The organism is Aerosakkonema sp. BLCC-F183, assembly GCF_041929145.1.
Classification (GTDB): domain Bacteria; phylum Cyanobacteriota; class Cyanobacteriia; order Cyanobacteriales; family Aerosakkonemataceae; genus Aerosakkonema.
Map to the genome: position 1 here is coordinate 57,672 of NZ_JBHFNU010000049.1, position 57,671 is coordinate 115,342.

Annotated in this window: 44 protein-coding genes and 2 pseudogenes (2 of these 46 cut by a window edge); 22 read left to right on the forward strand and 24 right to left on the reverse strand. The window is 43.5% G+C overall.

What is annotated here, in order from left to right; translation table 11 throughout:
• Together ctaD and ACE1CD_RS14555 are read right to left on the reverse strand one after the other, a co-directional pair.
• Nucleotides 1–1,652 carry the 5' portion of a cytochrome c oxidase subunit I gene (gene ctaD / locus ACE1CD_RS14550; RefSeq protein ID WP_374825023.1) on the reverse strand. It extends 25 nt beyond the left edge of the window, so the window shows 1,652 of its 1,677 coding nt (coding positions 1–1,652); it begins with the start codon at nt 1,650–1,652; its stop codon lies beyond the left edge, outside the window.
• Nucleotides 1,642–2,568 carry a cytochrome c oxidase subunit II gene (locus tag ACE1CD_RS14555; RefSeq protein WP_374825025.1) on the reverse strand — a complete coding sequence of 309 codons (927 nt, stop codon included), beginning with the start codon at nt 2,566–2,568 and terminating at the stop codon, nt 1,642–1,644. Before ACE1CD_RS14555 ends, ctaD begins: the two co-directional genes overlap by 11 nt.
• Before the next feature lie 220 nt (nt 2,569–2,788).
• Here ACE1CD_RS14555 and ACE1CD_RS14560 point away from each other — a divergent pair, with 220 nt between their 5' ends.
• From ACE1CD_RS14560 to ACE1CD_RS14570, 3 genes are read left to right on the forward strand one after another with little or no spacing between them, the layout of a single operon-like run.
• Nucleotides 2,789–2,995, forward strand: a complete 207-nt coding sequence (locus tag ACE1CD_RS14560) for a hypothetical protein (RefSeq protein ID WP_374825028.1) — start codon at nt 2,789–2,791, stop codon at nt 2,993–2,995.
• A 55-nt stretch (nt 2,996–3,050) separates the two neighbouring features.
• The gene (locus ACE1CD_RS14565) at nt 3,051–3,548 is read left to right on the forward strand and encodes a GNAT family N-acetyltransferase (protein WP_374795469.1); all 498 of its coding nucleotides are present in this window, start codon (nt 3,051–3,053) and stop codon (nt 3,546–3,548) included.
• A 46-nt stretch (nt 3,549–3,594) separates the two neighbouring features.
• Complete coding sequence (locus ACE1CD_RS14570) at nt 3,595–4,785, forward strand: sugar MFS transporter (protein ID WP_374795470.1); 1,191 nt, start codon at nt 3,595–3,597, stop codon at nt 4,783–4,785.
• A 2-nt stretch (nt 4,786–4,787) separates the two neighbouring features.
• On the opposite strand, the gene ACE1CD_RS14575 is transcribed toward ACE1CD_RS14570, so the two are convergent.
• The 3 genes from ACE1CD_RS14575 to ACE1CD_RS14585 all read right to left on the reverse strand — a co-directional run bounded on the left by ACE1CD_RS14575 (nt 4,788) and on the right by ACE1CD_RS14585 (nt 8,868).
• The gene (locus tag ACE1CD_RS14575) at nt 4,788–5,252 is read right to left on the reverse strand and encodes a hypothetical protein (RefSeq protein ID WP_374825031.1); all 465 of its coding nucleotides are present in this window, start codon (nt 5,250–5,252) and stop codon (nt 4,788–4,790) included.
• Between the two features lie 272 nt (nt 5,253–5,524).
• Nucleotides 5,525–5,758: a zinc ribbon domain-containing protein gene (locus ACE1CD_RS14580; RefSeq protein WP_374825034.1), complete on the reverse strand. Its 234-nt coding sequence runs from the start codon at nt 5,756–5,758 to the stop codon at nt 5,525–5,527.
• Nucleotides 5,759–5,766: 8 nt separating this feature from the next.
• Entirely contained in the window at nt 5,767–8,868 is a 3,102-nt protein-coding gene (locus ACE1CD_RS14585; protein WP_374825037.1) for a PAS domain S-box protein, read from the reverse strand.
• Between the two features lie 646 nt (nt 8,869–9,514).
• Between ACE1CD_RS14585 and ACE1CD_RS14590 the strand changes: the two genes are divergently transcribed.
• The gene (locus ACE1CD_RS14590) at nt 9,515–9,685 is read left to right on the forward strand and encodes a hypothetical protein (protein ID WP_374795473.1); all 171 of its coding nucleotides are present in this window, start codon (nt 9,515–9,517) and stop codon (nt 9,683–9,685) included.
• A gap of 308 nt (nt 9,686–9,993) precedes the next feature.
• Nucleotides 9,994–11,214 carry an MFS transporter gene (locus ACE1CD_RS14595; RefSeq protein ID WP_374795474.1) on the forward strand — a complete coding sequence of 407 codons (1,221 nt, stop codon included), beginning with the start codon at nt 9,994–9,996 and terminating at the stop codon, nt 11,212–11,214.
• A gap of 79 nt (nt 11,215–11,293) precedes the next feature.
• Here ACE1CD_RS14595 and ACE1CD_RS14600 read toward each other — a convergent pair whose 3' ends face one another.
• Nucleotides 11,294–11,482, reverse strand: a complete 189-nt coding sequence (locus tag ACE1CD_RS14600; RefSeq protein WP_374795475.1) for a hypothetical protein — start codon at nt 11,480–11,482, stop codon at nt 11,294–11,296.
• A gap of 385 nt (nt 11,483–11,867) precedes the next feature.
• Between ACE1CD_RS14600 and ACE1CD_RS14605 the strand changes: the two genes are divergently transcribed.
• Nucleotides 11,868–14,162, forward strand: coding sequence for an FUSC family protein (locus ACE1CD_RS14605; RefSeq protein WP_374825039.1), 2,295 nt, complete (start codon nt 11,868–11,870; stop codon nt 14,160–14,162).
• Nucleotides 14,163–14,193: 31 nt separating this feature from the next.
• On the opposite strand, the gene ACE1CD_RS14610 is transcribed toward ACE1CD_RS14605, so the two are convergent.
• The 3 genes from ACE1CD_RS14610 to ACE1CD_RS14620 form a co-directional block, all read right to left on the reverse strand.
• Nucleotides 14,194–16,740 (reverse strand): alkaline phosphatase family protein, encoded by a 2,547-nt coding sequence (locus ACE1CD_RS14610; RefSeq protein WP_374825041.1) that lies wholly within the window; start codon nt 16,738–16,740, stop codon nt 14,194–14,196.
• Nucleotides 16,741–17,146: 406 nt separating this feature from the next.
• On the reverse strand, nt 17,147–18,055 hold the full coding sequence (locus tag ACE1CD_RS14615; RefSeq protein ID WP_374825043.1) for a cation diffusion facilitator family transporter: 909 nt from the start codon (nt 18,053–18,055) through the stop codon (nt 17,147–17,149).
• Nucleotides 18,056–18,106: 51 nt separating this feature from the next.
• Nucleotides 18,107–18,904, reverse strand: coding sequence for an MFS transporter (locus ACE1CD_RS14620; protein ID WP_374795480.1), 798 nt, complete (start codon nt 18,902–18,904; stop codon nt 18,107–18,109).
• 158 nt (nt 18,905–19,062) lie between these two features.
• Here ACE1CD_RS14620 and ACE1CD_RS14625 point away from each other — a divergent pair, with 158 nt between their 5' ends.
• The gene (locus ACE1CD_RS14625) at nt 19,063–19,440 is read left to right on the forward strand and encodes a hypothetical protein (protein ID WP_374795481.1); all 378 of its coding nucleotides are present in this window, start codon (nt 19,063–19,065) and stop codon (nt 19,438–19,440) included.
• A 131-nt stretch (nt 19,441–19,571) separates the two neighbouring features.
• Here the strand turns inward: ACE1CD_RS14625 and ACE1CD_RS14630 are convergent, their stop codons facing one another.
• Nucleotides 19,572–20,489: a LysR family transcriptional regulator gene (locus ACE1CD_RS14630; protein ID WP_374795482.1), complete on the reverse strand. Its 918-nt coding sequence runs from the start codon at nt 20,487–20,489 to the stop codon at nt 19,572–19,574.
• A gap of 100 nt (nt 20,490–20,589) precedes the next feature.
• Here ACE1CD_RS14630 and ACE1CD_RS14635 point away from each other — a divergent pair, with 100 nt between their 5' ends.
• The 4 genes from ACE1CD_RS14635 to ACE1CD_RS14650 all read left to right on the forward strand — a co-directional run bounded on the left by ACE1CD_RS14635 (nt 20,590) and on the right by ACE1CD_RS14650 (nt 22,501).
• A complete protein-coding gene (locus ACE1CD_RS14635; RefSeq protein WP_374795483.1) occupies nt 20,590–21,237 on the forward strand; it encodes an SDR family NAD(P)-dependent oxidoreductase in 648 nt (215 codons plus the stop codon).
• 47 nt (nt 21,238–21,284) lie between these two features.
• On the forward strand, nt 21,285–21,446 hold the full coding sequence (locus ACE1CD_RS14640; RefSeq protein WP_374795484.1) for a hypothetical protein: 162 nt from the start codon (nt 21,285–21,287) through the stop codon (nt 21,444–21,446).
• A gap of 68 nt (nt 21,447–21,514) precedes the next feature.
• Complete coding sequence (locus ACE1CD_RS14645) at nt 21,515–22,084, forward strand: antibiotic biosynthesis monooxygenase (RefSeq protein WP_374795485.1); 570 nt, start codon at nt 21,515–21,517, stop codon at nt 22,082–22,084.
• A 294-nt stretch (nt 22,085–22,378) separates the two neighbouring features.
• Nucleotides 22,379–22,501 (forward strand): hypothetical protein, encoded by a 123-nt coding sequence (locus tag ACE1CD_RS14650; protein ID WP_374795486.1) that lies wholly within the window; start codon nt 22,379–22,381, stop codon nt 22,499–22,501.
• A 118-nt stretch (nt 22,502–22,619) separates the two neighbouring features.
• Here the strand turns inward: ACE1CD_RS14650 and ACE1CD_RS14655 are convergent, their stop codons facing one another.
• The 5 genes from ACE1CD_RS14655 to ACE1CD_RS14675 form a co-directional block, all read right to left on the reverse strand.
• A complete protein-coding gene (locus tag ACE1CD_RS14655; RefSeq protein WP_374825045.1) occupies nt 22,620–25,469 on the reverse strand; it encodes a GUN4 domain-containing protein in 2,850 nt (949 codons plus the stop codon).
• A gap of 11 nt (nt 25,470–25,480) precedes the next feature.
• A complete protein-coding gene (locus ACE1CD_RS14660) occupies nt 25,481–25,804 on the reverse strand; it encodes a hypothetical protein (protein ID WP_374825047.1) in 324 nt (107 codons plus the stop codon).
• 260 nt (nt 25,805–26,064) lie between these two features.
• Nucleotides 26,065–26,661, reverse strand: a complete 597-nt coding sequence (locus tag ACE1CD_RS14665; RefSeq protein ID WP_374825049.1) for a hypothetical protein — start codon at nt 26,659–26,661, stop codon at nt 26,065–26,067.
• Nucleotides 26,662–26,820: 159 nt separating this feature from the next.
• A complete protein-coding gene (locus ACE1CD_RS14670; protein ID WP_374825051.1) occupies nt 26,821–28,962 on the reverse strand; it encodes a glycosyltransferase in 2,142 nt (713 codons plus the stop codon).
• 161 nt (nt 28,963–29,123) lie between these two features.
• Complete coding sequence (locus tag ACE1CD_RS14675; protein ID WP_374825053.1) at nt 29,124–30,473, reverse strand: RNA-guided endonuclease InsQ/TnpB family protein; 1,350 nt, start codon at nt 30,471–30,473, stop codon at nt 29,124–29,126.
• A 58-nt stretch (nt 30,474–30,531) separates the two neighbouring features.
• On the opposite strand from ACE1CD_RS14675, the gene tnpA reads away from it, so the two are divergent.
• Complete coding sequence (gene tnpA, locus ACE1CD_RS14680; RefSeq protein ID WP_374825055.1) at nt 30,532–30,945, forward strand: IS200/IS605 family transposase; 414 nt, start codon at nt 30,532–30,534, stop codon at nt 30,943–30,945.
• Between the two features lie 134 nt (nt 30,946–31,079).
• On the opposite strand, the gene ACE1CD_RS14685 is transcribed toward tnpA, so the two are convergent.
• Nucleotides 31,080–31,529 (reverse strand): MarR family winged helix-turn-helix transcriptional regulator, encoded by a 450-nt coding sequence (locus ACE1CD_RS14685; protein ID WP_374825057.1) that lies wholly within the window; start codon nt 31,527–31,529, stop codon nt 31,080–31,082.
• 101 nt (nt 31,530–31,630) lie between these two features.
• On the opposite strand from ACE1CD_RS14685, the gene ACE1CD_RS14690 reads away from it, so the two are divergent.
• The 3 genes and pseudogenes from ACE1CD_RS14690 to ACE1CD_RS14700 all read left to right on the forward strand — a co-directional run.
• Entirely contained in the window at nt 31,631–31,804 is a 174-nt protein-coding gene (locus ACE1CD_RS14690) for a hypothetical protein (RefSeq protein WP_374825059.1), read from the forward strand.
• Nucleotides 31,805–31,807: 3 nt separating this feature from the next.
• Complete coding sequence (locus tag ACE1CD_RS14695; RefSeq protein ID WP_374795494.1) at nt 31,808–32,506, forward strand: glutathione S-transferase family protein; 699 nt, start codon at nt 31,808–31,810, stop codon at nt 32,504–32,506.
• Nucleotides 32,507–32,582: 76 nt separating this feature from the next.
• Nucleotides 32,583–32,829 (forward strand): annotated as a pseudogene (locus ACE1CD_RS14700) (ISAs1 family transposase); the annotation flags it as partial.
• 84 nt (nt 32,830–32,913) lie between these two features.
• On the opposite strand, the gene ACE1CD_RS14705 reads toward ACE1CD_RS14700, so the two are convergent.
• Nucleotides 32,914–33,255 carry a pirin family protein gene (locus ACE1CD_RS14705; protein ID WP_374795495.1) on the reverse strand — a complete coding sequence of 114 codons (342 nt, stop codon included), beginning with the start codon at nt 33,253–33,255 and terminating at the stop codon, nt 32,914–32,916.
• Here ACE1CD_RS14705 and ACE1CD_RS14710 point away from each other — a divergent pair.
• Nucleotides 33,157–33,429, forward strand: a complete 273-nt coding sequence (locus ACE1CD_RS14710) for a hypothetical protein (protein WP_374795592.1) — start codon at nt 33,157–33,159, stop codon at nt 33,427–33,429. The two genes, ACE1CD_RS14705 and ACE1CD_RS14710, sit on opposite strands and share 99 nt — an antisense overlap.
• A gap of 323 nt (nt 33,430–33,752) precedes the next feature.
• Here the strand turns inward: ACE1CD_RS14710 and ACE1CD_RS14715 are convergent, their stop codons facing one another.
• Entirely contained in the window at nt 33,753–40,406 is a 6,654-nt protein-coding gene (locus ACE1CD_RS14715; protein ID WP_374825193.1) for an FG-GAP-like repeat-containing protein, read from the reverse strand.
• A gap of 36 nt (nt 40,407–40,442) precedes the next feature.
• Nucleotides 40,443–40,996 (reverse strand): annotated as a pseudogene (locus tag ACE1CD_RS14720) (DUF4347 domain-containing protein); the annotation flags it as partial.
• A 720-nt stretch (nt 40,997–41,716) separates the two neighbouring features.
• Between ACE1CD_RS14720 and ACE1CD_RS14725 the strand changes: the two are divergent.
• Nucleotides 41,717–41,935: a hypothetical protein gene (locus ACE1CD_RS14725; protein ID WP_374795497.1), complete on the forward strand. Its 219-nt coding sequence runs from the start codon at nt 41,717–41,719 to the stop codon at nt 41,933–41,935.
• A gap of 111 nt (nt 41,936–42,046) precedes the next feature.
• Here ACE1CD_RS14725 and ACE1CD_RS14730 read toward each other — a convergent pair whose 3' ends face one another.
• From ACE1CD_RS14730 to ACE1CD_RS14745, 4 genes are all read right to left on the reverse strand, one after another.
• A complete protein-coding gene (locus ACE1CD_RS14730; protein WP_374825061.1) occupies nt 42,047–47,257 on the reverse strand; it encodes a Calx-beta domain-containing protein in 5,211 nt (1,736 codons plus the stop codon).
• 51 nt (nt 47,258–47,308) lie between these two features.
• A complete protein-coding gene (locus tag ACE1CD_RS14735; protein WP_374825063.1) occupies nt 47,309–48,073 on the reverse strand; it encodes a glycosyltransferase in 765 nt (254 codons plus the stop codon).
• 109 nt (nt 48,074–48,182) lie between these two features.
• On the reverse strand, nt 48,183–48,380 hold the full coding sequence (locus tag ACE1CD_RS14740; RefSeq protein ID WP_374795500.1) for a hypothetical protein: 198 nt from the start codon (nt 48,378–48,380) through the stop codon (nt 48,183–48,185).
• Nucleotides 48,381–48,480: 100 nt separating this feature from the next.
• Nucleotides 48,481–49,233: a laminin B domain-containing protein gene (locus ACE1CD_RS14745; RefSeq protein WP_374795501.1), complete on the reverse strand. Its 753-nt coding sequence runs from the start codon at nt 49,231–49,233 to the stop codon at nt 48,481–48,483.
• Between the two features lie 236 nt (nt 49,234–49,469).
• Here ACE1CD_RS14745 and ACE1CD_RS14750 point away from each other — a divergent pair, with 236 nt between their 5' ends.
• From ACE1CD_RS14750 to ACE1CD_RS14770, 5 genes are all read left to right on the forward strand, one after another.
• Nucleotides 49,470–50,381: a hypothetical protein gene (locus tag ACE1CD_RS14750; protein WP_374825065.1), complete on the forward strand. Its 912-nt coding sequence runs from the start codon at nt 49,470–49,472 to the stop codon at nt 50,379–50,381.
• Nucleotides 50,382–50,538: 157 nt separating this feature from the next.
• Nucleotides 50,539–50,937: a late competence development ComFB family protein gene (locus tag ACE1CD_RS14755; RefSeq protein WP_374825067.1), complete on the forward strand. Its 399-nt coding sequence runs from the start codon at nt 50,539–50,541 to the stop codon at nt 50,935–50,937.
• A 146-nt stretch (nt 50,938–51,083) separates the two neighbouring features.
• On the forward strand, nt 51,084–51,992 hold the full coding sequence (locus ACE1CD_RS14760) for a DUF1822 family protein (protein ID WP_374825069.1): 909 nt from the start codon (nt 51,084–51,086) through the stop codon (nt 51,990–51,992).
• A gap of 66 nt (nt 51,993–52,058) precedes the next feature.
• Nucleotides 52,059–54,401, forward strand: coding sequence for a CHASE2 domain-containing protein (locus ACE1CD_RS14765; protein ID WP_374825071.1), 2,343 nt, complete (start codon nt 52,059–52,061; stop codon nt 54,399–54,401).
• 11 nt (nt 54,402–54,412) lie between these two features.
• Nucleotides 54,413–55,210 carry a DUF928 domain-containing protein gene (locus ACE1CD_RS14770; protein ID WP_374795506.1) on the forward strand — a complete coding sequence of 266 codons (798 nt, stop codon included), beginning with the start codon at nt 54,413–54,415 and terminating at the stop codon, nt 55,208–55,210.
• 21 nt (nt 55,211–55,231) lie between these two features.
• Here the strand turns inward: ACE1CD_RS14770 and ACE1CD_RS14775 are convergent, their stop codons facing one another.
• Nucleotides 55,232–57,671 carry the 3' portion of a CHAT domain-containing protein gene (locus tag ACE1CD_RS14775; protein ID WP_374825073.1) on the reverse strand. Its footprint extends 206 nt past the window's final position, so only the last 2,440 of its 2,646 coding nucleotides appear in the window; the start codon falls outside the window, past its right edge; its stop codon occupies nt 55,232–55,234.

A 57,671-nucleotide genomic window follows, 5' to 3' on the forward strand; every position in this document is an offset into this window, starting at 1 on the left:
GTTACAGAATATTTTGGGTTGCCGTAGTCATAAGGAGGTCTATTTACAACCGGAATTTCTGCAAAGTTATCGTGCGGTGGTGGTGAGGAAGTCGTCCATTCCAAACCACTAGCGTGCCAAGGATTATCAGTTGCCCTCTGTCCGTATATCCAAGAAGCTACTATATTAGCAATAAAAGGTAGCGTGGATACTCCCAGAAAAAACCCTCCGAGACTAGCGATAATATTCCATCCTTGATACTGCGGATCGTAAGAAGAAATTCGGCGTACCATTCCCTGTAAACCCAGTGGCAGCATAGGGAAAAAGGTGAAGTTAGCACCGATAAAAGTCAACCAGAAATGTAGCTTACCCCAACCTTCAGCGTACATCCTTCCTGTTATTTTGGGAAACCAAAAGTAAATGGCAGCGAAAATTGCCATCGTGATCGTATTGAAAACAATGTAGTGGAAATGACCGACTATAAAATAGGTATTATGAACGTGAAGATCGAATGGTACTGCGGCCAACATAACACCAGTTACGCCACCCAGAAGAAACATTGCTGCTCCTCCCATTGCAAATAGCATGGGTGTTTCTAAATGCAGCTTACTTTTCCAAATTGTCGCAGTCCAGCCGAATGCTTTTACACCTGTAGGCACGGCAACCAACATGGAAGTAAACATGAATAATATCCGCATCCAGTTTGGAGTAGCACTGGTAAACAAATGATGTACCCAAACGAAGATGCTGACTACCGCAATTCCTAATGAGGCAATAGCAAGCGATCGATAACCAAATAAAGGATTACGAGAAAAAGCAGGTAAAACTTCTGCAAAAATACCGAAGGCTGGCAGCGCCATAATGTAAACTGCTGGATGAGAATAAAACCAGAATAAATGTTGGTAAATAATGGGGTCGCCATTTTCTAAAGGTTTAAAGAAATTCGTGCCAAAATTAAGGTCAAATAACAGTAATATCAACGCACCTGTTAGGGAAGGCAAATTAATTAATTGCAATAACTGAGCGCTGAGAACTGACCAAACAAAGACAGGCATTCGGAAAAAGGTCATCCCTGGCGATCGCATCCAAAAGATAGTAGTTACAAAGTTGATTGCCCCCATGATAGAAGAGATACCTAACAGAATTAAACTTATAATCCAAAATAATTCGCCGTTAATTGGTTGATCTGGGGGAAATTGAAGGCTGACTGGTGGATAAGACCACCAACCTGCTTGTGACGGGCCGTTAGGTAATAAAAAGCTAGATATTAACAAAATACCTGCGGGTGGAATAATCCAAAAAGAAATGGCATTGAGCAGGGGAAATGCCATATCCCTTGCACCAATCATTAATGGTACTAAATAGTTAGAAAGACCTGCATTGAACGGGATAATCCACAGAAAAATCATGATTGTCCCGTGCATGGTAAATAAGGCGTTGTAGAGAGGGCGATCGACTATATTTGATGCCGGAGTAATCAGTTCGGCACGGATGAGCATTGCTAACAGTCCGCCGATGAGGAAAAAAATAAAAGTCGTCACCATGTATTGAACACCAATCACTTTATGATCGGTGCTAAAACTAAAGTAGCTTCGCCCATTATCCTCAGACTCGTTTCGGGAATTTTCAGGCTCAGTAACCCCGCTTAAATTTTCAGTAGAATCATGCGTCATTATTCACTTTCCTTTTCGTTGTAATAACAGGAGGTTCAGCAGGTGTTACTGTGTACCAGCCAGTTTTAAACAATGTCTTTGGTGGTTCGGTATACTCAGCAACGGCTTGATTTGTGGCTGGAATTTGTTCGCCAGCAACCATTTCCGTGAGCCATTGGTTATAAGCTTGAGAAGATTCAACGTATACATCTGCATCCATCAAAGCAAAGTAAGTACCGCTGAATAAAGAATCTTTTAAATGATATTTTCCCGGTCGAATTGGCGTTATCACAATATCAATATGTCGTCCGGGAACAACATATTGCTGTAAGCGAAATTCAGGAACATAAAAACTGTGAAGTACGTCTTGAGCGTGCAAATTTAGGCGAGTAGGACGGTTGACAACTAAATGTAATTCCTGACTGGTAGCGTTATTTGGATAGCGAAAAGACCAACTCCATTGTTTAACAAAAACATCAATTGTTTCAGCCGCAGGTTTAGGGATATCGCTAACTGATTCAGCATAAGCAGGTTCAGATTCTAAGGGTAAATGTAAATGTACGACTTGCCCTAAACCTAAGATATTTAATTGCTGATAAATATTGAAACTTTGGAAAGCAATCCACAATACCAGCAAAGTTGGGGCAGCAGTCCAGAGAATTTCCAGTCTCACATCACCTCTAAAAGGGTGTCCCTCGCTGTAGTCATTCTGAGGTGCGCGAAAGAAGAGTACGGAATACAGCATCATCCCAAGTAGTCCAAGCAGGATGAATGCGCCAATTGAGACTAAGAAGCTAAATAATTCATCTACTTTTTGGGCTTCTGCTGTAGCTTGGGGAGGCATCCAAGAAAAAGCTGTTTGCCCAATCCAACGGCTGAGCGCCAGTAACGCTGCTATATAAACTGCTATTAGTAGATATTCCCATAATTTCCACATAATTACTCTTTTTCAATTTTTTATACTGCCTATTTTTTTCTAGAGTTTTACCCTATGCAACTAAATAAGAAAATTTTGCTTCTTATTTTAAATAAGATACTATAAAATTATGAAAGCAATATGAAATTTAACTAATACCGCAGAAAGGTTTGGCAGATAAAGCCCTCTTTAAATCCGTCAGGTTTGTCAAAATAAACCAAGCTTCTGAGGCCGAACAGCCGTGATAGTTACCTTTCCATTTAGCTGCTATATTAGCCCCATCAAAAGTCTAAGTGTTGCCACGACCCTAGAACAACAAGCAGAGCTGATTGAGCAAGTAATTTTGACTGAAGCTCAGAAAGATGCTATATTTAAACAGTTTTTTATTCAACAAGGTCAACAATTTGCTGACCTTATGCCGAATGGTGCGATCGCTCAATTTAGCTGAGTCAGAAAGTGCGATCGCTAAATAGCTCTGGCTGTTTGTATTTGTCAGATTATATATGGTTCAAATCGCGCTAGCCAAATCAGATGCCGAAATTGCACGTTGCTTCCCCATTATGCAACAACTACGCCCTCATCTAATTGAAACTGATTTCACTACTCGTGTCAGGCGGCAAGAACAACAAGGCTATTGTTTAGTATATCTGGAAGATGAGGAAAATATTAAAGCCGTCGCGGGATTTAGAATTTCTGAAAGTTTGTCTTGGGGAAAGTTTTTATACGTGGATGATTTAATCGTCTCCCTGGAACATCGTTCTCAAGGTTACGGTCAAGCACTATTGCAATGGGTGATTAACTATGCCAAATCCCACGATTGCCAACAATTACATCTTGATTCCGGCGTTCAGCGTTTCGCCGCTCATCGTTTTTATTTTCAACAAAAGTTAGAAATTAGAGCTTATCATTTTGCGATCGATATCAGATTTCTATTGGCAGCTGAACCGATGGGCGTTGCGCCCGAAGATCGCATTGTATATGAAGACAGCGATCTGGATTAAATGCGGCTCGACAGACTAGAATGCGATCGATTGATGAGAGAATGAGATGAAGCGTAAATCTCTTCCTGCTTGGATTGGTGTAGCTTTGGCGTTCTATGCCTTTATTGCGATCGCTATTGCCGAGAGCGGTTTGGGTGTTTTGCTACCTTCCATTCTGACTACGTACAATCTGACGACGGCGACAGTGACTATCTTGTTTTTCAGTCAAATCAGCGGTTATATTGTCGCCGCACTTACCAGTAGTATATTGACCGATCGCATTGGACTGGCGAGGACGATTTTGCTAGCCGCCGTGAGTGTCACCAGTGCCTTGTGCATCTATGCTACCACCGTTCATTGGTTCGTGATGGTGATGACGGGAACGCTATTGGGACTGGGAATTGGGCTAATCGATGCAGGCATTAACACCTTTATGGCACACGAGCAGCGCAATGCCCATCTGATGGGAATGCTTCATGCTTTCTATGGCATTGGCGCACTTTCTGGCCCTGCCATTGCTACTACTTTACTGACAATGGGAGTGAGTTGGCGATCGATATATTGGGTATTTGCCGCAATGGTAGGATTGTTAGCGATCGGTATGATGTGGGTGATTTTCCAGCGTTACTCGTTGATGAATTCATCGCCAGTCGCTTCTGGTGAAAGCGCTCAAACAAATCTGGGTCTGGCACTCAAAAAACCGACGGTGTTAGTCGCGGGTTTGTTGTTACTGGTATATGTCGGTACAGAAGTATCTTTGGGGAATTGGGCTTTTACAGTGCAAACCATGAGTCGCGGTACACCTGTTGCAGTAGCAGGATATAGCATCACGGCGTATTGGTTCGGACTAACAATAGGACGATTGAGTATGGGACAATTGATGAAGCAGGTTGGGGCAACTCGGCTGATTGATGGCTCTCTGGCTTTACTCACAGCAGGTTTGCTGATTTGGTGGCTGTTTCCCAATCAACTGTGGAGTTTACCGCTGATTGGGTTTGCGCTGGCAGCTATTTTCCCAACTACTATCTGGCTAATGCCGCGCCGAATTCCAGCTACACTTGTTCCAGCTGCGATCGGTTTTTTATCCAGTGTGGGCAGTATTGGCGCGGTGAGTATCCCAACGGCAGTGGGTTGGCTGGCTGACAAAATTAATCTGGAAGTTATTCCTATGCTGATGATACCGCTCTCCGTGGTGATGGTAATGCTCCATCGCTGGTTAGTCAAATATGCACCAGTGGAAGTTGATATTGCGGCTTGAATTTAGATGCGATCGCTATCAATATTAATTTGTTCGCTATCTACAGCAATAATCAGTTTATCTCCATATTTCAAGTCACTGATAAAGGGTGTAATAATCTCCAGAGTATCGGGAGTCTGAAAATGCTCTGGTTTAGTTTCAGGATGAGGATAATAGATTAAACCTGGCTGCGATCGCCCCTGATGCAGCCAAAGAAGACAATCGCAAAAGGAGAAGTCTTCTGCTGGCTCTGCTGACCATTTGACATTTCTGAATGTATATTTCGCTTGTTTAATTTCGTATGTATGTGGAGCAATAGAAATATTGATTGTTCCAGGAAAATAGTTACTTAAATCCAGACCCCGCTCCTGAAAAAAAGGTTTTTGCATTTCAATCGTGCCGTTGGGGAAACGAGGGTCTTTACCTTGGCCTGATGCAACACCATACCCTTTTTTGACCAAACCTTCGATCTTTACCCAATTTGCCATACTTTTAGTTAGTTTTTTAAGTAGCTTTCTACCATAAAACCATGCTCTGAGTTCAGAGCATGGTTTACTTTAATTATATTTGAGTAGATATAAGTGGTTTGCCATACAACTTAATCCTAGACTAGGACTTTTAAGTATACACCGGTGAAATTACTTGACATACTCCCGCCGCTAATTGCTAAGGCAATATAGCGGGGGATTCCCAAGAGTTCTTGGTTCGCAGTTCGTCGAGCCGACTTAGATCGAGAGCGTCTCCGTTCTGGAGCCAGAGGTCAGTTTCTAGAAAGCGCTTTCACCCTTTTGAGGTCAGATCCGGTATGTCCTACCGTACTGTTTAAGTATTCAGCTAACAGCTTAAAGCCTTTTGCTAAGATATTTTTTGCCGCATTGTGGTCGCGGTCTAAAACCGTGCCACACTTGCTACATCTGTGAGTTCTGGTGCTAAGGGTTTTCTTTACCTTCGCTCCACAACACGAACAATCAACAGTCGTGTTATGAGGAGGCACAGATATAACTATGACACCGTGAATCTTGGCAAAGTATCGAAGCCATTGCGTGATATGAGCGGGGTAGACTGGGCACAGAGAAGTCCAGCCTCGACATCAATTCGCATCGACCCGTCAGGGTCAACCCTTGCTGGCACATCAAAATCAACAAATGCTCTCTGACCGGTTGCCAAGGCAATGCCACAGGATGTATCGCAACTCATACTCAACCGATCTAACTGCTCGCTCAGCGCTGGGCTAATGCCCTGAGTGGCAAGCAACAACAGTTCTTGAGTTGCATAATTGAAGAATTGGAACGAGCCAGCATCCGCTTGTGTGAGCGCAATCGCAGCCGCTAAAATTTCGTCATAAAGCACCTGAATATCGGTTTCAGTGGTCAGTCGTGCGCTCAATTCACGCAACAATTGGGTATTTCTGAGGTCGGCGGCGATCGCGGCTTCAGTTTGTTTGCGATTGCTGATATCGTTGAAGAGAACTGCCACCTTGCGCTCTTGTGGCTCACCCATACGGAAGGCGTAAACATCGAAAAACCGCCCCAGTTCTTGAGCAGAGTTTTCAAATCGCTCTGGTACGCCCGTTAGCGCGATTTTACCGTAAATTTCAAACCAGTGTGCCTCGTGCTGCGGCAGTAATTCCCGCACTGTTTTTCCGATCGCGTCTACCAGTCCGGTGTGTTTCTCAAAGGCTGGATTGGCTTCCAGAAAGCGATAATCGAATGCTTTTCCACATTCATCAAACAGAACTTCGATCAGGCAAAAACCTTCGTCTATCGACTCAAAGAGCGATCGATATTTCGCTTCCGATTCGCGCAGGGCGGCTTCGGCACGGGCACGCTCGACGGCTGCCCAAGTGCGTTGAGCTACTTCTTCAGCTAGGGCAATCTCATCCGATGTCCAATTTCGGGGGCTGGAGGAATGGACTGCCAGTCCTGCCACAAACTTACCCTGTTTAACCAGTGGGACACCGATATAAGCTGCAATCTGGATGCCAGCGTAAGCCGATCGCTGAGCCGCAGATAAATTGCGATCGGTCGCAACATCAACAGATGTTGCGGTATGACCGCTACGATAAACTGCCAATAATGCTGCCCCAAAGGACTCAATCGGGTAGCCTCCTTGCAGAGACTCTACGCCGTTGACGTAATCTTGTTCCACGACATAATCTGCACCTCGCACCTCAAAGTACGTCACCCGATTGGCTCCCAGATGTTCGCCCAGCACCCGATTGGCTGTTGCCTGAATTTCGCTGGAGTCCGTCAACGGGCGTAGCGCATCGTTGAGTGTCACCAGGAACGCATCGCGATCGGCATTCCGACGAATGATTTCTTCGGCTCGTTTGATTTCTGAAAGATTGTAGAAGTAACAAACTACACCATAGCTGCCATCCGGCAGGGTGATGCGGTGGATTTGCCAATCGTAAGACTGAATTTCTTCAATATCCGCTCGGCGCTCAACCATCGGCGGCGAGTAGTAGGACTCACCAGTGGCAAGCGTGTGGCGGAAGCGATCGATCGCTTCGGTCGCAAATGGCTCTTGCCAGATGATCCGCAGAGCCTCGGCAAGATCTCGCCCAATCAACGGCTGAATGTTAAATGTAGCTACCGCAGTTTGGTTAGCCTGCTGGAAGCGAAAATCTGCATCAATCATGTATATCCCAAAAGGTGCATCCGCGACCAAAGCGGAGAACATCTCCTGATTTTGGCGCAAGGCAATCTCAACACGAGTTCGTTCCAGTTTCGTCCAGATGCGATTTGCCAATTCGCGCATTAACTCAATTTCATCGTCACGCCAGTTGTAAGGGGTTTGATGATAAATACCGAGCGTAAACTTCCATTCATCATCTCGAATCAAAGGAACGTTGATAAACGAACCAATTTTGAGTGCTGCAAATCGTTGTGAATCGGCGATGTGTGGATCGGTTGTGACATCTCGAACAATAATGGTTCGTCCAATTTTGGCAGTCTGAAAAAATTCTCCTGTGACAAATTCTGGTAAACAATAAATGCCAACTAAGCTGGGTACATCTTTCTGATGCCAACTGTGAGCAATCGCCGCTTCATCAGCGTTCTCATTAACTTCAATGAACGCACAATGGGACACAGGAAGATAACGGTGTAACTGTTCGCCGACTGTTTGAATAATGTCTTCGACACAGGTTGTCTCAGCCAGATTCTGGGTGACTATTGCGAGCAATTCAGCACTTAACTGAGCCTGTTTGCGTTCAGTAATATCCAGCACGATCGCTACCGCTGATTGCGGTTTCCCATCGCGATCGCAGATTACCGATACACTATTGTTAACCCAGACAATCGAGCCATTTTTCCGAATATAGCGTTTCTCAATCTCAAACGGCGTACCTTCGCTTCGCATCCGGTTAAACAGTTCGAGATTACGGGGTAGGTCTTCAGGATGGGTAATGTCCTGCATTCGTAGCTGCCTTAGTTCATCAGCTGAGTATCCGGTAATATCGCAATATTTCTGATTGACTAGCGTCAGTCTACCGTCGAGATCGGTACAGGCTACACCTGTCACGGCTTGATTAATAATGGCTTGATACCGCTCTTCTAACTCACGCGATTTCTGTTCTGCTTGTTTGCGTCGATCTTCAATCTGCCTGCGTTCAGTGATGTCGCGTGAGATGCACAACAGCCGTTCAACCTGCCCATCTGCTCCTCTCATAGGGCTGATTTTGCTATCCCACCACTTAGATTCGCCGCTTAGCGCCGGACAATATCCTTGAAACGTACAAACTTCGCCTGCTGCTGCCCTGGCGATCGCCTCAATTGCAGCCAGCCGATCGGCTCCTTGCCAAAATTCTATCCAGGATGTGTTGAGAAAGGACGTTATGTCTTGGATGCCCAGCAATACTTGCCCTCTCCGACTCATAAACAGGATCTGTCCCTCTAAATCCAACACTTTGATGCAGTCATCACTACTATCGAGGATTTGCAGCGCCTGGATCTTCAGAGCTAAATCAGGCTGTCGAACTGAAGAATCTGGAGAATCTGCTACTTCTGCTGTTGCTGGGTCATGGGCTTGGGCAATGCTCTGAGGAATATTTTGAGATGAACTATTGTCTGAGGAAATAGAGCGACGGAGATGATGGGTCATGAGTCTCCATCCTCACTCTGAAAAATACTTAACCAGCAAATCTTTGCCAGCCTGTGTCGCGTTTCCTGCATAAGATCTGCTAACTGAGGATGGTCAATTGCAGGCATCATGGTACAATAACGGCATTCTCACTAGGTATACCACATGGTATGATGAGCGTCCGTCCGTCGTCAGGCATAAAGATTGTGTCGGAGTTTACTAAACCTATAGCAATTCAGGCTCCCAATAATTAACAATTACAACACCACACTCTTCTAAACCAGAAACATTACGAATGGCAAGAGTAGCTTGGAGAGTGGAACAAATACTCGGTATTTGAGCATCAGCTTCAGATATTGGTTTACCTATTCATCTTCTTTCGGCAGCAATTCTAGAGCGCCAGTCCAGTAGAATAAATTGACGAAACGAATAAAATATGTATTGTGTAGACACTAAGTACGGAAGAGCGACGCATCTACTCAACCATGTAGCTCAGACCTCCTAAATTGGCAATACCCAGCTTTTGTGTGTCCGTAGGAAGATGTTGCGAACTTTTCCTTGCATTTGAATTGGCTCAAGTGCCATATGTACTTAAGCAATCGCTGGCTTTTCAAGGAGAAAAGATGTCAGAAAGTGCGTCAAACTCACAAATGCTATACCGAACTCAATGAATGACCAACAGGTGCAATCGCTGTTAGCAAAAACGGCTTCATCGGCATCAAGCGGCTCTTTTGAGCCGTTCAAAACTTCATCAATTTACGACGGTACTGCCCAGAATCCAGATTGGCTAGGAGAGGAACCACAGCGCATTCAACAATTGATGTCAGCGCGACCATAATAGAGCGATCGGCATCTTTAATTAGGGTATCCTAAGCAGCTTATTTAGTTAGGATACTTGGTCGAGCTTGTAGTTGTTCAAGAACTATCAAGCTTAATTTATTATCATTCGGTCATATAGCATTCGTAGAAAATACACGCTTATGAAAAACCTGCTACAAGAAAAATTTTCCCTAGCCGCAAATTTAACTGGCTAGATCGCAATGCCATTAGGAGCAATTGGGTATTTAGATAATTAAGGAAATCAAATTCAAAAATGGGATAACATAAGCAAGAGCGAGGATTTTTTAATAAACCTTGTAAAAACCTGTGCTGAGAACCCTAAAAGAAAAGTTCGATTTACCCCTGAAGTTTTGGATTATAGCGCTGATTGCCTTCATCAACGCCGTCAGCTTCACAATTATCATACCCATTCTGTATCCATACGCCAAACAATTTGGACTGAGTGACTTTCAAGCCAGTTTGCTGACCACCAGTTATGCCCTATCTCAATTTTTGGCCACACCCGTTCTGGGACGCTTTTCTGATTTCTTGGGACGCAAACCCCTTTTGGTTATCAGCCTTTTGGGAACCGTGCTGGCTTCACTGCTGGCGGCGTTTACACCAGTAGCTTGGTTGCTGTTTGCCGCTCGCATTCTAGATGGTTTGACGGGAGGGAACACTTCTGTTGCCGCTGCGGTAATCGCCGATACCACCTCACCATCAATGAGACCGAAAGCCTTTGGATTATTCGATGCCGCCTTTCGGCTGGGATTCATTACTGGGCCTACTATCAGCTATTTGGCTCAAAAGCTACCCACTTTTTGGGGAGTGTCTGCGTTGGGAATGAGCTTTTTCGTTGCAGCTATAGCAGCTCTTGTAGCGGTTGCCCTGACTTGGTTCCTGCTACCAGAAACTTTACCACAACGAGAGGAACTGCATTTGAGTTGGCAGATGTTCGGTTTTGGTAGGATACTTCAGTCGGCTAGACATCCCAGGCTCGGCCCTTGTTTTATACTGACGTTTTTAAGTGGATTTACATTTACGATTTTCACTTTTGCATTTCAACCCTTTTTCTTAAAAGTGCTGCATCAAGATGCTCAAACTTTGGCGCTGGTGTTTGCTTTGATTGGTGTTATGGGTATCCTCACGCAGATTTTGGCAGTGGAAACTCTTACTAAACGATTTAATTTAGCGAATATTTTGGCGGTAGCGCTGGCAACGCGAGCCGCTATCTTTTTACTGATACCCACTTGGCCAATGTTACCTGCTTTCCTGGCTTTAGCCTGTTTATTGGGAATCTGTAATTCTTTCCCGCAGCCATTAATTAATGCTATTTTATCAACCAATAGTACCAATCGAGAACAGGGAGCAATTCAAGGGATTAATTCATCTTACTTGAGTATGTCTAATGCTCTAGGGCCGGCGGTAGCTGGTTTGTTAGTTACCATTAACTACAGTATGCCTTTGTGGATAACTGGTGTTCTGACGCTGTTAACTGCTTGGTTTGCACTCAGCCTAAAATCCCTCGTAAATTCTCAGAAAAACTAACGGAAATCAACCTATAACCTCTCCACAAAAGAAACCAGAGATAATACTATTTTGGGGACTCATATCAAATCCGGGTTATTTACCCCCTACTGAATTCTTGACGATAGCTGATTCCTTGAATAATGAGCAGTAAGCCTCCCAACCCTACTAAAAGTAGATTGAAAGGGGCAGCTTCTGGTATAGTTTGAACCACGACGATCGTGAAGGTTGGTTGACTGTACAGCCAGAAATTGCCAGCCATAATTGGAGTTGCCAAGGTTCTATTCATTTAATTAATTGGTATGTTAGTTTAGTACCTCAAGAGTACTCTGCTGATGACAAGTTACCTTTTGCTTATTTATTAGCATTGGCTGATCGGCTGAATGCAGAAAATGTGACTAATGCAAATATACCATTAAAACCTTAAGTAAATTTTTGCGTTAGCCTAAATTGGAAAGCCAAATTGTTCTAATTCTACACCAAGATAGAGGAAAAATAAACTTTGCCTAATACTGTTGATGGTGACGTGATTTCGGATACAACAAAAATAAAGTTGCACGGTTCACGGAGATTGTAGATACTAGCTCTATGTTCGTGCGTTTGCTCGATCGCTATCGGGCAGAGAAAGAGCTTCCAATTGGCAGATAAAAAATAGCAGCTAGTGGGATGAACAGATGTCTTCTCAACCTCAACAACCGCTTTCTTGGCTGTGGCAGCAATTTCAACTTAAACCGGGTAAGCCGGATATTGCGGCGAGTTTGCAGACCCTTGTATTAGTTTTGGTTCCCATTGGGATAGGAGCGATTTTGGGTCATCCAGCTGCTAGCGCGATCGCAGTTATGGGAGCGTGGATGGTCGGACTGGTAAACGTGGAGGGAGTTTATCGCCAAAGGGCAACGGCTAAGATTACAGCTGCGATCGCTATTACAGCCATGCTGTTGCTCGCCAATCTAGTTCATGGCATCCTTTGGCTATCGGCTCTAACGACTTTTGGAGTGATGTTTATTGCAGGCTTTGCCAGTCTATACGGTCAAGCAGCGGCATCCATCAGCCTGGGTGTCTCGATTATGTTTATCGTTGCATTGGCAAAATTTGCTACATTTGCTAATTTGTCTGCGGTGCTTGAGCAATGTGCGCTGTGTTTGGCAGGTGGAATATGGGCGATTGTGGTTTCGCTGGGATTGTGGGTACTGCGTCCTTACGCCCCTGTGCTCGAATCGGTTGCCAATTGTTATCAGGCATTAAGTCAATTAGTTATATTGACAGGTGAAAGAGCAGCCAATCCAGAGGATCTCCAAGAATGGACAAACCGCTTCTTGCCAGCCCAGGATAATTTTACTCAGGCTTTAACCGGAGCCCGTAGCGTCTGGTCGGCTGTGTGGACTTCTCAAAGAACGGCTAATGTGCGGGGAAACCAACTACTCGTTTTAATCGAGGATACACCCCAAATTGCTTCTGCAATTGTGGCGTTAGTCGAACAATTGTCGATTTCATCAAATCATCTGCTATTTCAGCAGTCACAGCCAGAAATTCAGCAAGCGATCGAACAGTTGGCTGGTGCATTGCAACAAATGTCAAAGGCGATCCCAAAAGCAAACGTTTCTGTTCATCTCGAAGATCTAAATCGAGCGATCGAAGCCCTGGAATATCGGCGGCAAACGATACGCGATCGATTGCATAATCAAACCGTTGCCGTTCAACCGGAAGAATATACAGAATTAATTAGCCTGGGCAAGATTGACGCTATTCTCAAACGGCTGACAGAACAAGTTTATGCAGATGCAAAGCTGATTGCATCTTTGCAAAAAGGAGACGCTCGAAGCATTGTTCGTCCAGTAAATACCCGTCCAAGACTACCAGCACTTTCTTCAATTGTTGAACCATTAAGAGATAATCTCACGTTTGATTCTGTGTTGTGTCGTCACGCGCTGCGACTGGCAATAATTGCCACGAGCGCAGAACTAATTGCCTCTATATTGCACATTTCCACAGGCTATTGGATTACTCTAACCGCTGTAGTTGCTTTGAAGCCCAACTATGGCGGTACTTCTCAAAGTACCCTACAGCGGGTGTTGGGTACGATTATTGGAGGCATTATCGGGATTGCGATCGTCATGCTCATTCACAATTCATGGGTGATAACGGGCTGTCTTCTGCTGCTCATTTTCACGGCAGTGGCAGTGCAATCCCTGAGCTATAGCTTGTTCGTTACACTACTCACCCCAGCAATTATTTTACTGCTGAACGTGACGAGTAACGGTGGTTGGCAAATTGGAGTGATGCGAATTGTTGATAGTTTGGCTGGAGGTTTATTAGCACTACTTGGCAGTTATTTGTTGTTTCCTCGATGGGAAAGGCAGCAACTTCCTGCCCAATTAGAAAAGACAATTAGAGCCAATATTGCTTACTTTGAGCGAGTGATGGCTGATTATATCGACTCCAACCAAGACTCAATTGCCAAAGAGCGCAGTCAGACTGCGCTGGAGAATGCCAACGCCGCCGCCGCCGCACAACGCTTGTTCAGCGAACCTCGTCATATCCAAGGAGACGTTGAACCGATCGCAACCTTAATACTGTATCTGCGTGCGTTTTTCAATTCGATCGTGACTCTGGCAGAACATCGTCGGGAATTGAATGCAGAGTACCAATGTCAAGAGTTGAAGCAATTCGCCAATACTATTGTTGGGGTGATGGAGAATTTAGCTGATGCGCTGCAACAGCAACAGCCACTCAGACCCTTACCGGATCTCGATTCTTATCTCGCAGCGATTCGCGATCGCGTCGAAGAACTTCATTCCCAGCGTGCATCAGAGTTGGCGTCCGCTCTAAGCAAAGCAACACCTACACTGCAAGCGATTCGAGAAGGCACTCCCATTTTCACGCAACTCGATCGGATTGCTTGGGAAGTTGCCAGCCTTCATAGTGCGATCGTTCGGCTGCAAGAATTCAGAGTACAACATCATTTCTAATAACTAACTAGCAACATACGTTAATTAGAGTTTAAAATCTGGCGTATCGCTGCTTATCTTCCGCTGTCAAATAGGTGGAAGGTGCAGTGGGAATAAAGGCAGAGTTATTAGGTGTATCGCTAAATATGCCAAACATCGGTACTGCCAGCGCATCATTCATATTGAGAGGGTCTAATCCTAAGATTACTTCAATAGTACGTAGCAAACTGAGCTGGTCGTAGCGATCGCTCACCACCATTCCTCGTTTAAGATAAGGACTAGCTGCTAAAGCCACCGTTCGCGTTGCATCCACATGGTCTGGCCCATTTTGGGCATCATCTTCCACCACCAAAATCAAGCTATCTTTCCAAATCGGACTTTGAGAAATCGTCTCCACAATCTTGCCCAAAGCCGCATCATTTTGCGCTACTAATTGATAAGGATTGGGATAATCGGGATTTTCTCCAGCCGTATGGTCGTTAGGTAACCAAATATAGCTAAGTTGCGCCACTTTTCCAGATTGTAGCTGTTTCTCAAAATCAGTTTTCCAATCTTCAAACCGCTGCAAATCGGAATAACTTAAATCGTAGTAATGGTAATTCAGCGGATAGTGATAGAGGAATTTGGCAAACTTTTGCCGAAAAGCACGATTTTGCTGCCATGCTTTCGCCAGACTATCATCACCTACGAAAACTTTCGAGAGGAAATTGGCAAATTGAGGATTTTCTAGCAAGCGTAACGCATCTTCAGGAGTATCCGCTTTCCCATAATTAGCTTTGAAAACTTCACTTGCCGCTTTACCTCGGTCTGTTTGGGCAGCCAAAGCCATACTTTGAGTGTAGAACTTCTTTGCTAGTTGGCTATCTGCGCCATAAGATTCGACAATAAGTTGGTAAGACCGGGTGAAAATGTAGTACGGTTCTCCATAAATACGATAATCTATATTTTTCGCTTCCAAAGCATTCCAAAGATAAGCCGGAGAAAAAGTAGCTGGCACAATCCCAAATGGATAATCATTGTAGCGATTAGCATATCTCATATTCCCCAGCCATTCTAAAAACGGGCTGGCATAACCGCTAGTGGTAAAACTATGGCCTAAAACGCTAATTTCGCCATTCACATAAAAGTTATCCAAAGTAACGAAATCTTCAGCTAATTTGTGATGATTGGGAGTGATATCGCGCCCGAAAAGAGTGAGAGAAGGATCGCCATTACCCCTGCCCAAATCGCCTAATATTTGGTCGTAAGTACGATTTTCTTTGACGATGTAGAAGATATGTTTGATGGGCAATTTCATCCCTTCTTTCGGACTGTAAATCGGAGAACCTTCTTCTACTTGCTGGCGGTATTTAGGTAGGTTGGCTGATATTAATTTTTGCGGCAAAATAGAAACAGTACCTTTAAGCAAAGATAGCACGTATTGGTTGCCGCCTTTATTACTAACAGCTTGTGGCCCTTGTGGGTTGGGACGACGAGGAAAGATACCCTTTGCACTTAACACCAACATCTTTCCTCGATCGAACAATACTTTGGTAGGATACCAACCAGTAGGCACAAATCCTTGTAATTGTTTAGTATTTTTATCGAAAATAGCAACAGCGTTTATTTCTGCTTGAGTAACGTACAGTTTATTGCCATCTACAGCGCAGGAAGTAGGAGAACTGCCAAAGCGAAAACCTTGGTGACGGACGTCAATTGTGCCAACTACCGCATCTTTTTTTGTATCTATTACGGAGATATTATCGGAAGTGGTATTTACCACTAATAATTGTTGCCCGTTAGTACAGAAACTTTGGGGAGTTCTGCCAACAGTAATAGTTTTTCTCAATCGCAATTGTCGATCGTAAACGAGAACTTTGTTTTCTCCCAAAAGGGCGAGATAAAGCTTGCCATTTTGGTATTGCACTGCATAAGGGAAATATCCTACAGTTATTTCTCTTTCTACGACACCAGTTTGAGTATTAAGAATAGTTAGCTTACCCTTAACATAAGCTTTTTGTTTGTTTTCTGCTACCATATAAGCGACGGCAATATGTTTGACATCTACTGGCGCAATTCCCGCCGCGTAACCTTTTACCGGATATTGGCGTACCGGATTAAATTGTTTGTTAATGCGATATATTTTTTGGTCAAAACCACCACTAATGTAGAGGTCGCCATCTAACCCTTGTTTGGCGCTGGGGAAAAGAGATTTGAATGGCAAAGTCTTGATGACTTTGTTACTATTAGTATCGACAATTGAGACTTCTTGGGGGTCTTGCCCGTACCAACCAGTATTGAGAACTACTAACTTCCCTGCATAAGGAACTGCCTCATAAGGAAATCTTCCCACTTGTAATTGAGTACCAGCAGGCGTAATTTTCCAACCATTAGGTAAACGGATTTCTCCCGCTTGTGGTATAGCTTGTTTAACAGTACCGGGATAGGGAGTTTTTTTAGCAAATTCCCACAATTCCCGGTTTAAATCTTCTTCTTCACCGGGTCGATCGGGCGCTAATTCTCGGCTAGCTTGTTTCGGTCGTTGTAACTGTACGATCGCACATAATGCTATAATTGTAGCGATACTAATTCCGGCTAAAGCAATCCATTTGCGTTTCATAATATTTTCCAAAACTAACTATTTTGAAATACCTAAATTATTGTCGCTGCTTAAAATGTGATTAAGAATTTTTTTAATAAAAATTTATCAAGAAACTAATTGCCTTAATTATATTGATGACTTTGGCTTATACCAGTTCGATTATGTCTGGGGAAAAAATCAAAAATAAGGGATTAGTTAAATATGTTGGCCGCCTCAAAGAAAAACGGAGGACACAGCGCCGTCATAGCAGCTTTTATATTGGTATACACGCTTATGTTTGGGTGGAACTCTGATTTTATTGGCTGAACAAACTGCTCAATTGATGTCATTAAGCCCACATAAACGGCCTAATTACCAGCGAGGTCATAGAGCTAAAATGCTTATCCTATCTACCTTTGAGCCATAGTTGTCGCCCCGTCAGGTGTTATTGAATGAATCGATCCAACTGTCGATCTTCCCAAGATGTTGGGTCTTCCAAAGGCTCTAAATGAGTGAAGATATAAGTTCCAGGGAGCGCTCGCACAATTGCCAGTTCGATTTCCTCACAGAGATCGTGTCCCTGCTTGACTGTCCAGGCTCCAGGAACTAACACGTGCAAGGAGACAAAGCGACGTGACCCTGCTACCCTGGTTCTCAAAGCATGAAACTGAACGCCCTGAGAATCGTAACGGGTCAAAATATCCGCGATCGCTTGGCGTTCTGGAAGTGGCATCGCGGTATCCAGTAGCCCCAAAGCTGTCTCACGTAACAATCTCACTCCAGTCCAGACAATATTAACAGCCACAATCAACGCAATCATGGGGTCGAGAATCAACCAATGCGTAATTGGCACCAGAATTAATCCCACTATCACCCCTACCGAAGTCCAAACATCGGTCAGGAGATGATGGGCATCTGCCCTCAATGTGATAGAACGCAAACGCCTACCCGCTCTTAGCATTGCCAAGGCTAGGATACCATTGACAGCAGTAGCAACCAACGATAACCCTAATCCAATGCTCAATTGCTCTAGGGGCTGTGGATGTAGCAACCGTTCCCAAGCGGCAGCAGCAATGCTTGCTGCTGCTACCAGAATCAAGGCACCTTCTACTCCACTAGAAAAATATTCAGCTTTGTAATGCCCGAAAGAATGTTCTTCATCGGGCGGCTTAGCGGCATAGGTCACAGCCCAGGTTGCGACCACTGCTGCCACCAAGTTCACGACAGACTCAGCGGCATCTGACAGTAGACCAACCGAGCCAGTCAGAAAGTAGGCTCCTGCTTTGAGCCCGATCGTCAGCAGTGCAGCCCCGATGGAAAGAATCGTATAGAATCGAGCAGACTTGCTTTTCATAATCTTTTAAGAATCACCGCAATGACGGGATATATGAATCTAAATTAAATATCAAATTCCCAACTTAGTTTGTTGCTGCAAGGAGAGAAGAGCAATTCCTGCCACTGCAAAACCACTGCCAACCAGGAATGCTGATTCTGGACTCACGGTTTGCCATAACCATCCTGCCAAAAAACTTGCAGGTAAAGCGATCGCCAATCCCCAATAGGCGGTGCCCAGACTTTTCAAGGCTTGAAAATTGAGTGGATTTGGACGGGTCAAAGTATGGTAAGGCTGTCGAGGCTCACGTATCCCTACAGCAAGACATAACACAGCTAAGATTCCAGGAACTAATGCGACGGTAAAGATGAACCGAAAACTTTGCCCTGCACTCAGAAATCCAAATGCCAATAAAGGGCCTAAAAAAGCACCGATCGTATCGAGAGATTGGCGTAAACCGTAGGCAGCACCTCGATTAGAAGCATCGGTTGAATCCGCAACCAGGGCATCTCTAGGCGCAACCCGAATCCCCTTACCAATGCGATCGCCTACCCGCGCTAACAACACCCACAATGGGCTACTGGCAACGACAAATAGTGGTTTTACTGCGGTAGAAAGCCCGTAGCCAAAGACAGCTAATCCTTTGCGCCGTTGCCAATGGTCACTAATCGCTCCCGAAAATATTTTGAGAATTGATGCAGTTGCTTCTGCTATCCCTTCAATTAAGCCAATCAAGGCAACGTCTGCACTAAGAGTTGAAACCAAGAATAACGGCAGCACCGCATGGATCGTTTCACTACTGATATCGTTGAACAAGCTGGTGAAACCTAAGATCCAAACGTTTCGGGGAATTTTTATCTGTGCTGACATAATGACTGAATACAAAGGGTGCTTTGAGCAGGCAGTCTTGTGTAAGGGTTGGTAACAGTAAAGCATAAACCTCATAAGATATACTAAATCATAACAAAATCTTCTAATACTATGTTATAGTAATTGTCTTACCTGATAACGTTCATAATTCCGTTAACATGAATCCACAGGAGCGCTCGAATACTCCTAGTCTTCACAACCGCCAAAGGTTGAAATGTCATTATTTTTTGTCGTATAGCGGGTTGGCGTTAGCGAGTTTTTATCTAGTTGTAGCGATTAATGTGGCCATTCAAGAACAACATAATTTTCGGACTGGCTGCATCATCAGTTGTTTTAATGGATTGCTAACAATTGCTCTGGTTTCCCCTGCTTTTTTATTGGCAGATTTACTAGGGATAGCGGTGAAAGAATTTGATGTGCGGAATTGGTTTCAAGTGGCACCATATATAGGTTTTACAGCATTATTAGTGTATTTAATAGGAACTGGTTTAGAGAAATTAGGATGCTATCTGATAAATCGTCTTAGACGTTCGTAATAAGTACAATTCGTTAATTAAAACACTTTGTTTGATGGATAGTAATAATTGTCAAACGCTCCGAGATACTTCAATGCCAATTTAGTTAAGCATCCATTTAACAAGTGGAAAACTTAAATAAAATTATCAAATTAAATAGTTTGACAAACAGTTTCGATCATTTGTCTTAACCAAGAATTAGCAATGTCTTTATCGACTAGCTTACTCCACAGTAATGAAACAGTCCAAGGCTCTATTTCTAAGGGGATTTCAAACATCTTTAAAGGACATAAAGAGATAAAAGTTTTAGCTAAACGAGAAGGAATTGCTGCAATTAGATCGCTTTTTGATACAATCTCTGGTATTGCTAAAGCATGGGAAATTGTCAATGCCACGCGCCTTTGGAGATGGTAACGAGCTAATAACTTATCGATTTCTCCCGTTGCATCCCGTCGCATTGTGAACAACGCATGAGGCAAACTGGCAAAGGTTTCTCTTGACATAGAGCCATCTATTAATGCCGGATGTCCTTGGCGGGCAATTCCGATGAATCGCTCTTGAAACAAAGGTTTGAGTAATGTTTGCTGAGGTGGATTGGGAAACACTCCTAACGCTACATCAAGAATCCCCTGCTCTAACATTTCTTTAACATTATCTTTTTCAAATCCCATCAGTCGCAAGTTAATTCCTGGGGCTGTTTGTTGACAAATTTCCCATAGCTTTGGTACCACTACATAGCTCACGGAGTCCGAACTGCCGATCGCAAAACTGCGTTGAGAAGAAACCGGGTTAAAACCGAGATTAAATTCGATAGTTTGGCGAATTTGTTGCAATGCTGTCAAAATACCGGGAGCCAGAGCCTTACATTTGCTCGTTGGTTCCATTTTCGCACCAATGCGGATAAATAGCTCATCCTCAAATAGCGATCGCAACCTTCCCAGCGCTGCACTCATAGCAGGTTGTCCCAAGTATAACCTTTGGGCGGCAGCTGTGACGCTGCGTTCCTCAAACAAAGCCTCGAACGCCACCAGTAAATTTAGGTCGATCGTCCCTAAGTTTATTGATTTCATTGATAGTGAGTATAGTTATAATCGATTTGATTAATTCATTCTAGCCTGTTACATTGCCAGTAATAGCAACTTCGTTCCTTAGTTTGAGGCTGGTAACGGCATGAAAAAATTGCTGGCAATTGTCGGTATGGGTGAGGGGAATGGACTGGCAATAGCACGTCGCTTTGCTAAAGAAGGCTATGCGATCGCCATGCTAGCTCGCAATGAAACTAAATTAAACGAATTTAAAAACAGCTTGCAAACAGAAGGGTATGAAGCACATTATTTCACTGCCGATGCGGGTAACGAGGATTCGTTAAAATCTGCTTTTGCCTCCGTGAAAAATATAGGAAATCCAGAAGTTCTTATTTACAATGCAGCCGTGCCAAAAATGGTAAATGTTCTGAATGAAACTTTTGAGAGTTTAATCAATGATTTCCAAGTAAACGTAGCAGGAGCATTAGTTGCCGTACAGTCAGTTTTACCCGGAATGCGACAGCAAGGAAAAGGAACTATTCTCCTGACGGGGGGCGGATTCGCTTTATATCCCAGTCCAGATTTTGCCTCCCTATCTATTGGGAAAGCAGGTATTCGCAATTTAGCCAAAATATTAAGCGATGCCTTGAAAAACGAAGGCATTCGAGTGGGGACAATTACTATTTGCGGTGTAGTTAACCCAAGCGATCCTAAATACAACCCAGAAAGCATTGCAGAAAACTACTGGGAATTTCACACTACTCCTGAATCATCAGCAGAAATTGTCTATTAAATCACACAAAATTAACTGTAGAAATCGCCACATGACTAAGATTTTAATTGTTACCACCAGCCACGATCGCTTCGTCGCTTATGGCTGACTTGCGATCGTTACTTCAAACCGTCACTCAAGCTAAAGATGAAACCCAACTGGCATTTATACTCAAGCCAGGGAGTATTTCGCCGCCAAACGAGCGGGATTGTTTTTCTTCGACGCGCTGACCGCTAAAATACGAGAACCCAATCTGCTTCCAGTCGATCTCATTGGCGTTAGAAGTTTATTAAAGACTATGAATGGCCTTACCTTCAACACTGAATACCACGTCACGGCTGTAATTACTCATCTCGTCAAACTAGGACGCTCCTCGGGATACGAGGAATGGATCGAAGGAATTATTCCAGTTGCGAAAACATTTAAAGGACATCTGGGAGTCAATATCTTACGACCCCAGAAGGGAGTACATCAGGAGTACATCATCGTGCTTCACTTCGATCGTCACGAAAACCTAAAAGCTTGGTTAGAGTCAGATGTACGTCGAGAATGGATCGAGCGTGTCAAACCTTTGATTCAAGAATCGGAGAATATACAAGTTATGACGGGGTTAGAAACTTGGTTTGAACTGCCTCGCCGACCTCAAAAATCTCCGCCCAAGCGTTACAAGATGGCGTTGCTCTCTTGGTTAGCAGTATTTTTTACGTTATCTACTGTCAGATATGTTTTGAAACCGTTGCTTGTACCCGTACCTGAGTTATTAGCGCAAGTCATCATCATTGGAATAGTCGTCTGGATAATGACTTACATCGTGATGCCCCAGATAACTCGACTGTTTTACAAATGGCTTTATCCGAACGCTCAGTAAAATCTATGAGTATTTGGTGCAGATATAGCAAGTCTAAGTGAGTTGTACAATGCAGAAAGTCGCTGATTTAGTTGGAAAAGCCAAACTTTTGAGTTAGAAATCGTGTCAAGTGAGTTGTGTTGGTAATTGCGCGAGCGTGCGCTAAAAAGGAGCTGGATCGTCTAAACCAAGCGATAAAATTAATGAACCTTGAATAGCACTCAACCCAAACGGTAAAACTGTTGTCACTAGGGAAGTAAATTACTACCCAAGGTGTTGAGTGCGAAGGAAAGGAAAAGACGTATTCCTGGACAAATGAAATTACCTTGGGACGAATGGGAAGCAACTGATTCGGAAATTCGCCAGGTGGCGGAAAAGTTTGTGATGGCTAATTGCTATGACCCGAAAGTAGCTGCACAGTTTTTTTATGATTCTTAGTTTGTACTGGTCTGTTAACCTGGCCATTCTGTCTTTAGAAGAACAGACCCAAGTGACAGACGGTGCCTGGTATCGAATTGGGGAAAAACCGATGATTTCGTGAAAATTAGTACCAAAATTAAGCTAGACACGAGAGAAGAAACGGTAACCCGTAACCCCGGACCATCGGAAGACCCCCCCCTCTCCACAAGCCACCAGCCACCATCCAGCCCGTAACGCGGTGGGCGGGCGGCGTGGCACAGCGGGCGGGCAAGTGGCCGAATGGAGCATCGTCAAATGGAGCATCGTCGTTAAACGTAAGTTCTCCCCATCTCCATCCTACTTTATCACCAAACTTCTCATATATTTCACTATCAGCATCTGGATGTCCGCCCACACTTTCCCAGATTTGCTTTTGAATGCTGAATCCAAAACGTCCTTGACTGTTATCAATCCAAAGTTGATCAATCTGTCTGAGGGTTTCACAGGGAAAATTTTTGCATACCTCGTACCAATATGTATAGCCTTCTTGCACCATCACTTGATAAAAAATCCAGGCAGTTTCCTCGTCAGCTTTTCTCCATTCTTGTTGACTTAAATAATCCTCTAATTGACGGCAAAGATTCTCTGTTGATAACTCATCTTTCAGTTGTCTCACTTCTGATTCTAAGGCTCGATCTGCCTCATGATTTTCAACTGCCAACATATCATAGAATCCCTGTCTGAATCGTTCTGTATTTTCGCGATCGCCAAACAATAACCGAAAAATCTCCTGCCACTTTTCCTCACTTCTATTTTCTTCATTTCCCCATAACTGATGTAATATTTTATGAGCATTATTATACAAAGAATAAACTGCTGGTGCTTCAGGAAGTCGGCTCTGGGGAATTATATGAGGTAAAATTCGAGAGACGCGAAAGACTTGATTTTCTTCTTGAACGTCAGGACTGATTTCAATGAGTCCTAGTTCTCGTGCCCGTTGTAATTGCTTTTGGTAATTAGGACGAGAATTAGAAACTCTTTCTAAAGCCGTCATTGGTACAGGAATTTCATAGATTAAGCAATGACTGAGAACCCGTTGTAAAGGCTCATCAATAAGCTGATACAGGTCTGGCCAAATAATTTTTTCTTTCCACTCTTCGGGACTTTGTTCTAGTCTTGTTAATTTAGCTGCTGCATCTGGTTTACCTAAAACTTCATCATTGAGATATTCCAGTAAGCGCGGATTGCCATCAGCTAAGGCTTTGGCTCTTTCAATGATTTGCGGCTCAATATTCTCACAATTAAAAGTCTTTAAACGATTGAGTTTCTTCTTTAAATCTGATTTGCGAAAAGCTTCTAAAGGCTGTTTATAGAAATAGTCTAATAAATCAGATTCAAAGTCATAGCGACAGGTAATAACAATCCGGTGGTTAGTGTAAGTTTCTTGAATTGCCCACACTAAAGCACTCAGCACTTGAGCAGCTTCCGGTTTGAGAACATATCTTCCTTGACGAGCCTCTAAATTCCATTCAAAGTCATCAAACACTAACAAAAAGGGCTTTTCACTCAGTTCACTAAATAGATTAGCCAGTTTATATTTCAGTTCTTCATGGCTATCTAACAGTTCTTGGCGGAGTTCCCGGAACTCTGGTTTGACTAATTTATCAGCTAACTTATTGACGATACCGGATTCATCAATTTGTCGCCACCCTATAACTTTTTCAAACTCAGATAAGCGGTCGCATAACCGGGCTGCAATGGTACTTTTTCCTAATCCGCCCATGCCATGAATTAAAACACCAATTTGTTCGGTGTTCGTCTTCAGGACTCGCAAGCAGTTTTGTAACTGACGACGACGACCAACAAACGTCTCGCGGGTAGCAACTCTGAGTTTCTTCTCCGGGTCTAAAAACTCTTGAACAACAGAACGACGAGGTACGGGTTTGGGTCCGCGCCTCACCAAAGCGCCTGGAATTGTTTCAGCGACATACAAACGCAATAAATGCCAATCTCGCACTTGTTTATCTTGCAATCGCATTCTTAACAGTGCTTGATAGGTGCAAGATAGTGCTTCTGTCACCGTCTTCCCGGCTGATAGTTCCTGATAGAGAATCCCCGCAGCTTTGGCTGCATCTGTATCTAAAACTTTTTCACCCCATCCTAAAACGGCAGTTGCCCCTTGTTTCAACAATTCTTCTGCCATTGATGGGATTGTGCCTTCATTTGTTAAGTACCCCGTCCGGCAACCTGAAAGAAAAATTAATTGAGGATATTGAAATTGTAATTCCGTCGCGATATCTGCGGCACTACTATATTTTGCCTCTCCAAATTCTGTCTCGGTAATAAAGTAGGCTTTTTCACCGCAAATTGTGGCATGACCCGTGATATGAACGATATCAAAGTAATTTTTTTCGTAATCTTCTACTAAATAACCTAATTCTTTAAGGCAACCACTTTCCTCAACAATTAAGCATAGAGGTTGGCGCTTCGTTGCTTCTAAAATTTGGGCTTCTTCTGCTTCAAAATCTAATTCGGGTTGAATTCCTAATGGAGAAGTTGCCATAAATAGAACATTCAAGGCTCTATTTGCTGGCTGTTCCTTTAGAGTCAGTTGTCTGTGGTTCTCATCCTTGACCCACCGAATCGGAACAATACCTGGTTTGCGTTCTACCAAAAAGCCTTTCCCATCATGGAGGATTTCCCAAGGCAAATGAGCCAGCCCTTCAGATGCAGCAATGGCTAATATAATTCCTTCCCGTTTATGTTGGTTAATGGCATTTTGAAGAATGCGATCTGTCCCATCTAACCAGTTATAAAGTAACTGACCTGTTTTGGTATAGTCTTCAGGAAGTAGGGTATAGTAATCAGTTTCTGACCGTTCAATCAAGTCAGCAATTTGTGTTAGAGGCAGTTGGCAGTACTGGTAATTGTTGGGGTTATCCCAGAAGTAACGGAACTCAGCATACTTATTCCCAATAAGTTTTAGGTCAATGTGGAGAATTTCCATTGCTGCCTACTCTAATTTTTTAAAATTTCCTGAATCTGCTCTACCGTCGCATCTTTGAGCAACAGCCGCTTACCACTGGGAGAAACAATCAGAACTTTTTCAATTTTTGGCTCAGTAGAACCTGACAATGATTTCTGATACTTCTGAGACCATTTGTAAAGTTTTTCAGAAATCGTGATGGTGCCGCCGATGATACCAACAATGGTGGCAATCGTAGCGAGGGTGCCTTCTTTTTCGGTTTCATCTATAATTTCATAGCTGCCTTGCAGTCCTTCAATTGCCAACAGTTCTCCTGTGGCTTTGACTGCATCTCGTCCTTGGATTTCAATTTGCATCTCGTTATACTCCTAAAAAGCTATCAGTCGGAATGATGGGGAATCCTGACGGCAATTTGAGATTGAGTCATAATCCGGAATATTCCGATATTGCCAAAACTAAATTTTGCATGGCGATATTTAGTAAATTCTTCAGTTTTTCTTCCCATCAGGATGAAATGGGAAAATTTTGTGCTGGAGAGTAGACACCAGTTTGCATTTACTCCGTTCCCGCCAGAAGATTTTGTATTTCTGGCGGGAACGGAGTAACTCTTTCAAGCTTAGTCATCAAAGAAACTGAACCACTTGGTATCGGCAAATTCGCGTTTGAGTTCCGTATAATTGGCAACTATCTGTGCCAATGCTGGGGTTGCCCGCTTCTTAGTTCCAGGTTCAAGATTTACTGGTGTAAGATTAAGAAACGATTGAATGCGGCCCATAGTCTCTGTGTAGCGATCGCACAAATCCTCATAAGTAACAGTTATCAGCGGGTGGTCAGAGAATCTCGCATCAAACTCGGCAATCTTAGCCTCCTGCTTCTGGAAGTCCCGGATCAGTAGATCCTTGTCAAAGTGGAGTGATGCTGGCGGATTCCCTTCCAGATCCTGATTCTTCATCAACTGAACAGAGAGATAACGACGCAAGAGATTTTGGCGACGGAGACTGATCGCAGCTAGATGCTTGTCCTGTTCAAGAAGCGACCAAAGATCCGGCCAGTTACCGAACCTTGCCCCACAACGGTGTAATAGAAAACCGACGCAAGAGTGCATCATATTTTGTGGAGTGAAGATATAGTTAGCAAGAATCTCGGCAGCTGGAGTATCAGGCGTAAAGTCATACTTGCTCTCGGTATAGTCTGGATTGAACATCTCAGTCATACATACGACTTGAGGATGATTGTCTAGACTCGTCCGCAGCATATGCGTCCCTGACCTCGGAGAACTCAAAACAAAATAACGCTTGGTTTCTGCCATTGAATTAATGATTAATTGATGAACAACTAGATAATTTTTAATTACGAATTACGAATTATTTACTCACATCCATTTTGTTCGCAAAGCTTGTCCAAAATCTTTGATTGCTTCCATATATTGCGATCCATACCTTTTGGTTGGCTCGATATGGCTATTTTCATGGTATTCATTAAAAGTAGATACAAGCACCAGTTGTGGCATCACAGATTGACGAAGCACAAACTCTGTCATGCTATGGAGAGTTTTTCCCTGATTTCGGTCAACACAACGAAATCGATTGTTGCTCCTGCGAATATCGGTTAGATGGCGATCGTCATAGCCTGGGCTGACTGTTACCGTGCGAATTCCCTTGTTGCTACAATCCGATCGCCGATATGCCTGTGCCCAAACACTCTGCCAATTCTCAGAAGATGCTACTTCCAGAGGTGAAAAAAGTGCCCACGAATCAAATAGCCCAAAGGTCAGATACAACGATTCTGTATCTGAAGGTAGCCTCAAACTACAAGCGATTCGCAAGAATCCATCAGTCGCCGCTTTCAGATTGTCAATCTCAGTTCGTTGTCCGTCCCAAACGCTAGTCCAAAATAAGAACATTACTGGTTGGGATTTAAACTTGAAATAGTTGGGTGAGTTTGACAGATCTCTGATGGTAGCGATCGCCCGCTCTAATCCATCATCGGAAGGCTCGTAGGGACACAGTTGAATTGCAATACGGATTTGGGATCTGGTTAGTTCCGCAACATGAAACATCCGAATCAGTCCAGCCAACTCATGCTCATTCACACCGTTTGAATCAATATGCAGGTTGGCAACCAGAAAGTCTATGCCATGTCGCTCCATCAATTCAAAATGATATTTCAGGGCATCACCATCTAGCGACGAATAAAACCCGATTTCGGGCATATCATCAACCGCTCCGAATTCCAAATTGTCGTTCCAATGAAGATTGCCAGATCCATCTCCATACCAGCAATAATATTGGACTCCCAGCAGCGGACAAAATGCCGCAGTTTCATCATCCCCCTGCTTGTATTCCTGTGGATAAGTATTAAACGTGGACTCAATAATTTTAATTAGCTGATTCGCCGAGTTGTTCCAGCTATATTGCTGGGCTTTTCTCCAACCAGCTTCACCCATCGCTCTAGCTAAATCAATGTCACGCGCCAGCAGGTTCATCCGATCGGCCAGTTTTTGAGGACGCGGCGACACCAGTAGGGCACATTGAGGGTCAACAACCTCTGTATATCCTCCCTCATTGACTGCAATCAAGGGACGGCCATGAGCCAATGCTTCTAGAGGAACAATGCCGAACGGTTCGCGTGCTGCCGCGAAAACAACAGCACGACAAGCATTGTACTCTGCTTCCAACTCTGCTTTTGACAGTCCGTGCTTGAAACAAACGCGATCGCTGATACCAAGGGACACAGCTATTCGTTCAAGTTTCTCACGTTCAGGGCCATCTCCGACAATCACCAGCCTTGCATCCGGTATCATCGCCAGTGCCTCAATAATCATCTTCACTCGTTTATGTGGCCAGAGTTGACCAACGGTGAGGAACTGGACATTCGGCGAAAGCTCAACGATCTGGTTGGCACATACAACGCCTGGGTAAACTACGTCTGCAACGATTCGTCCATAAACCTGTGACAAATACTGAGCAACATAGTGACTGTTCGCAACTATGCGGTCTGGATTGCCCAGCTTGTCAAACATTCCCAGCGCGTTCATGGTTGCTTCGTAAACCCGCGATGGAACATCATCGTAGGTGAACTTCGGGTAAACGTGAACCTTCCACACATCAGATGTAATCGAGTCATTGGGAAGCTGACTGAGCCGCAGATCTTCCAGCATACGGGGGGGTTCGTGCGGATACCACACCATCGGGTGTCGGTCAATCAGATGACAAGGCCAAAGATGAGTATGGTAAATGTCATGTGTACCGATTTCCTGTTGCCACAGTTTGGGCAGCAAGGTGCCGTTCAAGAAGAACGCATGATCCCCTTGAAAGTAAGGTGAAAGTTGCACAAATTTGAAGCGAGTCTCTGGGCAGAACTCGCGCACGACCCGATCGTTGATGGACGTGGCATAAAGTGTAATGCGATGGTGGTGTTGCCAATGAGCGAGGCACTCGATGACAACTCGTTCGGCACCTCCATACTTGACGAGTTCGGGAATGATGATTGCGAGATCGAGGGGGTGTTCCATAAAGCGGGCAAATAACTAAAATTTAGACTGACTGCGCCTTAGAGTGCATACAATTACCCATCATTTTGGTAGCATTTTAAACCCAGGTTCAATTGCTACTGTGTATCATTTAAGTCACTTGGGTACGGTGTTCGGCTCATAGTGTAATGAACTACCGCAACCTAAGAGGATTGCGGTTTCTGTCGCTTCCAGAGCCAAACTTGCCCCCATCCGCCAGTAGCCTGTGGTGTAGAAGTAGAGGTTTGGCATCCACGATTAAATGCGCTGGTTCCCAACGCATACGACACCATCACTTGTGATGCAGCTACGTCTCTGTCGCACTGGTAGCCACACTCCGAACATTGATGAATACGTTCGGACAAATCTTTCTTTTTCTGATAATGACAATTAGGACAAGTTTGAGAAGGCTTAACTTTTTTAGTCGGAACTTTAACTAAAAAACCATCAACTTCTTGCAATTTATACTCGATTGCCGAAGTTAACATTCCAATTCCCACATCCAGCATTGAACGGTTAAGTCCAGTTTTTTGCTGTTTACGTTTATTCCCCTTCTTGGCTTTTTTGGTCATCCCTTTTAAATTGAGTTCTTCCGTCGCTACCATGCTATGACAACTAACAATCTGTGCAGCAACTTTATGAACCCAATCCCGCCTTTGATTGGCCACCTTGGTATGTAATTTGCTTACCTTTTTAGCCGCTTTTTTCCATCGCTTTGAAGCCTTAACTTTCTTCTTAAAGTTGGGCGCTCTCCTCCGAGATTTCTGTTTGGAAACTTGGCGGATTTTCTCAATAGTTTTAGCTAAGAACTTCGGATTTTCAATTGTTTTGCCATCGCTCATAGCTACGGCATGATAGACCCCGAAATCCAACCCAATTGCACCATTCCCAGTTTCTCTAACTGGTGTGCATTCTACTGTTATAGATGCGTACCATTTACCGTGGCGATAAACTATTGTGCAAGTAGTTGGGGTTCCCCAGGTTCTTGTTTTTCCACGCATCTGAATTGACAGTTTTAAATCAGTCAATTCTAGATAGCCATTATCACCAGTGGTATGGATTTTCCAGCCAGCTTTATCGGGGTAACTCCATCCAGAATAATGCCTGATTGACTTAAACTTTGGCCTACCGCGTAGTCCTTTAAAGAAGGACTGGTAGGCTAGATCGACGCGCTTTAACGTTGCCTGTAAAGTGTGTGAACCGAGTTGCTTGTATTCAGGCCATACTTCTTTAAAAGCAGGAAGAGAGTTTTGTTGCTCAAGGTAATTAACCGAGTGACCAAACTTTTCGTATTGGGTTTTACGATTAGCTATTGCCGCATTGTATAAATCTTTATGCAGCTTTCTTGCATAAAATAATTTCTTTAATGCTATTGGCTTTGGGTATAGCCTAAATGTCGCTCGTCTAATCACAACATCACCCCCCTTTGCTATATTGAGCTTAACATCAGATATAGGTAATGTCAATGACTGCGAGAAAGGGAGCTCATTCGGTTTTCTCCAAACAAGCTGCATTTGGTGTTTGTCACTAAATACAGACGCCAAATTTTCACCGCTCAAATCCGGGGATAGGATGAGCGAGATATTTGCTCATGTCTGCATAAAAACTAAGTGCAGACTAATTGAGTTTAATGGAGAGCTAGACCATGTGCATTTGTTGGTTGATTTCCACCCAGATAACAATATATCAGCGTTTACAGTCAGCCTTAAAAGTGCATCAAGTCGCATCATCAGAAATGAGTTTAGCGAAGATCTAGCTAAGTTTTACCGCCAGCCAGTTCTTTGGTCTAGCTCCTATTATGTAGCTTCGACTGGCGGCGCTCCACTTGAGAAAGTCAAAGAGTACATCAAGTCTGGTGGATTCCCCTCAAAATTGATTGTAATTTTAAGTGGCATCGAGCCACTTAAAATTACCGCTATCCTTCCCCACCTTGTAAGAAGGTGGGGACTGCCGCGATTCGTTCACGTTTTCTGCTTTTTGAGTTGATTATCTTTTTTAATGCGAATCACTCTTGATCGCCTTTAGATTTTCTTTAGAAACACCCTGGCTACAAATACAAAGTTTTTTCTGGTTCTTCCGTAGTTAGTGTGCTTAGGTGACCCTAAACAGCATTACCAGAATTATCTTTCATCCAATGTTTCCAGCATAGCAGACAAAGCTTGGGTAAAAACTGCTACATCTGCTTCAGTTAAGTGACGACCGAAGTAGCGAGCAATACTGCGAGCATAAATCGTCCACATTTTTTGCTGCATGGACAATCCGGCTTCCGTTAATACAGCAAATGCACCTCGCCGATCGTCCGCACAAGCTTCCCGTCGAATCAGTCCGGCTGTTTCCAGGCGATCGACTAACCGCGTTACATTGGTGCGGTTAACCAGCAATACTTGCGCCAATTCACTCAAACGCAACCGTCGATCGGGAGCCTGCTTTAGCGCTACTAACACATCGTACCACTCAAAAGTCGGCAGTCCAGCCTGCCGAAAATCTTGCTCTACCCGCTCCAACAAGCGAGTATGAACCGTCAAAAATAGCCGCCATAGAGAGTTTCGAGCCGGATCGAGTTGAGCCATTCATTTGCCAAAATAATTTCTTTTGTAATTATTGCATTTGTAACTAAATTGGTGTTATAACCAGATTAGTTACAAATGTAATCATCTCAGAAGTAACTAAGTTGCCAGATTTCTCGATAGTGGCGGCAATTCTGGCGTGGCTATGGTTCGGTCAAACCTTAACACTACTGCAAATTGTAGGTGACGTTCTGATTATTGTCGCTGTTACTACCCTGCAACTGAAAGGGACTCTACTTTCTGAGGATTTACACATCGAACAACACTCAAGGAGTTAAATAGTGTCTATTCCAGAGTTAGAACTTGTTAGTCATCATCTGTGTCCTTATGTTCAACGAGCAGTAATTACGTTATTAGAGAAAGATATTCCTCACCAACGCACTTACATCGATCTATCAAATAAACCAGATTGGTTTTGTCAAATTTCTCCACTAGGCAAAGTTCCTTTGTTGAAAGTCGGTGATGAGGTTTTGTTTGAATCCGCCGTTATTTGCGAGTATTTGGATGAAATTACGCCCGGTTCGCTCCATCCAACCGATCCGCTGAATAAAGCGAAACATCGCGCTTGGATTGAATTTGGTTCCAGCATTCTGAATGCGATCGCGGGATTTTATAATGCTGCAACAGCGGAAAGTTTCGAGCAAAAGCGTCTCGAACTGATAGATAAATTTGCGTGGATCGACCATCACTGGCAAGGGAGTCGCTATTTTGCAGGTGATGAATTTTCATTAGTTGATGCCGTCTATGGACCAATCTTCCGTTACTTTGATGTGTTTGACGCGCTCGCCGATTTCGAGGTGTTTGCAAACACACCCAATGTTCGAGCTTGGCGACAAGCTTTGCACGTTCGTCCTTCCATTCAACAAGCAGTCAGTAAAGATTATCCGCAACAATTACTGACGTTTTTGAAGCAGCGGAGTTCTTACTTGTCTACGCTAGTGGATGCCGAAACTGCTCAGATACCCCTCAGCTTTGTTTAAAATAAATTTGAAGAAACAGTTCGTCTAATTGCATTTAATCAAGACGAACTGAATCGATTTATAGCTGAAAGTCTTTTTAAATCCAGATAAATTTCAAGAGTGCTTCTTGAATTGGATTCAATCTATTAGTAAACTAACCCAAGGGGAAGTGATAGCTATTGACGGCAAAACATTACGTCATTCTTACGATACTGCCAGTAATACTGCGGCAATCCACATGATAAACGCTTGGGCTACCAGAAATCGATTGGTATTAGGCTAAAAAAAAAGTCAATGCCAAGTCTAACGAGATTACAGCCATTCCAGAATTACTAAAAGTTTTATCCTACAGGGTAAAAAAATATCACTAAACAAATTGTAGAACAAGGAGGAGATTAGTTTTTAGTAAAAAAGAGAACGCGATCGCTTCACTTTTTGGTAAGAGAATTGACAAACATCTGCAAACCATGACAGTCTACCCCAGCCCTTTCTGGGACTTCTTCATGGAGCATACCAGACCCCGCCTGAGTCCAATGCAAGTCCCCCGGTGCAATGCGAGAGCGATCGCCCAAACTGTCGCGATTGATAAAAGCCCCTTCTGAATCTTCAAACATATAAGTGACTGCAGAAAATCCCGCGTGGGGATGGGGCTTAAAGGTCGGTTGCGACATATGAAAATCAACCAGATTCAAGAACGGATCGAGCGAAACCCCCAGTTGATCGTGCAAGTTATAGTCAGAAAACCCATTTCTATGGGACTGCTCAGTCAATCGGGCTGTGCTTTTGATACCTCGAAATTACATGGGTCTAATTTATGGATAAAAGGACTGACTAACGAATTGAGATACAGCGGAAACCGCTGTAATGAGGTACTGGCATTTTCCTTACAATTTAGCACACTAAGTACGGGAGAACCAAAATTTCCGGAAGTTAGGAATAGATGAAATTAGTTTAGTCAAAGGACAAGGCAAGTTTATCGTAGTCTTAGTGTACTAACAGATTCGATATCTCTCCGGCTGAAATTACTATCCCTTGGGACTGGAGCAATTTGAGTATGAGCAAGTTCTAATTTTGCACACTAAGTACGGAAGAACCGTACTTCTATTGAAATGGCGAAGAAATGATGCGGTTGAAGGAGTCAATCAATTCTCAAATGTGCGAAGCACTTCAGGTAAAAGAGTAATTAGGACTTATCCAGGCGAAGCGACTGTATAAGTCCTAATTGCTTAAGTTAAAAACTGAAAAATCGGCCTAATTCACCTTAATATTAGGACAATGCGCTCGTTACAGCCCGACCCTCAGCCATACCGCGTTTGAGAAAATGTTCCAAACCGCTGTGGAAAATACCTGACCTGACAGCCACCGCTACATCTGAATTTTGAGCCAGATAAGAAGTATTATCAAACAAGATACTGGGGTCGCGGCTTTCCGATAAACCAAACCAAACAAAGTGTTCAAAAGCATTGCGGAAAACTCCTCGACTAACCGCTTCAGCAACATCCTGATTTTTGGCTAAATAGAAAGTGGGATCGAAGGTTTCTGAGATAACATTAAACAGAGTAAATGGGTTGCGACCTTCAGACATACCAAATCGAACTAGGTGTTCGATTCCACTCCCTAAACTGCCACGGCGTACTGCCTCTGCCACATCAGAATTTTGGGATAGATAGAAAGTTTGCAACCTGGTATACTCAGAAGTTCCTTCGCGATTTTCAGCCATTCCATACTTGACAAAATGTTCAAAACCGCTGTGGAAAAAGCCTTGGCCAACAGCCGCAGCTACATCGCTATTTTTATTTAGATAGTCAGTCGCAAACATGGCACTGGGATTGCGGCCTTCAGCCCAACCAAATTGCCTGAAATGTGCTAAAGCATCGGGGAATAATTTATTGGCGATCGCATCTGCAACATCTTTATATTGTTGGAGATAAAAGTCGCTATCAAACAGGAGAGTAGAGTCAAACTTAGGTAAGCGGTTAATAATTGGAACAGCAGTCACACCCGGAATTGTAGCTGTTTGAATTTGGGTATCCAAAGCTGCACCAGTATTTTCAGCGATTACCTCATTTATTGATTTAGCCCCAGATGCAGATGCTTTGAAATCTAAAGTTATCTCACCCAGCGCTAACTTTTGCACGCGGGCAATTTGTTGGTGAATTGACTCAGGCGCGGTATTGGCAGCAATCTTATCGATGCGTTGATTTACCTGTGCCATTACGTTAGCGGCAGATGCAATAAATTCAGCGTTTACAGCCGGGTTAAAAGCGGGGGAAAATTTTTGTGCTTTACTGACAGACTCTTCAATAATTACCGCCAATTGTTCGGGATTGCTGAAATCTAGGATAACACCAGATTCAATTTGATTGACGATCGCACCCACAATACCCTGTACAATCTCATTCTTAGCAGTGACAGTATTTTGGGGTAATCCCAAAGCACCATCGATTAAACCCTTAGTTTGAGTGATAAAGTTTTGCACCTTCACCATTGCTGCCAAGACTTCCACGCCACCAGGTTCGTTATCATTAATAGCAGCGATCGGATCTAAACTGGTAAGATTGACATCAGATGGCAGAGAGAGCGCTGCTTTTACTTGGGATTCTGCTTCATCGGGGTTCATCCCGCGATCGATCGATTCTGCTACCAGACTGGTTAATAAAGTTACCACACTGGCATAAGATGGGGCGCTGAGAGGAGTTTCCAAAGGCAATCCAGTAGCAGTATCAGTACCGCCGTAAGCCACAAACTTACCTTCTTCTGGGTCGAATTGACCGTTATTATTAGTATCGAAATCAGGAGAAATATCTAGGTGATAAGCACCTGAATTATCAGTAGTTGTCGATGGTTCATTGTCATCGATTACACCATTTTTGTTGGCATCAAAGAAGATGGTAGAACCAGCAATGTAACCATCTATCGCCCAGCCGCTACCGTCTTTGTACATCAAAAAGTCTTGGTTTCTACTGGCACCCCAAGAGTCTGTAGCAGTTAACTTCACATCGAAGGATTGCCAATTGCTTGGAGGAGTAGAAACCTGAGTGAAGGTGATGCTATTGTTGTTGGAGTTAAAGGAAAATTGCAACCAATTGGGTAAAGGTTCCCCGTTGCTCTTAGTTGCTGTGTAAGTTAAGCGATCGCCATCAGGGTCAGTGTATACATTAGAGATAGTTACTGCTCCATTCGTAGGATAACGGAACGAATCATGCAGATGAATTATCTCTTGCGGTGGATTGTTGAACGGTTCGTTATCCGCAATGGTAACTGTGCCACTGTTAGCGTTACCTATTGTGTAAGCGCTATTAGCAGCTAAGGTAAGAATTGCGGTTTCATTACCTTCTCGCAAAGTATCATCGATAACGTTAATAGGTAAGTTGACACTACTTTGACCTACTGGAATGACGATATTGCCGGGAAGATTGTTGTAATCAGTGCCTTTGGTAGCAGTTCCTCCAGTGGTGTAGTTAACTGTCAGGGAATTAGTGGTACTACCAGTACGAGAAATGGTAAATTGTCCGGGATTAGGTGTTTGTCCGTTAACTACTTCCGCAGCATTGGCATCTGTAGCACTGATAGTGACGACGCTGGGTGGATTTGAGGTAATTAAAGTGTAGTTACCTGTATCGCCGCTATAGAAACTGGTAACTCGCACTAGATAATTGATACCAGGTTGTACGGTGAGAGAGAGTTGGGAGTTGCGACCTCCGCCACTGTCATCATCAGAAGTAATTTCCCGACCCGTATCTGCATTTATCACTTGCAGGTAAGTATCAAATGAAGAAGCATAAGCATTAAGGTTGATTTGAATCGTCTGTCCGGGAGTCACCCCAACCAAACGATAATCATCCTTATAGCTACCAGAACGGGTGGGGTTATTGGGGTCGGTGGGACTCAATGTCGCATTAATAGTTTGAGTGCCACCAATTGTAGGAATGTTAATTGCGGGTTCATTGTCAGCAATAGTAACAGTGGCACTATTACTATTACCGAGATTATAAGCACTATTGCCAATTAAGGTAAGCGACACTATTTCGTTGCCTTCTGCCTGGTTATCGTCGATAACATTAATAGGCAAGTTAGCGCTGCTAGCACCTGCTGGGATGGTAATGCTACTGGCGAGAGAATTGTAATCTTGACCGTTGCTGGCAGTTCCGCCAATTGTATAGTTAACTGTCAGCGAGTTAGCAGTGTTACCTGTACGAGAAATGGTAAATTGTCCTGAGTTAGGAGTTTGTCCGCTAACTACTTCGGCAGCGTTAACTACTTCGGCAGCATTGGCATTTGGGTAACTGTTAGTAGTGATGCTAACCGTGGATGGCGTTGCGTTGACGGCAGTAAAACTTCCTTCTGTGGCAAAAGGTGAACCCGCCCAAGCACTATCAATCCCTTGCACACTCCAGTAATAAGTTTGTCCCGGAGTTAAATTGTTTAGCTGCCAACTGGTTTTCATGTTGGTATTGCCCAGTTGCGGTACTTGCCGATAACCCGTGTTGAGAGACATCGGGGCAAAAACATCGTTACCACCTGGAGTAGTGCCGACTCGCAGGTTATAGCCTAAACCAGTAGTGGGAGTTTGAGCATCAGTCGCTGGATTCCAGTTTAAGGTGACTGCTGTGCCAGAAGTTGTAGCTGATAGCCCTGTGGGTGTAGTGGGTGGAGTGTTGGCAGTCAGGACGTTGTTGCGGTACACTTTGCTGATGTAATCTGAACCAGTGCTGCCCGTAAGTAGGATATCCAATTTGCCATCATTGTCGTAATCTCCCCAGGCAGCGGAACCCCCAGCAACACCAGTCAGTCCGGCATTGATATCGGTAAAGCCACTGCCCGTGTTGCGGTATACTTTGCTGATGAAACGTAAACCAGTGTCAATCTGGCCTGTGAGTAGGATATCTAATTTGCCATCATTGTCGTAATCTCCCCAAGCAGCGGAACTGCCGACAACACCAGTCAGTCCGGCATTGATGTCGGTAAAGCCATTCCCCGTGTTGCGGTACACTTTGCTGATGAAACCTGAACCATTGCCCGTGAGTAGGATATCCAATTTGCCATCATTGTCGTAATCTCCCCAGGCGACGGAACTGTCGTAAACACCAGTCAACCCAGCATTGATGTCGGTAAAGCCACTGCCTGTGTTGCGGTACACTTTGCTGATGGGACTTGAACCACTCCCGCCCGTAAGTAGAATATCCAATTTGCCATCATTGTCGTAATCTCCCCAGGCAACCGAACTGGCGAAAACACCAGTCAGTCCGGCATTGATGTCGGTAAAGCCACTGCCTGTGTTGCGGTACACTTTGCTGATGCGACCGCCTGAATCAGTCTGGCCCGTGAGTAGGATATCCAATTTGCCATCATTGTCGTAATCTCCCCAGGCGGAACTGCCGCTAACACCAGTCAGTCCGGCATTGATATCGGTAAAGCCACTGCCCGTGTTGCGGTACACTTTGCTGATGGAACCTGAACCAGTGTAGCCCGTAAGTAGGATATCTAATTTGCCATCATTGTCGTAATCTCCCCAGGCAGCAGAACCGGTTTCAACACCAGTCAGTCCGGCATTGATGTCGGTAAAGCCACTGCCCGTGTTGCGGTACACTTTGCTGATGCGGCCTGAACCAGTCCAGCCTGTGAGTAGAATATCTAATTTGCCATCATTGTCGTAATCTCCCCAGGCGACGGAACTGCCGGCAACACCAGTCAGTCCGGCATTGATGTCAGTAAAAGGCTCATTGTTCTCAATTCTCAAATTCCCCAGTGGGGCTATATCATCATTACTAATTGTCAAAGTCGCCGTATTCTGACTACCAATTGTCGCCCCACCTGTAACACTCCCAGAAATTAACTCCAAATTCACCGTTTCATCCGGTTCAACGGTAGTATCGCCATTGATGGGAATAATCACCGTCTTAGCAGCAGTATCTCCATCGGCAAAATTAACAGTAATCGGAAAGACATTACTGTTGTAATCACTGGCATCAGCAGTACCCGCATTACTGGGATTAACTCGCGCCTGCACGCTTACCGCGCCACTGCTACCACCTGTACGATTAACGGTAACTGCCGTAGCATTTACCAAACCGCCGCTATTCCCTTCTGGTACGCTGAAATTAGCTGCACTGAATTGCAAAGTACCTGGTTGAGGCGCAATATCGTCATTAATAATCGTAGTCGTAGCACTACTATTGGAAATTGTCGGAGTCTGCCCAGGTGCTACCGGATTCGATAAACTGACAATGACTGTTTCATCGGGTTCAAATGCCGTATCACCAACAACATTCATCGCGATAGTTTTCTGCGTTTCACCTGCGGCAAAGTTAATCGTGCCAGTTGTGCCAGTTGCCCCAGAAGTTCCGCCAATATTGTTGTAATCGCTGTTATTAGTAGCAGTACCAGCAATGGCAAAATCTACCGTACTCGCCGCATCAATCCCGCCAGCACGACTAACAGTGAAAGTCAGAGGATTGCTACCGCTATTACCTTCGGGAATACTAACAACACCAGCACTAACGGCGTAATTAATTCCATCATTCGCCGCAATAGTCAGCGTGGTTTGTTTGGTCGTACCCGCAGCAGCACCAGTAATATTTCCCAAATCGAGAACTACAGTTTCATCGGCTTCAGGAATATTGTCAGGTTTGATAGTTACGGCAATATTTTGAGTTAAAGCAGCACCAGTAGCACCTGCGGCGAAAACAACAGAAGTAGTAGAAAGATTGTAATCGTTACTTGCGCCTTCTGTGGCAGTGCTGGTAGCATTAATTGCGATCGGTACTGTCACATCAGCCGTAGGAGTAGCGCTGAGAGTAACGGGAATATTAACTATCGTATCGCTGCTTCCTTCTGTACCTGAATAAGTAGCAGCACCAAAATTCACCAAAGTTGTACTATTCAGCAGCACCGAAACATCTCTGGAACTAAAATTCGCTGCTGCTATATCCAACAAACCATCTTGATTAAAATTGCCAACAGTAACTCCTTGGGGACTTGAACCGACGCTATAGTTGGAAGCAGCACCAAAGCTACCTTTTCCATCTCCCAATATCACAGAAACATTGCCAGATTGATTATTTGCTGTCACTAAATCGAGTTTTCCATCTCCGTCCAAATCACCATTAGCTATGTAAAGTGGCTGTGTCGCGACGCCAAAAAAGGAAGGACTGCCAAAACTACCCGCGCCATCTCCTAATAGAACGGAAACGTTGTTATCATTCAAATTCGCAGTAGCTAAATCTAGCTTGTTGTCTGAGTTGAAGTCACCGACAGTAATTCCTCTAGGAGTTGTCCCCAAGTTCAAGTTAGTCGCAGGATTAAAACTACCATCGCCTTTCCCTAACAAAATAGAAATGCTGGTGGAACCATAGTTGGCTGTGGCTAAATCAGATTTACCATCTTGATTTAAATCAGCTACAACTACAGAAAAAGGTGTTGTATCCGTACCAAAGCTGGTAGCAGCATTAAAGGTTCCATCGCCTTTACCTAGCAAAATGGAAACGTCGTTAGAACTGTTGTTTGTGGTGACTAAATCAGCTTTACCATCTGCATTAAAATCACCTACAGCTAGAGAGGATGGGCTGTTGCCAGTGTTAAAGTTGGTGATAGCACCAAAAGTACCCGTACCATCTCCTAACATGATGGAAATTTTGTTAGTTTGTTGGCTAGCTGAGGCGATGTCAGATTTGCCGTCTCCGTTGAAGTCTGCGACAGCAACCGTAAAGGTTTCTGGGTCTACAGTTAAGTAATTCGTTGTACCGAAAGTACCCGTACCTGTTCCTAACAAAACGCAGAGAGTGTTGAAAGTGCTGGCTGCAACTAAATCGAGTTTGTTATCTCCGTTTAAGTCGGCTGTTACGACGGAACGAAGACTAATTACTGCTGGATAGTTGGTGGTTGGTGCGAAACCGAGGAGAATAGAATTGTAACCCGCCATTGTTTCGGATTGAAACGCTAAGGGTGCTTCAATTGTTCCGGTTTTCGCTTCTAAATTCCAGTCACCGCCTAATGCTTTACTTCCGGTTAAATTATCGGAGGCGGCGATATCTGCATCGGTTATCTGACTGAGATTTTGGATGAAGGAATTTCCTTTTTCTCCTGCTGCAACATTGCAACCATATAGGAGAATATCTGCATCCGGTGTCAGCGCATTTTTCCACTCTTCCAAAGAGGTGCGATATTGATTCAGATTGTCTAAATCCAGGTGCGCCGTTCCCAATTGCAAGCTTCGTCGCCGTGAGAAATGATGTGGGCGCTACTAATTTCTGTGCGATTTGCTAAGATTTGGGTAATTTGTTGTACTCCATCTCGCGTGGGGTCGAGGAGTACAATTTCAGTGTTGGGAACTATTCCAGCAACCAGGTTTTGGTAATCTCCAACTGTTGGATCGATAAACGCAATATTTTTGATTCCTGCGATTTGATTCAATGGTTGAAAATCACCTTGCATATTAATCAAGTATGAATTTTGATTAATTGCCAATGGGTTATCATCAGAAAACATCCTGCTGCTTTCAGGTAATTCCATAAGTTTACTTATTCCTTTTTGGTGACAAAGTGTTAAGCGTTGGTTTGCTATAAATGCACTGCTAAATGGTTTATCCCCTGGGTTTTCTTAATTAGCCAGTGCCGAGCGCTATCTCAACAATGCTCTTAGTCTGCTGTATCAAACTCTAAATTGGGTCGAAAATTTACAATTTTTTACAATTGTAAAAAATTGTAAATTTAATGTTTGTTTATTGTATGCGTTACGTATGAGTTTTGAGTATGCGATCGCAAACATGGTTCAACTCTGGACGCTAAATTCTCGCAAACAACACAGATTTTTTCTAAAGGGAAAACATAACCTCCCTGACTCATTAACAATTTATAAGCTGCCCATTGGCTTGGTTCGTGAGCTAAATTTAAGACAGAAATACAAAAATATAGCTGACTGGGAATCCAAAGACATACTGTCAAAAAAGTAAATTTTTGGTTCGTTTAAGTTGAGTGCAAAATATGCTGCTTTATGACTTCGGTATGACTTTGGGATGAAGGGTAATAATCAGTACAAGTACCACGGTTGAGCTATGGTAAGACTGATAGGGCGATCGCTCATTTGGCTGCTTTTGCAATAAGGCAACCCTGTTGCTGAAAGCCTCATATATCCAAAATCCCTGATTTGTCAGGATTTCACCAGCTCAGTTTAGAATCGGTTTGCGATCGTTGTAAAATTGATCTTGACAAACGCATAGCCCTTATGTAGCTTATGACTACTCTTAAAGCTTCTCAAGGCGGACTGGCCAAAATCAAACAAAAAAGAAATGAATTAGGGTGGGCTGTAAGCAACCACAAATGGCTGGAGTCAGCCAGTCAAGTTTTAGGAATAAACTGGGAAGAAAAAGGCTATTTAGCCGATGGTATTTCAGAAGGTACTTGGAGTCGCTTCTTAGGCGGAAAACGCATCAACTCTCCAGCTTTTACGTAATCTCAATGAGGAATCGTAAGAATTAAGCACGATCGACCTAAAGGGGTGTTCTGGGTACGGAATGTGGTTTAGATGGAGTAGAGCGATCGCTCCATCTAAACGTTCAGTTCACTAGAGTGCTAAATATTGTTCAACAACGCTTAGATTCGATACAAAATCAGCAGATGTGATTTTGCTAGCATTCACTCCCGTCAGAATAGCAAGCGATTCTTTAGTACTCGCCAACATAATCAAAGTACTATCAGGCTTAACATCTGGAGAAGATGCGATACTGACAATCTTCAATTGTTTATACGACAAGCCACCAGTTAATTCAATCAAATCTTGGCCATCAGTAAAGTCGGTGATGATATCTGTTCCGATTTGAGCGAAACCTGTTAAAGATGAAACAGATGTGGGAGAAATAGGGGAATGTTTTTTGCTAGCAACTTCAGTTGACGATAAACTTCCTGTTGCTACATTGTAGCCCAATACAAAGCGATCGCTACCAAAACCGCCAGTTAAAGTGTCGCCTCCTGCATCACCGCTGAGGCGATCGTTACCATCGCCGCCTGCGATAATATCGTTACCATTACCACCTGAAATATTATCAGCCCCAATGCCACCATTGAAACTGTCATTCCCGCTACCCAAATCAACCACAGAGTTGCCATAGATACCTTGCAACTTCATCACATCATTACCATTAAGCGGATCGGCATCTTCCTTGATATTGATGTAGAACTTTTTGTGGTTCATCGTTATGGTAATATCGTCATCTCCATTACCGCCGCTAATTTTACCAACAGAACTCGGCACATCAAAGGTAGTAGAATTGTTGTTCCAAGTGGATGCAAAAGTAATATCGATTTTGTCGTTGCCCTCTCCTCCTTCGGCCTTATATACTCCATCACGATCTGATATCGTATCGTTGCCATTACTGCCAAATATCAGGTCATTATAGCCTGGGCCACCAAAGAGAAGATCGTTTCCGTTCAATCCGTCGATGTAGTCGTTACCGCTATTACCGTCAATAGTATCGTTGAAGTCAGTACCAACCAGTTCATCGTCGAAGCGCGTGCCAATTAAGTTGACAGGATCGTTGTCAATAATTGTCAAAACGGCAGGATTTTCTGTTTTGATGGTAGCGCCACCAGTGGGATTTTCTAAAGCCAATTTCACAGTTTCAGCGCTTTCAGCCAAAGTGTCATCGATAATGGGAATTTTGACAGTTTGGCTCATCTGACCCTCGGCAAAATTAACAGCAATGGGAGCATTGTTGTAGTCTGCCGCACTTGCCGTACCATTAGTCAGAGTCAAAGTTGCCCCAACTTCGCCCTTACTTCTACCCGTGCGCGTGACGGTTACTGCTGCAACGGGTGTACCGTCTTCTTTGACGCTAAACTGGGTATTACTAAAAGCGAGTTGAACATAATCGTCCGTGAAGAGATTGCGACGAATGACATCAACTTCTCCTTCGCTATTCTTTGCGTGGATAACCACTTCATGCCAACCGCTGGCTTCTGGGGATACCTGCCAAGAGAAAACGCCTGAATCGTTTAGAGACGCACCTTCAGGTGCCGAGATGAGGGTCAAACTATCGCCGGGATTAGCGGAAACGGCTTGTGTATAAACCATTCCCGGATGTGCAATAACGTTCCACTCGCCCGGTGCTGGTTCAATAGTAGAATCAGATGCGATCGCACCTAAAGCTGGAATGCTAGCTGCACTGCGCCGTCCTTCACTATCCACAGCTTCTACCTTGAAGCGATAAGTTTCACCAGGGATGAGGTTGGATAGGATAGCTTCAGTAACCGCACCATTAGTAGGTACTGTATCGGTGTAAAATTCTCCAGCCGCATCAGCAGTATAGCTGACTAAATAGTAGCTGGCATTCTCTACCGCAGACCATGTTAGCTGAAGTTGGTTATCGGCGATCGGATTGGCTTGCAGATTATCGACTTGTTTTGGCGCTCCAGCTTCAATGATACTAACGCGATCGAGAGAATAATTAAAGTCAGGAACGCTGTTTTCATCTGTTACCATCGCATAGATATAGTAGTCTCCAGTAGCTACTTTCTCGGTATTCCAAACGAAATTACCAGAACCGTCAGTTTCGGTCAGCGCTTCAGTGATTAAAATACCGTCTTTTCCGTCGCGATCGGTATCGTAAAATAAGCTAATTTGAGCATCAGAATCAGCATCAAAAGCATTGTAGTTAACGATTACGTTTGAATCGCTAACATCTTGGTTCACAGAAGTTAATTCAACCGTGGGAGCCAAGGTATTTTTGAGAGCAGCAAATTGTACATCACCTAAATTAGTTGTGTCGGGTAGAGCGATCGACCAATTGCCAGCTTCCGGTTTGAGGAGAGCGATCGTTTTGTTTGTGGGGCTGCTCAACTCTTCCACAATGCGGATATAGTCATTGTTGACCATATCGGCTTCAGTGAAAATAGTACCATCAGGAGCTTGGATCTCGATCGGCACTTCACCATTGGCGGGATTGCTCCATTTAACTCCCAGCAATACCCATTCCGAGCCTGGTTCGACGAAGAAAACATCTGACGCCGAACTGTTCGCCTCATCGACCCCTACTAGGGCATTCGCCACATTTGATTTTAACTGACCCTCAAGAGATGGGATTTCCTCAGAATTGAGTGTTTCCACGTTACCGTCAAAATTGACCTTTATGCCACCTACGTAGTTCCAAGGTCCGAGGAGATCGAGCGTACCCCAAGCAGCAACAAAGTTGTTGGAAGACAAACCGTCATGGCGGTATTTAATCAGAGCGTTGCCCTCAGCAAGTTTTTTACCTGCGAATCCTAATATGGAAAATGGTTCTATATCGGGAAGGGTAAGGCTGGCATTGCCCGACATTGTGAGATCGAAGTCCTTGTTTGTTTTGAAGCTGGCTTGCGTAGTTATCAGTCCGCCAAGGGCGCTGAAGTTGGCATCCGCTGTAAGGAAACCTTCCGTCCAGTTAACTTCGGCGCTGCCTGTGCCTTCAATTAGACCACCAATGATTTTAACTTCGCCATCTGCTCTTAAGCTGTTGGCATCTAAATTACCATTCACGTTGAGTTCAACGAGCGAGCCGTTGAAATTACCTCCAGCCCAATCAGGTAAATTTAAATTGATTTCAGGACCCGCTGTAATACCTAACGATCCCCCAAAAACGATCGAATCTTGTGCAGCTTCAGCAACGTTTTTAACTTGACCCGCGATGTCTTGTAAAAATGCGCCAGTCGCACCAATTGGTTTGTTGAGGTCTTGCGCTCCGAGTTCGAGATAGTTAAACTCACCATTCTGGAATCCAATACCTGCACTAACATCAATGCCAGTTGGGATTTGCAAAGTGGCTGTACCTTCGACTGAATTTTGAGTGGTGTCAATGGTTAATCCAATTTGTTCTAATTCCCATAGTCCAGGTACGATCGCAATGTTTTCCGCAGAAAGCGAACCCACGACATCTACACCAGTTTCGCTAATTTGAATGTAGTTATCACCTGCGAAATTAGCATTGATGTTGTAAAGTGTTGGTACAGAAACCTCACCTTGAATCCTAAATAGATCCTGCGGTTGGGAGATATATTCTACAGCTAAGTTTTTGGCTTCAACATCAATCAAACCCAAAAGGTTAAAATTAACGTCTGGGAAAGTAATCTTGCCACCAGTTAGATCGAAGCCGCTTTCGTTAAGCAAAAACTTGTTGGGATCGTTCACTTCTAGCGCAACGCTGCCCAAACTTTCTGGTAGAGTGAGTTTGCCCTGAAGCTCGAATTGTGGTTCCCAAGAATCGGCATTACCTGGATTGAGATCTGGCTGGAAGCCAAGCTTACGCACATCTACTTCTGTGCCTAAAAAGGTGAAATCAGTGCCTTCATCGGTAGTAGCTTCTATAGAAGCAAGTTTGCCATCTTGAAATTCCAAGCCTACACCGATCGCATCATTAACAGTCTTCAGTTGGGCATTGCCGGATACACTACCCGCACCGTTAAATGGCTTATTGGCTTTTACGTTGACATTTTCTAGTTTCCAGTCTTCATAAATAGGGATCTCTGCAATAGAGAAATCTGCCGCCATCGCAAACTCAAGTCCATTGTCGCTATCCTTAACTGCGATGTACTTATTACCCGTTAAGTCGAGTTGAAAATCGTTGAAGGTAGGTACTTTAAAAAGACCTTGGAGTTTTGCTTGATTTTGCTCGAAGTCAAACTCTAAACTTGCGTCTACTGTCTCTACTTCCAGCAGATCTAAGGCTGTAAATTTACGTTCTCCAGGCAAGGACAATTTACCGCCAGTTACGCTGACGCCATCATTATTAATGATGAGTTTATTGTCGCCAGTTACCGCTACTTCAAAACCGCCCAACTTCTCAGGTAATTGAACCGAGCCTTGCAGTTCGATTTGATTGTTGACGAAAGCTAAACTATCGAAGCTGATATCTAGTCCGGCAACTTTGAATTGTTCTGGTAAAGTTTGGGTAGCTTCGTTAAGTAACGATGTAATTGCTTCGCCGCGATCGATCTCAAAAACGCCATTAAATAGCGGTACTGTCACGTCCCCAATATTGGATGAAACGATGCCATCGACGTGAATAGTTTGGTCATCGTACCACACCGATCCGGTAACTGTTATGAGTGGCTGGAACGGTTCGCCTTTAAGTCCGAGTAAGATTGTGCCTGACGCTTCGTAACGGTTTGTTTGCGGATCGAAAATGAATTCACCATCGACTATTTCAGCCCATAAGGGATCTAAATCTACACCTTTAGTAGCCTCAACAAATTCGGCTCCAGTTAAGACAATATTGTATGGATCTGCAATTGGTTCGTAGCCATTCCAATCGCTTACATCTCCAAATGGAACATCCCAATCGCTCAGTGGCGCTCCACCACCAGGACCGAGCGGCCCCGCTAGACCTTCCAACCCCTCTACGTAGTCAAAAATGTACCCTCCAGAACTGAGTGCAGAATAATGAGAAGAACTCGAAATTCCTAAGTAATAGATCCCTGGCTCTAGCGGTGTAAGTTGATGACCAGCCGGAAGAGAATTTTGATCGTTAATTATGGTGTTGGCATAAACCCCTAAACCATTTTCGTCAAACAGTTCTATCCCACCATAGCCGTATCCTCCAGCACCTGTGACAGTGGCAGAAAATGTTTTGTCACCAGTCAGGTAAATCTTGTACAGGTCAACATCAAAAAAATACTGGTCGCCGATTCTTACTGGTTTTAGGGTTCCAGATATACTTTCTAGTGCTGTTTCTGGTGGTTGAGAATCAGTAGCTTGGGCTGAGGAAAGAAGTTGTCCTGCATCATTAATTTCAGTAAATCCAGACATATAACAAAGGTTTTCCTACACTAAATGTGATTAATTTGAGATTGCGATCGCTCACGCTGATTGCTTCGGTCGCAAAGAAAATCGGCTGACAATTTGCACGTCTAATTCAAAGCGATCGCTAAGTCCACGGCGTTCGATCGCTCGCTTAACTGCTTCCCCAGAACACAAAATTTGCTGCATTCGTTGCTGGTGAGATACGTTTTCTGGGTAGTGGCGATAAAAGTAAAGCGGTTTTTTTACCTGCTGTATCTGCGTAACTTCCGAAATCCGCAGGCACAAGTCGTAATCCTGAGCGCGTTCAAATGTCTCCTCGATACCCCCTACAAGGTCGTAGACAGAGCGGCGCATCAGTCGAAAGTGAAAAATCGTAAAATCGATCAACTGCCGTTCCTTGGAGTAAGGAATGCGACAGCGCTGTCCATAACCCCTGACTTTGCCATACTCGTCCATCACCATGTAATCGGTATAGACAAGACCGACTTCTGGATCTGCGTCGAGTACAGCGCCAGTCTCCTCAAGTGCTGTCGGTGCGATCGCGTCGTCGCTATCCACCCAGCCGATGTAGTCGCCTGTGGTTTGTGCAATAGCTGCTTTGAGCGATCGGGTTTGTCCTTGATGCTCTGCTGCTACCACCCGTACACGCTTATCGCGCTGAGCGTAGTTGCAGGCAATTTCCACCGAGCGGTCTGTAGAACCGTCATCCCAAATCAATAGCTCGAAGTCACTTTTGGTTTGTCGCAGCACGCTTTCAATAGCCGTGCTGAGATAACGCTCCCGGTTATAAACTGTCATCACGAGCGAGTAAGGTATTGCCATAAAATGTGCTATGAACTTAGTTTTTCTTTGGCTTTTGTACTGAGGAGTGGAGATAGGTTGCCTTTGAAATAAAAGCGATCTGACAATGGTTGTCTATCAACTAATCCGTTTAACAACCAGAGCGCATCAATTCTCTCGATTCCTGCCGCACGCGGCCATTCATTACTGCTAGTTGCAATTCTATGAAAGCATCTAAATCTTCCTCTTCATATTTACTTTGCAACAATTGCCGCAGTTTATTTTCTGCTTCTATAGTTAGATAATTCCAAATCAAAGCTTTTTGAACGATCTCGCGAATTTTCACCATAATAAATAGATGGTACATCGACAACAATGTTGATGCGAGCGTTGCAAAACATAAAACATATAATTGTTTTATCGAACTGTTAATATGCAACGCCACATTTTTAACTAGCCGATGCTTTTTTACGCCACAGCATCGAACTTGCACCCACAGCACCTAACGCCAGCAAGCCAAGCGTTGAAGTCGGTTCGGGAACGGATTTTGGCCCACTGCTGATGACAACATTGTCTAAACCAACTGTTTCTGGGCCGTTGGAGTATTCACCAAGAATTCTTAGATCGTTCAAAGACGAGAGTACCGCTAGCATTTGAGCTTGAGTTGGTGCTAAACCAGTTGCTGCAACCTTCCATCCAGCTGCTTCGTTGAGAGAAATACTGTAAGAAGTCCAGTTTACCCCAGGGTTGTTGGGGTTATTAAAAAGTAGCGTGTAACCCCCGCCAGTAATAGCAACGTCATCGCTATTACTTTCAATGCCTTTTAGTGGCATTATACTGTCGAAGCTAAGAATCCCGTTATACGCAGCGGACATATCACCCAGAAACTTAGTTGGTGCTTTAAAAACCCAACCCCCTGTGCTTCGATCGGTATCTTGAATATAGCCGCCTGGATTTCCTTCTGTGCTGAAGTACGTCGGGGTATAGATAACTGAATTTCCTGATATGAAATCATCTATTACCCAGCCATCTATACCGTTATCGAACGTACTGCTGGCGAGAGTAGCTGCTTGAGTTTTAAACGGTGATACCGCTGCGAAAGTAAGAATGGAAGCGCCGATTGCAAACGCCTTACTGACCCTAATGCAAGCGCGTCCGATGAATTTAGCGTTGTTTTTGGTAGTAGTTCGAGTTGTTTTCATGGGTTTAACGTCAACAAAAAAATTTACGCTTATCTATCTAAAGGATGGTAGGTGGGTGAAGTTTTTCCTTCTCCGCCTGTTGCCTATTACTCATGCAAAAAGTTGCAGTTTTATGCGAATTTGCAAAAATTAATTTATGTAACAAAATACATAAAAGTCCGCGATCGCTAGGGAGTAGTACTAATGAACGAAGGCAAATAGCTCTATAGATTGCATTTATTGCTAAAATTTTAAATATGATGAGCGACCGACTAGAACAACTTTTTTTCAAAGCAAGACAGCAAGAGCTAGAAACTCAAGAGCGACAGCTTACTTTAATTGAGCTAGTTGAGGAGATTTTGCGATCGCGCACTATCTGCCGTCCTTTGGTTGGCAATTCCCTGTCTCAAGCGCAACAGCAAATTTACGCGCAAGTCAAAACACAACTTCTATCTAAGTTAAGCGAACAAATCGACAGTTATAATCCAACTCAAATATCTGTCAAAAGTTGGATGACAGAAATTCGCCTACTAGCTATCAGAACGGTTTTAAATGACGAACATCTCAAACAACTAGCTTTAGAAATCCAACAGCAGCCTCCTCAAACTAAATTGCGGCGACATTTGTTAGGAGAACTGGTGGAAGCAATTCAGCTTTCAGGTAGGCTTGGCCATCCGCATCGCGAAAAATTTGTTCCTGAATTTTACGATCTGATCTACGAAGAAGCTGTCGTCAGAACGCTAACTTATGTCTGCAAAAATATCGATTTGTACGATGCAGAACGAGGTCAAAAACAAAAGTTTATGAACTGGGTGAATTTCCGTTTAGATAGGTTGATTATCGAATGTCGTCGAGAATTTAGCGAGCCGATGATGGAGGATTTAGCTTCTCTCGACCAACTGGAGAACTTACCTCAACCTGAATCGGATTCTCTATTGGAACAAACTCGCGAGTATATTGTTTCTGACCCTGATAATATTTTTGAAAAAGAGCATATTAGAAATCGGCCTGATGCTAATTTTCGCGCGATCGCTCTCGCTAGATTCAACGGTCAAAGCTGGGAAGAAATTTCTGCGGATTTGGATATTAAAGTACCAACCCTAAGCGGTTTCTTTCAGAAGAGTTGCAGCAAATTTCGCGCCAAATTTAGGGAGTATACGTCACCTTAGCGATCGCATCTGTTTACCCTCGCCTGTAGAGTTCGCTGCGATCGTCCCTAAGCAGTGCTTTCCGGCAAAATGTAAAGATTTGTAAATTTATTGAAGTTCTACATAAAACTGCTCCTTTCGATCGGAGTAATCAGTAGAAGTTGAACAGAAGGTAACTATGAACACTTTGATAAGCGAGCGATGTAGCCGCTACTGTAATGTGCTGGAACCCTTAGTGGCCGAAGAAGTCGAGCGACAACTGCAAAACCTACCGCCAAAGTTACTCAAATACATCAACCCAGCACAAGTTGCCGCCTACGCACTGAATCGCCTGCCAGCGCTATATGCTACCAGTGTGGAGGGGTGGCAGCGGCAACAGCAACGGGCAAATAAGGAGTTACGATCGAAAATTACTGAGGCGGTGCGTCAAGGGTTAGCTGCCGTACAGCGAGATCCTTTGCGGGTGGCAACGCCTTTAAATGTATGTGAAGAAATCGAAGTACATGAAGAGCAAGTGACTGAAGAAGACTTGCAAGCAATTCTGAAATACTCTGAAATGTTTGAGGAGCGATCGTAATTTTTTTAGTAACTTGAAACTAAAGAATGACAGCAGCGAAGGCATTTGCTTAACCTTAGCATATAGCGCTGCATCTACTGTCTACTGCCATCCCAAATTTACAGGGTACTTTACGTTAGCGCAAACATCAACTCATGTACAACACTATGGAACCTCTAAACTTTACCGTACCGCTAGGGTTGGCCGCTCATGCCAAAGCACAACAGTTTAAACAGTCTTTCTCCGATCCCACTAAAGCTAAGCAAATTTATTTAAATACATTAGCTGTCTATGCTGTAAAAGTTTACCTGGAATACCGAGAATTTGAAACAAACTGGGAAGGTAGCGATAGTTGCGATCGCACGAGCCAAACCTTTCTTGATGTGGCAGATTTAGTTGTGTTAGATTGCGGTAAATTAGAGTGCAGACCTGTATTACCTGGTGCAGAATTTGTCACTATTCCAGAAGAAGTATGGTTAGAACGAATAGGTTATGTGGCAGTGCAGTTTAATGAATCATTGCGAGAAGCTAAAATACTGGGATTTGTAGAAAGCGTAACGACAAGAGAAATACCTTTGGATCGATTGCGCGATATCGCAGAATTACCAGAATATATCGGTCAATTTAGACAATTGCGATCCAAACCAGTTAATCTCAGCCAATGGTTACAAAATATCTTTGATGCTGGATGGCAAACTTTAGAGGAATTGTTCGAGCTTACACAAACAAAAGAAGTTGCTTTTAATTTTCGGCAATTATCGACAAACGATATTAAGCGAGCCAAGCTTTTAAGATTGGAACAATCGGGCCAACAAGTCGCTTTATTGGTAGGATTGATAGCAAGTGAAGAGTCAGAAATAGATATCTCCGTCGAAGTTTATCCTTTGGGTACTAATACTAGACTGCCGTCCGATTTACAGCTAATATTGTTTGATGAAACTGGCCGATCGGTCATGCAAGCAGAAGCGGGTGGTAGTGAGAGTTTAGAGTTTCAATTCAGCGGGGAACCAGGAGAAAGTTTTGGTGTTAAAGTTGCAGTAGGGGATTTTAGCATCACTGAAACTTTCCTCATCTAAGAGTAAAGCAGTGGATTTTCGCTACATAACCTCAAAAGGTACAGTGAAAAAATGTAGCAAATAACTATGAGCAAGTTAGTTGTTTTAGAATTAGATGGCGATTTCGATCGGCAAGGTTTTCGCGTCACTCTGGAGATTGGATCGGACAGCGATTACTCACCAGCGCGGATGGAAAACTTGCCTCGCATAGAACAAGCTATCAAAATTAAAGGCTACTTGCCTGCTAATCCAGAGCTAGCTGCTAGCTTGCAATACCATTGGCTGGAAAACTATCGCAGCTTAGGCGCACCAACTCGCATTAAAAGCAAAAAAATTATCCATAAAGGCTCCATTAATCAGCGAATTAAACAATGTCGCGAATCGGCTCATCAATTGGAGTCTCATCTTAATAAATGGCTCAAATCCGATTCGTTTCGCGAAATCGACAGTCGCTTGCGGGAAGAATTGAACCTTAACGACGCAATTCGCTTTTTGGTTCGCACGGATGATTTGCACTTACAAAAGCTGCCTTGGCATTTATGGGATTTTTTCGATCGATATCCTTTAGCGGAAGTGGCTTTCAGTCCTTTAGAATCTCAAGCTACCAACTTTCGTCAAAAGAAACGCTTTGATTCTCGCATCAGAGTTTTAGTAATTTTAGGACACAAAGATGGGATTGATATTGAAGCTGACTATCAATTATTAAAAAAATTACCTAATATAGACCCCGTTGTTTTAGTAGAACCACAGCAAAAACAAATAAGCAACGAACTTTGGGAACAATCTTGGGACATTATCTTTTTTGCCGGACATAGCGAAACAGAGGGAGAAACGGGACGAATTTATATTAATCCAACCGACAGTATTACCATTGACGAATTGTGGTACGGTTTGAGAAAAGCAGTGGAACGCGGGTTAAAACTGGCAATTTTTAACTCTTGTGATGGTTTGGGATTAGCGCGACAGTTGGACGATTTGCAAATTCCGCAAATGATCGTGATGCGGGAGTTAGTACCCGATCGCGTAGCGCAGGAATTCTTAAAACATTTTCTCACAGTTTTTGCTTCCGGTCAGCCATTATATTTGGCAGTACGGGAAGCAAGACAACGCCTGCATGATGAATTAGAAAGAGAATTTCCTTGTGCTAGTTGGTTACCTGTAATTTTTCAGCATCCAGCCGCCACACCACCAACTTGGCAACAATTGCGAGGAAACGAACGCCGCCAATTCCAAATTCCTTTAATTACCAGTGTAATCGTTACGTTTTTAATTATAGGGATGCGATCGATCGGACTATTTCAAGCTTGGGAATTACAAGCATTTGACCAACTAATGAGGTTGCGATCGCACGAACAACTCGACCCGCGTTTATTGGTGGTTACTGTCACAGAAAAAGATGTTCAAAACCAGAATCAACAACACAGACGAGGTGCATCTCTATCAGATAACGCGCTTGCCAAATTATTGAATAAATTAGAATTATATCAACCGCAAGTTATCGGATTGGATATCTATCGCGATTTCCCTGTCGAGGCAAATTATAGAGATTTAAAAACGCAATTACAGCATAATAAGCGTCTAATTAGCGTATGCGAAGTAGGAGTATCTGACAAAAATCCCGGTATTCGACCTCCAGCAGAAGTACCAGAAGATCGTCTGAGTTTTAGCGATTTTCCAGTTGATTCTGATGGCGTTATCCGTCGCCAACTCTTAGGAATGGCTAAAAATCCTACATCTTTTTGTGGTACAGATACATCCTTCAGCTTTCGGCTTGCACAACTTTATCTGGTTTCTAAGGGTATCGAGTCCAAACGAAACTCTCAAGGAGAGTTGCAAATCGGTGATGTTGTTTTTCAGAAGCTAAAGCATGATAGTGGTGGCTATCACCAAGTAGATGCACTAGGCTATCAAATTTTACTAAATTATCGCGCCTCTCATTCAGTTGCTCAACAAATAACTCTGACTGAGATTCTAAGTAATAAAAATGACCCTAAACTTGCTAATCTAATTAAAGATCGCATCATTTTGATTGGCACAACAGCCGAGAGTTTCAAAGATTATTTTTCCACTCCCTATAGTGCCGGACAATGGTCTGAAAAAATGCCAGGAGTGCTAATTCATGCAAATATGTTGAGTCAGATTCTTAGTGCTGTTTTAGACAAACGGCCTTTGTTGTGGTGGTGGCCCACTTGGGGTGAAAATCTCTGGATAGCAAGCTGGTCTTTAGTAGGAGGATTGCTTGTTTGGTATGTGCGATCGCGCCTACATTTAATCGTAGGTGGAGTTGTTGCGATCGCTATTTTGTCTGGACTCTGCTTTATATTATTGTTAGATGGCGGTTGGGTGCCTCTCGTCCCATCAGCGTTAGTTTTGGTAATTATCAGCAGTGGTGCAATTTTTTATGCGGAATTTCAAGCAAAGCGATTGTAGTAAGCATTTGAATGAATATTAACAATCTTTTGATGAAATTACCTCGTTTACCAATAAATATTTTCAGCTTTATTACCTGGCCACTTGTTAGCTTTACAAGTGTCCCTGCACAAGTATGGGCGCAATCTTTTACATCGGTTGATAGTATTGCTATACTTCAAACAAAGCAAACTCAGCAAGAAAAACCCGATTTTTCTGGAGATGGGAGGCCGGGTCGCCGCACAGGTGGGGGAAGTCGTAACCCTTGCCTAATTAAAGATCCACCTTTGACAGCCTTAATACCTATTAGTAATTCGGGAAAAACAGTATCTGAACGACCCACTTTTTGGTTTCACGTTCCCTATTCGGTCAAAGAAGCTCCTTCAGGAGAGTTTGTGTTACAAGAGGAAGGTGGAAAAGATGTTTACCGAACTTCTTTTACCTTGCCTGGAACGCCTGGATTTGTTAGTTTGAGCATTCCGTCTACAAAAGCACCTTTAGAAATTAATAAGTGGTATCGTTGGTATTTCAAACTTTATTGTGAAGCTCAAAAAACATCCAGCCCTATTTTTGTAGAAGGTTGGGTGCAACGAGTTGAATTGACTCCCGATCTTGAAAAGCAGTTGAAGGCAGCAGCACCAAAAGAGTATACTGTTTATACCTCTAATTCTCTTTGGTATGATGCTGTAGCTAGTTTAGCCAAACTTCGGAGCGCCTCGCCCTCGAATTCTACGCTTAATGATGATTGGGTTAACCTATTGAAATTGAGAGAGGTTGGATTAGAAAAAATTAGCCAAGCTCCGATTGTAGGTGATGTTATTTTACCATAAATTATGCAGAATAGCTCGCGCTCAAAGCCAATTTCCTACTAAAACATAAGAAGCCCAAAAATAAGGACGTTTCCAATCTTCATTGGGATGATTCCAAAGAGCTATTTGAGCGCGGCGGAGTGCTTCGGCTTTAGTTACGTTGGTGTTACCTAACTGATGGTAAAATTCACTCATCAATTCGGCAGTAGAGCGATCGTCTACCGACCACAATGTTGCTAGTATACTGCGTGCGCCCGCCCGTACAGCTATCCCCGCTAGTCCTAAAGCTGCTCGCTTGTCACCTGCGGCTGTTTCGCAAGCACTCAGCACGAGTAATTCAATATCACTTGACTGCTTAGAGTCAGCATTTCGGAGTAAATTATCCAAATCTTTTACTTTCAGGAGTTGATTCCAAGTAAGGATATAAGTTTCTTCAATTTGCGAACTAAACTTACCGTGAGTTGCTAGGTGAACTACAGTATATGGTGTTGAATTAATCTGATTTTCTAAGTTGAGTTTGGTAAATTTTTGATTTAATAATGTCTCACTGGAAGATAGTTCGGATTGAATTCGCTGCAATTCAAGGTTGACGTTTTCCAGCGGAGAAAATTCTTGACCTTCTACAACACGCTTTTCACTCAATCCTGCTGTTAAAGCACTTAATTTTTTTCGTTGTAACGATTTTGGTTGCAGCAATTGTAAACTTGGAGCTAATGCGATCGCATACTTTTCTAGCAAATACTTTTTCGTTCCTTCATCATACAAAACTGACATTGGAATATTACGTAAGGAACCATCTAGAACAAATACCAGAGTTTGAATCTGGAATTTTTCTAACTCTGCTTCCATAGGTTCGATTAACCAACTATATACCTGTTGAGATAATCTATTCACATCATCAGTACGATCTGGCTCTCTTAAATATTGCCGAATCTCTTCCAAAGCAATTTCTATTTCACTTTGAGACTTTTTAGTTACATAGTGATGAATCTTTCCTTGATTTGGCAATTTGAGGAGAATTTCTAATCGATTTGGCAAGATAATTGGGTAAATTGCGGCTGCTGTTTGGTCTGAGCGATCGACTACTCGATCGATTTGTTCTGGCTTTGCATCTAAACACGCCGCTCGAAAGAAATTTTCTAGTTCTGCTAACTGCAATGATTCAATTATATTCCGAGCTTGTACTAGATTTTCCTGGTTGATTTCTTCAGTTCCATTTGGTTGTAATAATAAATCTACCATTTCGCGATAGACAGGCTCGACTTCATCTCGAAAGTTAAACTGAACATTAGGATCGAGCGCAACCAAATCGTAGCGCAAAGATTGGAGGGTTTTAACAGCTTGGTCATAATTTGCGATCGCTTGTTGAATTTTCCCTTGATTTTTAAGTAACCGTCCTAATTGCCATTGCCATCGATAGCTAATATCCGCTGCATTAACTTCTTGCGCTAAAACTAAAGCTTGCTGAGTTAAATTTTGGGCATCTTGCCATTGTTCGACCTTTTCATATAGTCCACCGAGATTACCCAGCGCATAAGCTTCTGCTCGTTTGTCTCCCAGACTTTTAGCTTCTTGAGAAGCAGTAGCTAAAAGTTGAGCAATTTCACGATAATTATCTGCCAATTCTTCCGTACTTCCCAACTTCATCAAAGTCTGAGCTAAGTTAATTCGAGCATAAACAGATGTGCGACTGGGGGGTAAATTAGCGATTAAAGATTGAAGTCTTTGCCATAAGGTAATAGCATCGGCTTGCTGCTTATTTTCTACTAATAAATTCAGTTGATGGAGAAGTGCTTGAACTTGTATAGTTTGCGAGGTAGAGATATTGGCAGCTTGTTGGTAGAATTGTAGCGCTCCTTGGGTGTCTCTTTTAGCATTGGCTGTATTCCCCAGACTTAGAAGAGTATCTGCGATCGCATTAGGAATTTGCAATCCTTTCGCCACTGCCAAACTTTGTTGCAAAACCTGCCCAGATGCTTCTAAATTTCCCGTGACGCGCAGCACATTACCCAAACTCCGTAATGCTGTAGCTTTGAGAAGGGAATCTGGTTGATTTTGCAGCAATTGGGTACTTTCAGTTAAAGTATTCTGAGCCTGACGATAAAGCCCTAAAGTTTGTAAAGCTTGGGCTTGATTAATGCGACTGCGAGTTAGCCCAACTCGATCGCCTATGCGAGAATATATATCGGCTGATTGCCGCCAAATAGTCAAAGCTGCTTCCGCTTTTCCTCGTGCCAATTGTAAGCGACCTTTGACATCTAATGCTTGAGCAAGAATTTGCGATCGCGCGTTAGATGAGTTTATACTTTGTTCAGTTTGTAATAAATTTAGACTTTGTGCGCTTGCTTGTTCTGCCCTTTCCCACTCTCCAAGTTGCTGATAAGTTAAGGAGAGATTGCTTAAGGTCATCGCTTGCTTTAATTTATCTCCTGTTGCTTCAAAATTAGCAACTGCTCGTTGCAATAAAGTTGCTGCTTCCGAA

Bases quoted from the DNA above. Each gene is read 5' to 3' on its own strand.
- ACE1CD_RS14555 (WP_374825025.1), bottom strand. From the start codon at position 2,568: ATGTGGAAATTATGGGAATATCTACTAATAGCAGTTTATATAGCAGCG.
- ACE1CD_RS14565 (WP_374795469.1), top strand. From the start codon at position 3,051: ATGGTTCAAATCGCGCTAGCCAAATCAGATGCCGAAATTGCACGTTGC.
- ACE1CD_RS14570 (WP_374795470.1), top strand. From the start codon at position 3,595: ATGAAGCGTAAATCTCTTCCTGCTTGGATTGGTGTAGCTTTGGCGTTC.
- ACE1CD_RS14575 (WP_374825031.1), bottom strand. From the start codon at position 5,252: ATGGCAAATTGGGTAAAGATCGAAGGTTTGGTCAAAAAAGGGTATGGT.
- ACE1CD_RS14585 (WP_374825037.1), bottom strand. From the start codon at position 8,868: ATGACCCATCATCTCCGTCGCTCTATTTCCTCAGACAATAGTTCATCT.
- ACE1CD_RS14590 (WP_374795473.1), top strand. From the start codon at position 9,515: ATGAATGACCAACAGGTGCAATCGCTGTTAGCAAAAACGGCTTCATCG.
- ACE1CD_RS14600 (WP_374795475.1), bottom strand. From the start codon at position 11,482: ATGAATAGAACCTTGGCAACTCCAATTATGGCTGGCAATTTCTGGCTG.
- ACE1CD_RS14605 (WP_374825039.1), top strand. From the start codon at position 11,868: ATGTCTTCTCAACCTCAACAACCGCTTTCTTGGCTGTGGCAGCAATTT.
- ACE1CD_RS14610 (WP_374825041.1), bottom strand. From the start codon at position 16,740: ATGAAACGCAAATGGATTGCTTTAGCCGGAATTAGTATCGCTACAATT.
- ACE1CD_RS14615 (WP_374825043.1), bottom strand. From the start codon at position 18,055: ATGAAAAGCAAGTCTGCTCGATTCTATACGATTCTTTCCATCGGGGCT.
- ACE1CD_RS14620 (WP_374795480.1), bottom strand. From the start codon at position 18,904: ATGTCAGCACAGATAAAAATTCCCCGAAACGTTTGGATCTTAGGTTTC.
- ACE1CD_RS14625 (WP_374795481.1), top strand. From the start codon at position 19,063: ATGAATCCACAGGAGCGCTCGAATACTCCTAGTCTTCACAACCGCCAA.
- ACE1CD_RS14630 (WP_374795482.1), bottom strand. From the start codon at position 20,489: ATGAAATCAATAAACTTAGGGACGATCGACCTAAATTTACTGGTGGCG.
- ACE1CD_RS14635 (WP_374795483.1), top strand. From the start codon at position 20,590: ATGAAAAAATTGCTGGCAATTGTCGGTATGGGTGAGGGGAATGGACTG.
- ACE1CD_RS14645 (WP_374795485.1), top strand. From the start codon at position 21,515: ATGAATGGCCTTACCTTCAACACTGAATACCACGTCACGGCTGTAATT.
- ACE1CD_RS14650 (WP_374795486.1), top strand. From the start codon at position 22,379: ATGAAATTACCTTGGGACGAATGGGAAGCAACTGATTCGGAAATTCGC.
- ACE1CD_RS14655 (WP_374825045.1), bottom strand. From the start codon at position 25,469: ATGGAAATTCTCCACATTGACCTAAAACTTATTGGGAATAAGTATGCT.
- ACE1CD_RS14660 (WP_374825047.1), bottom strand. From the start codon at position 25,804: ATGCAAATTGAAATCCAAGGACGAGATGCAGTCAAAGCCACAGGAGAA.
- ACE1CD_RS14665 (WP_374825049.1), bottom strand. From the start codon at position 26,661: ATGACTGAGATGTTCAATCCAGACTATACCGAGAGCAAGTATGACTTT.
- ACE1CD_RS14670 (WP_374825051.1), bottom strand. From the start codon at position 28,962: ATGGAACACCCCCTCGATCTCGCAATCATCATTCCCGAACTCGTCAAG.
- ACE1CD_RS14675 (WP_374825053.1), bottom strand. From the start codon at position 30,473: ATGCAGCTTGTTTGGAGAAAACCGAATGAGCTCCCTTTCTCGCAGTCA.
- tnpA (WP_374825055.1), top strand. From the start codon at position 30,532: ATGAGCGAGATATTTGCTCATGTCTGCATAAAAACTAAGTGCAGACTA.
- ACE1CD_RS14685 (WP_374825057.1), bottom strand. From the start codon at position 31,529: ATGGCTCAACTCGATCCGGCTCGAAACTCTCTATGGCGGCTATTTTTG.
- ACE1CD_RS14710 (WP_374795592.1), top strand. From the start codon at position 33,157: ATGAAAATCAACCAGATTCAAGAACGGATCGAGCGAAACCCCCAGTTG.
- ACE1CD_RS14715 (WP_374825193.1), bottom strand. From the start codon at position 40,406: ATGGCGGGTTACAATTCTATTCTCCTCGGTTTCGCACCAACCACCAAC.
- ACE1CD_RS14725 (WP_374795497.1), top strand. From the start codon at position 41,717: ATGACTACTCTTAAAGCTTCTCAAGGCGGACTGGCCAAAATCAAACAA.
- ACE1CD_RS14730 (WP_374825061.1), bottom strand. From the start codon at position 47,257: ATGTCTGGATTTACTGAAATTAATGATGCAGGACAACTTCTTTCCTCA.
- ACE1CD_RS14735 (WP_374825063.1), bottom strand. From the start codon at position 48,073: ATGGCAATACCTTACTCGCTCGTGATGACAGTTTATAACCGGGAGCGT.
- ACE1CD_RS14740 (WP_374795500.1), bottom strand. From the start codon at position 48,380: ATGGTGAAAATTCGCGAGATCGTTCAAAAAGCTTTGATTTGGAATTAT.
- ACE1CD_RS14745 (WP_374795501.1), bottom strand. From the start codon at position 49,233: ATGAAAACAACTCGAACTACTACCAAAAACAACGCTAAATTCATCGGA.
- ACE1CD_RS14750 (WP_374825065.1), top strand. From the start codon at position 49,470: ATGATGAGCGACCGACTAGAACAACTTTTTTTCAAAGCAAGACAGCAA.
- ACE1CD_RS14755 (WP_374825067.1), top strand. From the start codon at position 50,539: ATGAACACTTTGATAAGCGAGCGATGTAGCCGCTACTGTAATGTGCTG.
- ACE1CD_RS14760 (WP_374825069.1), top strand. From the start codon at position 51,084: ATGGAACCTCTAAACTTTACCGTACCGCTAGGGTTGGCCGCTCATGCC.
- ACE1CD_RS14765 (WP_374825071.1), top strand. From the start codon at position 52,059: ATGAGCAAGTTAGTTGTTTTAGAATTAGATGGCGATTTCGATCGGCAA.
- ACE1CD_RS14770 (WP_374795506.1), top strand. From the start codon at position 54,413: ATGAATATTAACAATCTTTTGATGAAATTACCTCGTTTACCAATAAAT.